At 52.2% G+C, this 51,625-nt stretch carries 49 protein-coding genes and 4 pseudogenes; 14 read left to right on the plus strand and 39 right to left on the minus strand.

From position 1 onward, the window contains the following. From O71_RS25030 to O71_RS02995, 15 genes and pseudogenes are all read right to left on the minus strand, one after another. Positions 1-342 (minus strand): GDSL-type esterase/lipase family protein (locus O71_RS25030; RefSeq protein ID WP_237717683.1); only part of this gene is annotated, 342 nt, incomplete at its 3' end. Then, positions 297-608: a hypothetical protein gene (locus tag O71_RS25035; RefSeq protein WP_237717684.1), complete on the minus strand. Its 312-nt coding sequence runs from the start codon at positions 606-608 to the stop codon at positions 297-299. The genes O71_RS25030 and O71_RS25035, both read right to left, overlap by 46 nt. 132 nt (positions 609-740) lie before the next feature. Continuing rightward, positions 741-2,489, minus strand: coding sequence for a glycoside hydrolase family 28 protein (locus O71_RS02945; protein WP_007653060.1), 1,749 nt, complete (start codon positions 2,487-2,489; stop codon positions 741-743). 11 nt (positions 2,490-2,500) lie between these two features. Then, positions 2,501-4,066: a glycoside hydrolase 43 family protein gene (locus tag O71_RS02950; RefSeq protein ID WP_007653062.1), complete on the minus strand. Its 1,566-nt coding sequence runs from the start codon at positions 4,064-4,066 to the stop codon at positions 2,501-2,503. Positions 4,067-4,235: 169 nt separating this feature from the next. After that, positions 4,236-5,214 (minus strand): annotated as a pseudogene (locus O71_RS02955) (pectinesterase family protein). 14 nt (positions 5,215-5,228) lie between these two features. Then, entirely contained in the window at positions 5,229-6,458 is a 1,230-nt protein-coding gene (locus O71_RS02960) for a glycoside hydrolase family 105 protein (RefSeq protein WP_007653065.1), read from the minus strand. 47 nt (positions 6,459-6,505) lie between these two features. After that, a complete protein-coding gene (locus tag O71_RS02965; RefSeq protein ID WP_007653067.1) occupies positions 6,506-7,474 on the minus strand; it encodes a pectinesterase family protein in 969 nt (322 codons plus the stop codon). Positions 7,475-7,477: 3 nt separating this feature from the next. Next, positions 7,478-8,911: a polysaccharide lyase family 1 protein gene (locus O71_RS02970; RefSeq protein WP_007653070.1), complete on the minus strand. Its 1,434-nt coding sequence runs from the start codon at positions 8,909-8,911 to the stop codon at positions 7,478-7,480. A 60-nt stretch (positions 8,912-8,971) separates the two neighbouring features. Beyond that, positions 8,972-10,249 (minus strand): DUF4861 domain-containing protein, encoded by a 1,278-nt coding sequence (locus O71_RS02975; protein ID WP_007653072.1) that lies wholly within the window; start codon positions 10,247-10,249, stop codon positions 8,972-8,974. A 17-nt stretch (positions 10,250-10,266) separates the two neighbouring features. Beyond that, complete coding sequence (locus tag O71_RS02980) at positions 10,267-11,757, minus strand: hypothetical protein (RefSeq protein ID WP_007653073.1); 1,491 nt, start codon at positions 11,755-11,757, stop codon at positions 10,267-10,269. A gap of 56 nt (positions 11,758-11,813) precedes the next feature. Beyond that, positions 11,814-13,412 carry a DUF5123 domain-containing protein gene (locus O71_RS02985; protein WP_007653074.1) on the minus strand — a complete coding sequence of 533 codons (1,599 nt, stop codon included), beginning with the start codon at positions 13,410-13,412 and terminating at the stop codon, positions 11,814-11,816. A gap of 35 nt (positions 13,413-13,447) precedes the next feature. Further along, a complete protein-coding gene (locus O71_RS25040) occupies positions 13,448-13,852 on the minus strand; it encodes a hypothetical protein (protein ID WP_237717685.1) in 405 nt (134 codons plus the stop codon). After that, positions 13,830-15,260 (minus strand): RagB/SusD family nutrient uptake outer membrane protein, encoded by a 1,431-nt coding sequence (locus O71_RS02990; protein WP_237717686.1) that lies wholly within the window; start codon positions 15,258-15,260, stop codon positions 13,830-13,832. Before O71_RS02990 ends, O71_RS25040 begins: the two co-directional genes overlap by 23 nt. A 21-nt stretch (positions 15,261-15,281) precedes the next feature. After that, positions 15,282-15,440, minus strand: a complete 159-nt coding sequence (locus O71_RS25045; protein WP_007653075.1) for a hypothetical protein — start codon at positions 15,438-15,440, stop codon at positions 15,282-15,284. Beyond that, positions 15,425-18,538, minus strand: a complete 3,114-nt coding sequence (locus O71_RS02995) for a TonB-dependent receptor (protein ID WP_237717687.1) — start codon at positions 18,536-18,538, stop codon at positions 15,425-15,427. Before O71_RS02995 ends, O71_RS25045 begins: the two co-directional genes overlap by 16 nt. A gap of 442 nt (positions 18,539-18,980) precedes the next feature. Here O71_RS02995 and kduI point away from each other — a divergent pair. The 14 genes and pseudogenes from kduI to xylE all read left to right on the plus strand — a co-directional run bounded on the left by kduI (position 18,981) and on the right by xylE (position 33,837). Continuing rightward, positions 18,981-19,819: pseudogene (gene kduI, locus O71_RS03000) on the plus strand (5-dehydro-4-deoxy-D-glucuronate isomerase). A gap of 7 nt (positions 19,820-19,826) precedes the next feature. Further along, complete coding sequence (locus O71_RS03005; RefSeq protein ID WP_040573498.1) at positions 19,827-20,615, plus strand: gluconate 5-dehydrogenase; 789 nt, start codon at positions 19,827-19,829, stop codon at positions 20,613-20,615. A 37-nt stretch (positions 20,616-20,652) separates the two neighbouring features. Beyond that, positions 20,653-21,678 carry a LacI family DNA-binding transcriptional regulator gene (locus O71_RS03010; RefSeq protein ID WP_007653082.1) on the plus strand — a complete coding sequence of 342 codons (1,026 nt, stop codon included), beginning with the start codon at positions 20,653-20,655 and terminating at the stop codon, positions 21,676-21,678. Between the two features lie 173 nt (positions 21,679-21,851). Beyond that, positions 21,852-23,279 carry a tagaturonate reductase gene (locus O71_RS03015; protein ID WP_007653083.1) on the plus strand — a complete coding sequence of 476 codons (1,428 nt, stop codon included), beginning with the start codon at positions 21,852-21,854 and terminating at the stop codon, positions 23,277-23,279. Continuing rightward, positions 23,263-23,412 carry a hypothetical protein gene (locus O71_RS23645; RefSeq protein ID WP_155800456.1) on the plus strand — a complete coding sequence of 50 codons (150 nt, stop codon included), beginning with the start codon at positions 23,263-23,265 and terminating at the stop codon, positions 23,410-23,412. The genes O71_RS03015 and O71_RS23645 overlap by 17 nt, the downstream gene beginning before the upstream one ends. After that, a complete protein-coding gene (gene uxaC, locus O71_RS03020; protein WP_007653084.1) occupies positions 23,409-24,839 on the plus strand; it encodes a glucuronate isomerase in 1,431 nt (476 codons plus the stop codon). Before O71_RS23645 ends, uxaC begins: the two co-directional genes overlap by 4 nt. Positions 24,840-24,844: 5 nt before the next feature. After that, on the plus strand, positions 24,845-25,864 hold the full coding sequence (locus tag O71_RS03025) for a sugar kinase (protein ID WP_007653085.1): 1,020 nt from the start codon (positions 24,845-24,847) through the stop codon (positions 25,862-25,864). After that, entirely contained in the window at positions 25,854-26,519 is a 666-nt protein-coding gene (locus O71_RS03030; RefSeq protein ID WP_007653086.1) for a bifunctional 4-hydroxy-2-oxoglutarate aldolase/2-dehydro-3-deoxy-phosphogluconate aldolase, read from the plus strand. The genes O71_RS03025 and O71_RS03030 overlap by 11 nt, the downstream gene beginning before the upstream one ends. Beyond that, the gene (locus tag O71_RS03035) at positions 26,519-27,580 is read left to right on the plus strand and encodes a TRAP transporter substrate-binding protein (RefSeq protein WP_007653093.1); all 1,062 of its coding nucleotides are present in this window, start codon (positions 26,519-26,521) and stop codon (positions 27,578-27,580) included. The genes O71_RS03030 and O71_RS03035 overlap by 1 nt, the downstream gene beginning before the upstream one ends. 12 nt (positions 27,581-27,592) lie before the next feature. After that, the gene (locus tag O71_RS03040) at positions 27,593-28,087 is read left to right on the plus strand and encodes a TRAP transporter small permease (protein WP_007653095.1); all 495 of its coding nucleotides are present in this window, start codon (positions 27,593-27,595) and stop codon (positions 28,085-28,087) included. Between the two features lie 22 nt (positions 28,088-28,109). Next, positions 28,110-29,408 (plus strand): TRAP transporter large permease, encoded by a 1,299-nt coding sequence (locus O71_RS03045; protein ID WP_007653097.1) that lies wholly within the window; start codon positions 28,110-28,112, stop codon positions 29,406-29,408. 90 nt (positions 29,409-29,498) lie between these two features. Further along, positions 29,499-30,983: a xylulokinase gene (locus O71_RS03050; protein ID WP_007653098.1), complete on the plus strand. Its 1,485-nt coding sequence runs from the start codon at positions 29,499-29,501 to the stop codon at positions 30,981-30,983. 33 nt (positions 30,984-31,016) lie between these two features. Then, positions 31,017-32,348 (plus strand): xylose isomerase, encoded by a 1,332-nt coding sequence (gene xylA / locus O71_RS03055; protein WP_007653101.1) that lies wholly within the window; start codon positions 31,017-31,019, stop codon positions 32,346-32,348. Between the two features lie 37 nt (positions 32,349-32,385). Further along, positions 32,386-33,837 carry a D-xylose transporter XylE gene (gene xylE / locus O71_RS03060; protein ID WP_007653103.1) on the plus strand — a complete coding sequence of 484 codons (1,452 nt, stop codon included), beginning with the start codon at positions 32,386-32,388 and terminating at the stop codon, positions 33,835-33,837. 113 nt (positions 33,838-33,950) lie between these two features. Here xylE and O71_RS03065 read toward each other — a convergent pair. From O71_RS03065 to O71_RS03155, 24 genes and pseudogenes are all read right to left on the minus strand, one after another. Further along, positions 33,951-34,960: pseudogene (locus O71_RS03065) on the minus strand (rod shape-determining protein). Positions 34,961-35,022: 62 nt separating this feature from the next. Continuing rightward, a complete protein-coding gene (gene rnk, locus O71_RS03070; protein WP_007653104.1) occupies positions 35,023-35,427 on the minus strand; it encodes a nucleoside diphosphate kinase regulator in 405 nt (134 codons plus the stop codon). A 509-nt stretch (positions 35,428-35,936) separates the two neighbouring features. Further along, positions 35,937-37,223 carry a porin gene (locus O71_RS03075; protein WP_081490425.1) on the minus strand — a complete coding sequence of 429 codons (1,287 nt, stop codon included), beginning with the start codon at positions 37,221-37,223 and terminating at the stop codon, positions 35,937-35,939. A gap of 18 nt (positions 37,224-37,241) precedes the next feature. Next, entirely contained in the window at positions 37,242-39,098 is a 1,857-nt protein-coding gene (locus O71_RS03080) for a TonB-dependent siderophore receptor (RefSeq protein ID WP_051017682.1), read from the minus strand. Further along, a complete protein-coding gene (locus O71_RS23035; protein WP_081490427.1) occupies positions 39,095-39,688 on the minus strand; it encodes a carboxypeptidase-like regulatory domain-containing protein in 594 nt (197 codons plus the stop codon). The genes O71_RS03080 and O71_RS23035 overlap by 4 nt, the downstream gene beginning before the upstream one ends. A gap of 3 nt (positions 39,689-39,691) precedes the next feature. Further along, the gene (locus O71_RS03085; protein ID WP_007653109.1) at positions 39,692-40,243 is read right to left on the minus strand and encodes a GNAT family N-acetyltransferase; all 552 of its coding nucleotides are present in this window, start codon (positions 40,241-40,243) and stop codon (positions 39,692-39,694) included. Then, entirely contained in the window at positions 40,244-41,020 is a 777-nt protein-coding gene (locus O71_RS03090) for an ABC transporter ATP-binding protein (RefSeq protein ID WP_007653111.1), read from the minus strand. It abuts the gene before it with no gap. Continuing rightward, positions 41,017-42,024 (minus strand): iron ABC transporter permease, encoded by a 1,008-nt coding sequence (locus O71_RS03095; protein ID WP_007653113.1) that lies wholly within the window; start codon positions 42,022-42,024, stop codon positions 41,017-41,019. Before O71_RS03095 ends, O71_RS03090 begins: the two co-directional genes overlap by 4 nt. Next, complete coding sequence (locus O71_RS03100) at positions 42,021-43,049, minus strand: ABC transporter substrate-binding protein (RefSeq protein ID WP_007653116.1); 1,029 nt, start codon at positions 43,047-43,049, stop codon at positions 42,021-42,023. The genes O71_RS03095 and O71_RS03100 overlap by 4 nt, the downstream gene beginning before the upstream one ends. 159 nt (positions 43,050-43,208) lie before the next feature. Continuing rightward, positions 43,209-43,451 (minus strand): hypothetical protein, encoded by a 243-nt coding sequence (locus O71_RS21350; RefSeq protein WP_192811624.1) that lies wholly within the window; start codon positions 43,449-43,451, stop codon positions 43,209-43,211. After that, on the minus strand, positions 43,396-43,716 hold the full coding sequence (locus tag O71_RS03105) for a hypothetical protein (protein ID WP_051017685.1): 321 nt from the start codon (positions 43,714-43,716) through the stop codon (positions 43,396-43,398). Before O71_RS03105 ends, O71_RS21350 begins: the two co-directional genes overlap by 56 nt. A gap of 6 nt (positions 43,717-43,722) precedes the next feature. Then, a complete protein-coding gene (gene hypB, locus O71_RS03110; protein WP_143732114.1) occupies positions 43,723-44,442 on the minus strand; it encodes a hydrogenase nickel incorporation protein HypB in 720 nt (239 codons plus the stop codon). 24 nt (positions 44,443-44,466) lie between these two features. Then, the gene (locus tag O71_RS03115; protein WP_007653119.1) at positions 44,467-44,811 is read right to left on the minus strand and encodes a hydrogenase maturation nickel metallochaperone HypA; all 345 of its coding nucleotides are present in this window, start codon (positions 44,809-44,811) and stop codon (positions 44,467-44,469) included. 9 nt (positions 44,812-44,820) lie between these two features. Further along, entirely contained in the window at positions 44,821-45,828 is a 1,008-nt protein-coding gene (locus tag O71_RS03120; RefSeq protein ID WP_007653121.1) for an urease accessory protein UreD, read from the minus strand. Beyond that, positions 45,821-46,447 (minus strand): urease accessory protein UreG, encoded by a 627-nt coding sequence (ureG, locus tag O71_RS03125; RefSeq protein ID WP_007653122.1) that lies wholly within the window; start codon positions 46,445-46,447, stop codon positions 45,821-45,823. Before ureG ends, O71_RS03120 begins: the two co-directional genes overlap by 8 nt. Before the next feature lie 24 nt (positions 46,448-46,471). Beyond that, on the minus strand, positions 46,472-46,960 hold the full coding sequence (locus O71_RS03130) for an urease accessory protein UreF (protein ID WP_202800194.1): 489 nt from the start codon (positions 46,958-46,960) through the stop codon (positions 46,472-46,474). Then, positions 46,909-47,157 (minus strand): urease accessory protein UreF, encoded by a 249-nt coding sequence (locus tag O71_RS24525; protein ID WP_202800195.1) that lies wholly within the window; start codon positions 47,155-47,157, stop codon positions 46,909-46,911. Before O71_RS24525 ends, O71_RS03130 begins: the two co-directional genes overlap by 52 nt. 5 nt (positions 47,158-47,162) lie before the next feature. Further along, entirely contained in the window at positions 47,163-47,672 is a 510-nt protein-coding gene (locus O71_RS03135; RefSeq protein WP_369750863.1) for an urease accessory protein UreE, read from the minus strand. Between the two features lie 31 nt (positions 47,673-47,703). Beyond that, on the minus strand, positions 47,704-47,868 hold the full coding sequence (locus O71_RS26830) for a hypothetical protein (protein WP_304412025.1): 165 nt from the start codon (positions 47,866-47,868) through the stop codon (positions 47,704-47,706). Continuing rightward, positions 47,865-48,845, minus strand: a complete 981-nt coding sequence (locus O71_RS26835) for an urease subunit alpha (RefSeq protein ID WP_304412026.1) — start codon at positions 48,843-48,845, stop codon at positions 47,865-47,867. Before O71_RS26835 ends, O71_RS26830 begins: the two co-directional genes overlap by 4 nt. Beyond that, positions 48,842-49,537 carry an amidohydrolase family protein gene (locus tag O71_RS26840; protein WP_304412027.1) on the minus strand — a complete coding sequence of 232 codons (696 nt, stop codon included), beginning with the start codon at positions 49,535-49,537 and terminating at the stop codon, positions 48,842-48,844. The genes O71_RS26835 and O71_RS26840 overlap by 4 nt, the downstream gene beginning before the upstream one ends. A gap of 128 nt (positions 49,538-49,665) precedes the next feature. Next, positions 49,666-49,968 (minus strand): annotated as a pseudogene (gene ureB, locus O71_RS03145) (urease subunit beta); the annotation flags it as partial. A 31-nt stretch (positions 49,969-49,999) separates the two neighbouring features. Next, entirely contained in the window at positions 50,000-50,305 is a 306-nt protein-coding gene (ureA, locus tag O71_RS03150; protein WP_007653127.1) for an urease subunit gamma, read from the minus strand. Positions 50,306-50,998: 693 nt separating this feature from the next. Beyond that, the coding region (locus O71_RS03155; protein WP_007653128.1) for a sensor histidine kinase KdpD at positions 50,999-51,625 on the minus strand (627 nt) is incomplete at its 5' end.

Consider the following 51,625-nt stretch of genomic DNA (forward strand, 5'->3'; position numbering starts at 1 on the left):
CGTTACATAGTCCTGCCCTTTAGCGGTAAAGGCGTCAATGGAGAGCTGGGTTAGGTCGATCAGCTGCACGTTCAGCTCCCTGGCAACATCCTTCACGGCTTGCGGGTAGTCACCGTGCACGTTACTCAATTTGCCGTCTTTCCAGGGATAGTTGCGGTTCACGGGGGTCAGCAGAATAGGTATAGCGCCTTTCTCGCGGGTCTGGTGCACGTACAGGCGTAGGTACTCTTTGTAAGCTGTCACGTTGGTGTAGCGCTCCGGCTTGTTCTCGGCGGCATCGTTGTGGCCAAACTGCATCAGCACCAGGTCGTTTTTCTGTAGCGCCTGTATACCTCCGCCCATCGTCCTTCCTCAAAAAAGGTGCGTGTGCTGCGCCCTCCGCGGGCTTTGTCGGCCACAATCACACTGTCTGCCTTAATCAGGTGACGAAGCTTGTTCAGGCTGTCCGGTCGCATAAAAGGCTGAAACACCTGGCCCCATCCGGCAATCGGGTAGCGGGTGGTCATGTAGTCCTTTTCGTCATAGTTGCCGGTGTAGTCGGCTACAGTGGAGTCACCAATCAGGTATACCGTAACCGGCTTCTTCTTCTTGGATGGAACAAAAGCCATTAAAGCCAGGCTCAAAAACAGTAGTGAAAGGGTCAGCTTCTGCGTCATGGTCATTTTATTTTTAAACTTCAGATGGATAAAAAAGCATGGCCCTAAAGTGACCATGCTTAGTGTTTCAAATGAAAGTTCTTACTACTCGATGTTGAGTGCCGTGCCAGTCAGGTCTTTTCCTTTGGATACCTGCTTGGTGGCGTCTTTGAAATCTTTTTTCTCCAGGCGTACCTTCTCCGTTTTTGGTCCCAGTACCCGCACGGCTGGTTCCTTGCTCTCGTTGAAGCTAAAGCCCGTGAGATCGATGTTCTTGCTATTGTAAATGGTTAAGGCAGGTCCTTGCTCCGTCTCCACCCTCACGTTTTTAAGCACAATGCCGTCAGAGTCTACAGCGGTTATACCTTTCTTCGCCTTCAGCACGGCATTCTCGATGTTCACATTCTGCAGGTTCATCTCTGGCAAGCCCTGCAGCGCCAGCGCCTCGTCAGCACCTGCCACACGAATGTTTTTCATATAGATGTCCTTGAACGAAGGGGTTTCTTCTGTTACCGGCATCAGCTTCTCTTCCTTTTTAGCACCGCCTTGCTCAGCATCCATGGTCGGTGAGTTTCCACCGTAGAATAAGTTAAAGCTGATGGCCTGTGTAGGAATGTTGATCATGTCAATATTCGAGATGTAGATGTTCTCTACCACACCGCCACGGCCACGTGTGCTCTTGAAGCGCAGACCGATGTCAGTGCCGATAAAGGTACAGTTGGAAACATGCACATTTTTCACCCCGCTCGACATCTCGCTACCCACTACAAAACCACCATGACCATGGTATACCACGTTGTTCTTCACGATCACATTTTCGGTAGGTATACCCCTATCGCGACCATGTTGGTCTTTGCCGGACTTAATGCAGATGGCATCATCTCCCACATCGAAAGTGTTGTTGTAGATGACAGAGTTCTTGCATGACTCCAGGTCCAGACCGTCGCCGTTCTGCGAGTACCAAGGGTTGCGCACCGTCAGGTTACGTATGGTCACGTCCTCGCACATGAGCGGATGAATGTTCCAGGCCGGAGAGTTCTGGAAGGTAGGGCCGTCGAGCAATACCTTCTTGCAGTTTATCAGGCTAACCATTACAGGTCGCATGAAGTCCTTGATCGGCTCAAATTGCTCTTTCTCCGTCAGGTCAAGCGGCACATTGAAGTTACCGGTTACAGCTCCGCGCTTAGAGCTTTCAGTAGGATACCAGATCTTACCATCGTCGCTCAGCACGCCACCTGATTTCAACAGCGTCTTCCACTGCGATTCGGTCATTTTGCCTTTCTTCACCGGTCTCCAGGCATCGCCGTTTCCATCGATCACACCTTTGCCGGTAATGGCTACATTCTCCAGGTCACGACCTGAAATCGGGGACTGGCAACGGAAGGTGTTCAGGCCCTCAAAGCTGGTTTTCACAAGTGGATAGTCGTCAAAATCCTTGCTGAACAGCACCAATGCCCCATCTTCAACGTGCAGATTGATGTTGCTTTTGAGCACAATAGGACCAGTTAGCCACATACCACGCGGCACGATCACTTTGCCTCCTCCTTTGGCTACTACATCGGCAATGGCTTTCTCAAAGGCTGCTGTGCTCTTGGTCAGGCCATCGCTTACTGCACCAAAATCGGTGATGCTGACGCTGTAGTTGCCGAAACTTGGCTCCTGCACACGTGGCATATCAAACTCGATGCCTTCGTATACCCAGTCGGTATTGGCAGTGCTGGCTGCCGTTGCCACAGGGGCAGTTGTGTTGGCAGTTGCAGTCGCAGCAGGCTGTTGCTGGCAGCCAAATTGCAGCGCACCGGCTATACCTACCAAAAGGAACATGCGGTTTTTAATGAACTTTCTCGTAATCATACCTTAAGGGATTAATCTCTAACTGAAATCTTGGTTGAATTTGGGGTGATGCGGAACCAGTCTACATCAGCGTAACCGGAGTCGTTGGTTTTGCCGGGGCGGGTGGCGAACAAGCCCACTTTAGCGCCAATCCAGCGGCCAGGTACGGCTGTAAAGGGAGCACCTACCGATTTGTAAGTCGTGCCGTCTTCGCTGTAGCTGAACTGGCAGGCGGCGTCTTTACCTACATTCACCCGGAAATACACTTCATTGCCATTCAGCTTACCCAGCACCTCTTCATTTTCAGGTGTGCCTTTGTCAGCTTTAGTAACGGTGTTGTAAGTCAGGTATAGCCCATCGGGCTTGCTCACCAGGGATACATAGGCATAGTCTTCGCCCATCACGATCAGGCCGGAGCGCTCGTCCTGCAGTTTTGGGTTGGCTGTAAATTTAAGTTTGGTAGTGGCCGTGAAAGTCTCTGCCGGGAACTTCTGCAGCAGGAGGTTCGGTACGTCCCAGTAATTTTTAAAATCCTCCGGCAGCTGTTCGGTGAACAGGCGCAAATGTCCTTTGGTGCCGGTGGCAAAAGCCCAGGTTGCTTTCGGGTTGGCATGCCACTGCCACTGCAGCCCCAGGGCATGACCGTCAAATTCATCGGATTCCAGTGGAGTAGCTACAGGGTATACCTTACCCACATTCGGTTTCTGATAAGTCAGTACCGGTTCGCCTTTGCCGTCGCCGTCTTTGTCTATACCTATCACAGGCCAGTCGTTCACCCACTTCACCGGGTTGAGGTGCACTACGCGGCCATAGGCTTCGATATCCTGGAAGTGGATGAACCAATCTTCGCCTGTTGCAGTCTCGACCCAGGCACCCTGGTGCGGACCGTTGATCGGTGTGCTGCCCTGGTCCATCACGATCTTCTCTTCATAAGGGCCATACACGTTCTTCGAACGCAGCACCAGTTGCCAGCCCGTAGACACGCCACCGGCCGGTGCAAAAATGTAGTAATAGCCGTTGCGCTTATAAAACTTCGGACCTTCCACTGTTGGATGCGCGTCGTGTCCGTCAAAAACCATCACGCCTTCGTCCAGTACACTGGTGCCATCCGGGCTCATTCGGTTCATCGTGAGGATACTCTTTATACCTGCCCGGCTTCCGGCCCAGCCATGCACCAGGTAGGCCTTGCCGTCTTCATCCCAAAGCGGACAAGGATCAATCAGGCCTTTGCCTTCCTTTACCAGCACTGGTTTTTCCCAATTCCCTGCCGGGTTTTTGGTCTTTACCATGTAGATGCCGAAATCCGGATCGCCCCAATAGATGTAGAACTCGCCGTTGTGATGGCGGATGGCAGGTGCCCATACCCCGTTTCCGTGCTGTGGCTTGGAGAAGTGATCATAAGGCGTGTTACGATCAAGTGCGTAGCCGATAATGCTCCAATTTACCAGGTCCTTGGAATGCAGTATCTGCAGACCGGGTATAGCATTGAAGCTGGAGGAGGTCATGTAATAGTCTTCGCCCACCTGCACTACATCCGGGTCGGAATAGTCGGCGTGCAGGATCGGGTTCTTATATCGGCCATCGCCCAGGTCAGCCATCCAAACCTCTGAAACAGGGGCTGGTGTTGATTGTATCGTCTCTGCGGTTGCGCTCGTGTTGTCCTGTTGCGCCAGCCCTGAGCAGGAACTGAGTAGCAATGAAAAACAAGCGGCAGCGTAAAGTACAGGTTTCTGAGTCATGGCAATTGTGTTTCAATGATGTAAAGGTCTATTTACTGGCTGTCCCGAATTTCTCTCCCGGTATCCAGCCATCGAATATCTTCTCTAAGGTATAGTCGCTGAGTTGTCTCTTGCTGAGCTGATGCGACCAATCGACCGCTTGCCAGCCCTGGCACCCGGTCCTTTGGATTTATATTCTGCGTAGAAAGTCGTCTGCTCGGCCTCCGGTTTGTTCCAGTTGTGCCAACCCTCCGGCCTAATGTGCGGACCGAGGTAGCTGTTGATGAACACCGTCTTGGCATGCGGTCTCCAGGGACGGCCCAGATAGTAAGATCCTTTCGGAGCGTCGCCCGTGAGGCGGCAGTTCAGGAAAACAAACCCGTAGGGAGCGCCCTCCACAGTAGAAGCGGCCGTTACGTAGCTGCCGCCTTTTTTGCTGTAGATCTCACAGTTCTCAAACACAGCCGTGGACCAGCCAAAAATAAAATCGGTCGTGCCTCGATGTAACAGTTCTTGTAATACTGACGGCTTTTCTCACCGTGCGGGTATAGCGTGTCCTGGTTGCCCAGAAAACGGCAGTTGGTAAACATCACTCTGTCTCCGTCGATGCGCACCGCCACCGCCTGCCCTACCGGACCAGCGGAGTTCTCGAAAGTGATGTTCTCAGCTGAGAAGTCATCTCCGAAAATAAAAAAGCTGGTTGAGCCGGTCGTGCCCATTTCTTCGCCGAAGCGGTTCTTTTTGGAGGCGTAATCGTCATAAGTCAGAATGGTATGCTGCACATCCTCCCCCACCAGTTTCACCATGGTTTTGGAAGTCGGCAGTACCAGTTTCTCTTTATACACGCCGTTTTTGATGTAGATGGTCGTGGTGTTTTTGCGGAAATCCGGCACGGCATTGATGGCTTCCTGCACTGATCTAAAATCACCGCTGCCGTCCTGTGCCACCACAAAGTCATGCCCCTGCCCTTTTGCAATAGCAAAGGACAACAGCAAAGGAATCAGTAACAGGTATAGCTTGTGCGTCATTGTCGTGATCAGGTTTACTTGGCGGCAGCCGCGCTTTTCAGTTCTTCAAATTCAATGGAGGCCATGATGAACGGACCAACTGCCTTCGGGTCATTGTCGCGTTTCGGTTCGGAGATGTAGTACTCGTAGGTACCTTCGCGGTAAGGTTTGCCACCCAGACCGGCTACGGCACATACCTCCGTGATGCTGATGCCGCCGTCTGCATCCTGTCGGATGAAGTTATCCAGAATACCCTGGTAGCCTTTGGTTGCCGCCTGCATGTAGCTCTGGTCCAGGTAACCTTTCTTGCTGGCCTTCACCAGAAAGTAAGTGAACATGCTCGAAGCAGATGATTCTAGGTAATTGCCTTCACGACCGCCCTGGTCCACTACCTGCCACCAAAGGCCTGTTTTCGGATCCTGGTACTGCACAACGGCTTTGGCTAACTTCTGCGTGATCTGCAGTATCTCGGCGCGCTTCGGGTGGTCCTGTGGGAAGTAGTCCAGCACATCGACAAGCGACATGGCAAACCAACCCATGGCACGGCCCCATACCTCCGGCGAGCGGCCTGTCTGCGGGTCTGCCCACTGCTGTTCGCGGCTCTCGTCCCAACCGTGGTGGTAGAGTCCTTTTTCAGGGTTCCAGGTATACCTGTCGATCAGGTGGATCTGGTTGGCTACGTCGTCAAACAGGGCGGGCTCGTTATACTTGGCAGCATACTGCGCCAGGAAAGGCGAAGCCATGTACAGTCCGTCGAGCCACATCTGGTGCGGGTATACCTTCTTGTGCCAGAAGCCGCCCCCGCTGGTGCGCGGGTGCGTGCGCATCTGGTCACGCAGGTTATCAAATGCGATCTTATACCTTTCGTCGCCCGTCTCTTCGTAAAGCTTGATCAGGAACTTGCCCGGGTTGACCCGGTCGATGTTGTAATCAAGTTTTTTATAAGTCCGAATGGTGCCGTCCTCCGTGATCATGGTGTTGGCGAAGGTTTTGATGTAAGTGAAGTACTTCTCGTCGCCGGTGTGCTTCCATACCCGCTCCAGTGCGCTGGCAAACAACCCCTGGGTATAGTCCCATTTCGGCTTCGGCTGAAAGTCGATCATCCAGCCCTCCGGACTTCGCTTCATCTCGGAGTCGGCCATCTGCACCGACCAGGGTTTGGCTTCTTCCTGTGTCACAGCCTGGGTCTGTTGTACCGGCTCACCTGTTTTGCAGGCGGTGGTCAGGAGTATCAGTGCGGCCACTGTGTAGCGTATCAGTTTCATAAGCTTGTAATATTGCGTAGGCTTTTCAGCCTCCTTGTTCGTTCAGATTATTTCGTACCTGCAGCGCTTGTCGCTTTCAGCTCAGGTTTCCAGTTGTCTTTTCCGGCCAGAATCGTTTCAGGCGTATAGCGCTTCGCTTCTTTCGCCGTCAACTGCCTGGACCATTTCACCCGCTGCGCAGGTATAGCGCCGGGGCCAGAGGAATTGTATTCGGCATAAAAAGCTGTCTGCTCGGCCTCCGGTTTGTTCCAGTTGTGCCAGCCTGCCGGCCGGATGTGCTTGCCGAGCTGTGTGTTCAGGAAAACCGTCTGTGCGTATGGTCGCCAGGGTCTGCCCAAATATACCTGTAGCTTTTCGTCAGCCGCTGTTACGGTGCAGTTCAGGAACACAAAACCAAAAGACTGTCCTTCAGGTGTAGAGGCCGCCGTGATGTAGGAGTTCTTTTTGCACTGGATGGTGCAACGCTCAAACACCGACGTAGCCGGTCCGAAAATGAAGTCAGTCGTACCCTCGATGTAGCAATCCACGAAGTACTGCCGGCTGCCACTCACGCCCACATATAGCGTATCCTGGTCTCCGATGATGCGGCAGTTTTGAAACACCGCCCGGTCGGCCTCCACGTGCAGCGCCACGGCTTGGCCTACCGGTCCGGCAGTGTTCTCAAAAGTAATGTTCTCGGCTCTGAAGCCATTGCCCTGTACCAGCACGGTATAGGACGTAAAAGTATTGATGTCGCCTTTGCCCGAGTAGTCGTCCCAGGAAATAATCGTCTTGTGCTTGTCCTCCCCGATCAGGGTGATGTCGGTCTTCCAGGAAGGAATCACCAACTTTTCCCGGTAGGTGCCATTCTTCACAAAAACTTCCACGCCTCCAAGCGGGAAGGCAGGTATAGCATCGATTGCCTCTTGCACACTGTTGTAGTCACCGCTGCCGTCCTGCGCCACCACCAGCTTTTTGTGTTGCGCCTGCACGGCTAAGAGGCTAAAAGTAAACAGTATAGTCAGAAGGTATTTCATGTACTATAGTTCAGTTGCTGGTTTCACTAAGCTGTTCAGGTATACCTCTACATTGGTGTACTGCCTGCCCAGGGTATAGCCGGCCGCATCTGCGGGATTTGTCGGGTCCAGATTGTGCTGCCGCTCCCAGGCATCCGGCATGCCATCCTGATCCTTGTCTTCCGGTGCCGGCGCCGACTTCAGCTCTGGCCAGCCGCCCACATCCTGCTGCGAATCGATGATGCCGTTTTTCTTTTTGCCGCTGGTTGGTTTGCCAGAGCGCACGTCGGCTACTACGCGGGCATCCACAGCGTCACGTTTGTGGCTGGCGCCCGCGTTAGCCAGCACCAGTTCGTAAGCCTGCGACGCATTTTGTTCTTTGATGGCTGCCACCTCAAAAGGATTAACCGTCTTCACAGAATCTATATGATCGGCCTGCACACCACCCGCCCAATTATCCTGGGTGATGGCCGGATGGCCTTCCACGTGATTGCCCGCTACATAGAATTTGCCGTATGGCTGCGATGGGTTTACAATGCGATCGGTTTTGGATGAAGCTGTCGCAGGACCTGCCTTGTAATAATTGTTCACCATATTATAGCGGCCCTTCTCTCCACCGTAGGAACTGTTGTGCACCCAGTTGAATATCACGTTGTTTCGGAAATCCACCAGTTCATCCGGGCTGTTCGGCGTGGACTTGGAGCCGGAGAAACGAGGTGTGCGGCTGCTGTGGTTGGCGATCAGGTTGTGGTGAAAGCTGGCGCCCTCCCCTCCCCAGATGCCGCCGTAGCCATGGTTGCCCTTGGCATGCACCGACTCGTTCAGGCTTTCGGAAATGATGCTCCACTGCAGCGTAAAGTTCTTGTTTCTGTAAAAAGAGGCGCATTCATCCGTAGCCCAGCTCATCGAGCAGTGATCAATGATGATGTTGCTGCGGCCTTTGTTGCCACTCAAAGCGTCTTCCTGCTGCTCGGTCACGTCGCCCAACCGGAAACGCAGATAACGCAGGATTACGTTGTCAGCTTTAACGCTCACCGGGTAGTTGCTGATGCAGATGCCATCGCCGGGAGCTGACTGCCCCGCGATGGTCACATCGCCATTGTTGATGTCCAGCGGTTCTTTGAGCGCGATGGTGCCTGACACGGCAAACACGATAATACGTGGTCCTTTTTTCTGAATGGCCTTGCGCAAACTGCCTTCCCCACTGTCTTCGAGGTTAGTGACATACACGACCTGACCGCCGCGCCCGCCAGTGGTATATTTACCAAAGCCCTCCGCACCCGGAAATGCCAGGGGCTTTGAGTCAGCAGGTAGAGCTGGGGCCGTGGATGCGGTCACTGCCTCTCCGGTAGACCCGACAGGTATACCTGTCGGGTGCGTTGCGCACCCAGCCAGGCATACTACCAATAGCGCCACGCTATTTGATATCAATTTCTTCAGGTCGTTTCGGGTTGTCATGCTATTCAGTTTTATGCTACCGGTATAGGTGCTCTTTCCAGGGCTATACCTTATTTGTCTTTAGAATTTTAACTGCACCGGGTTGGCAAGCTCACGGGCTGTTCTGTCAAGGTACTGCAGGAAAGCGGCTTCATCTTTTATACCTTCCGGCTCCAGCTCCCAGGCTGCCAGGTAGTAGTACTCCAGCTTGTTGCCATTCGGCTTCAGCTTCACCACATGGCTGTGTTCATCTGCGGTAAATTCCATAAAGTCCTGCGGGCGGAAAAGCACCGCTATACCCAGGTTGTCGCCTTCGCCGTTCAGACTCTGCTTGCCGTAAGTGGCGATGTAGCCCCATTCCCCGTTGCCGCCTTTCTTGGTATGCAGCTTGGCTCTTTTGTCTTTGATAAGACCTGTAGCCAGGTTCTGCGGTTCGTCACCTGCTATACCTACCTGGTGGTGCGTCAGTCGTGTACCGGCGTGTATGTTGATGTTGGAGTTAATGTTAAGGTTCATGTCGGCGATCTTCCAGCCGTAGTAGTTTGTGCGGATGGACGAGTATACCGGTCCGTTTTCGGTGATCACGCTGATCATGCTGTCGGTTTCGGCCATGCGGTTGGCAGCTCCGTTGTGGAAGTGCGCCAGTGTGCCTACGCCCAGCGACTTGGCTACTTTGAGCACATCCATGCCCCAGTCCTGCAGTTCGTGGTACGAGTCGTAACCGTCCTGCCCTGCCTTTTGCAGCACCATGTCGTGGGTAGTTTTGCCGAACACATCGGTACCATTGCGCCAGTCCAAGTAAAAGCGGTAGCCCACCTTATCCGACTCCCAGCCCGGACCTTCGTAGCGGATATAGTAAGAGTGGTCGGTCACTTCATCCGGCACTCGCAGTGAGTCCACATTCTGGAAGGTCCCGCCAATATACTTACGGTCTTTAAACTCACCGCCCACTTTGTGCGATAGTTCGGCCTGCGTGCGCTTGGTATAGTTGCGGCTGGCTTCCCCGTTTTCTTTGTAGCGCACCGTAAGGGTACGGCTAGCTTTGGGGGCCATTTTGTCGAGCACCAGGTATACACCCGGCTTGTCGCCGTCTTTGTGATTGAACTGGCTCGCTATTTCGGTTTTACCATCCAGCACCACAAAAGCACGGCTGTTGAAATTCGGATACTTCTTCTGCAGCTCCCGAGCGCTCAGGTATACCGGGGCACTTTCACGCTCCTGACTAAGGGGATTCGTCACTTTCACGGTGAAGGACTTCGGGTACTCCTTGCGCAGATCCTGGGCTGAAAGGTTGAGGCTGAGCAATACAGCCGCTAACACACACGCTCCTTTTTTCCACACCTTCATTTTGGTATTCATTTTCACTGTTATCGTCTTTATTTCACCTGCTCTTTAATGATATCCTGCACCAGACTGTTGATGTACACTTCGATATCGTCGTAGGCAGTGCTTAGATTTCTTTTGTCCTGTGGCTTGTTCGGGTCCAGTTTATGGGCCATCTCCCAGTCATCCGGTATACCGTCGCCGTCTGTGTCTTTTGCAGCTGACTTCGATTTCAGCTCAGGCCAGCCGCCCACATCTTCCTGCGAATCGATGATGCCGTTTATGCTGCCGCTGGAACCGGGTGCCGTGAAAGAGTTATTGCGCACATTGTCCACTACGCGCACATCCACGGCATCACGCACTAAGGACGCTCCGGCATAGTCCAGCACCCTTTCGTAAGCAACTTCAGCCGTATGGGTCGTCACATTGTTATTGATCGGGTGCGGAGACTCCAGGCGCATGGCTGCTTTATCGGCGGCAGATACAGTGCCGTAGCTGCCATGAAACTGGTTGTACACCCCATAGGTCCAGTTGTCGTTCGTGGCGCGGGTACTGCCCTCCACCACGTTGCCGTTGATGTAGAACTTGCCCCAGATGCCGTATACCTCTGTGCCTGCTGTTTTATTTTTATCAATCGAGAAAATCCGCTCTTTTTTGGTCGTGAGAGGGCCTGGTTTGTAGTAGTTGTTCACGATGTTGATATTCATCGCTTCTCCGCCATAGGCGCTGTTGTTTCCCCAGTTGAAGGTCACGTTGTTGCGCATGTCCACCAGGTCGGTGAGGGCAAAGGCTTTGCCAGCTTCCTCGCCAAAACGTGGGTTGCGGCTGTCGTGGTGGGCCAGCAGGTTGTGGTGAAAAGACGCATTCTTGCCGCCCCAGATGCCGCCGTAGCCATGTGCTCCTTTTGCATGGGCAGAGTTGCGGAGGCTTTCTGAAATAATGCACCACTGCAGCGTGAAATTCTCGTTGGCGTAGAAAGACACGCACTCGTCAGTCGACCAGCTCATCGAGCAGTGGTCGATGATGATGTTCTTGCGAAATCTCCCTTCCAGCGCATCGGCTTCCTGCCCGGCCGCGTCTCCCATCCGGAAGCGCATAAAGCGGATGATCACGTTATCCGCATTCACAATTACCGGATAGTTACGGATGGTAATACCGTCGCCCGGAGCTGTTTGCCCGGCTATGGTCAGGTCTCCGTTGCTGATGGCCAGCCTGGAGTTCAGAGCAATCGTACCTGACACTTCAAACACGATGATCCTTGCACCCGGCGTAGCAACAGCAGCCCGCAGACTGCCGGTACCGGAGTCGTTCAGGTTGGTCACTTTGATCACCTTACCGCCACGGCCACCTGTTGCATCCTTACCAAAACCCTCCGCACCCGGAAAGGCAAGCGCTTGCTCCACAACAGGAACAGGCCCTTCGGCAGTAGGTTCCTCTACCTTTGGTTCGGGCTCAGACTTACTTTTGCAGGCTGCAAACGACAAGGAGATTCCCAAGGCAGTCAGACATACCCACAACCCTGTTTTGGAAGCAAGATGATACATGGCAAGCTAATGTTAAGGTAGGTGTGGCCTGCATCAGACCACACCTGTTAAATTATTTATCTCCAGCGAGGGTCGCCAGCATTGTTACGGCCCTGGAAGCTGTTGTCGATCAATGTGAAATCACCGTTTCTAGGGTCCTTGAACAGATCAAACGTGGTGCCACTGTAGGTTGACACGCCCGGTATTTCATTTGAATTCACCACCAGGTCAGACGTCACGTGGGTGCTGCCGGATTCTATCAGGGTATTACTGCCGGCCCTTATACCTGACACAGCCCTGTTACCTCCCGCACTCTTTCCGATTCCGAAAATGGAGTTGTTCACTTTGATACCTCCGGTTACATCATTTGAGCCATAGTCGATCAGGTAACGACCACCCTCCGGCACTTCGCTGAAGGTGCTGTTTTCGATCAGGATGGAGCGTGATGGTGCCTTGCTGGTCATAAAGCGCTCGATCTTATAGAAGGTGCTGTTCTTATACACGATGTCTTTCACATCTACACCCGCATTATCAATCGTCAGCACGGCATAGTTTGATAAGCTGTCTACCACACTGTTCAGAATCTGGAACTTGTCCACGACTGTGCCCGCGCTCGTCAGACGCACAAGACCTCTGAAGATCTCGGCATGGCAGGATTCAAACTTGATCTTACCGATAGAGAAGGCTTTGTTCACGTTCATCACGTAGCGGCTCGAGTAGTTGTCGCTGCGCATGGCCACGCTCTTGAAAACCACAGAGTCAATCTGGCTACCTTCTACGAAGTTGAAATTGCTGGTGAAGTAGATCTCAGCCAGCTCCGGGTTGAAGCTGTTGGCACTCATGATGGTAACTGATCGGTCGAGGTTGGTAGTAGACGAGATCGTATAGCGCGTACCTCTTTTCAACAGCACCGTACTGCCTGAAGGAATCTGTGAAAGTGTGTCTTGCAGTACAGAAGGGCGATTTGTAATGCCAGTCAAATCAATAACTTCTCCGGCAAACGAAGCGGCCTTTGTAGTGAAGTTGCGTGTGCCTTTAGAAGAGTTGTTCCGGAAGATCTCTGCCGTATACGCCGTACTCGGACGAAGCCCTTCGATCAGTATCTGCCGTGCCTGCAAATCAGCTTCTGTGAGCGGCACCTCGATCGGATTGCCGGCAGGTGCAGTCGGCGTCAGCACGATTCGGGTCAGCCCCGGTGACTCACGCCATTTCAGGATTACGGCATTCTCGATCACATCGGAGTCGAACATCGACTCAAATATCTGCTCTCCTCTGATTCTGAACCGGTTACTCACCACTGGCTTAGACTCTGGCCTTTCGCCCAACGCATTGGCCCAAATGCGGGCATAGTAATCTACTCTTGCGTCTAACTGATCATCTGTGAAAACGACACCAGATGTATCTGTCTGCACGGTAAGCAGAACCGGTGTGGCAAAGAGCGTATCAGCTGCCACTTCCACCGTATAGGTCACGCCGCTGCTGGCTGTCGTGTAGAGCGATGGGTTCCAGGTGAGCTTTACCTGTTTCTCCCCGCTTACGGACTGAATCGCACCAGCTGGTGTGAACATGCGCATCAGTTCGAGTGAGTCCACTTCCTTTTTACAGGCCACCGTTACCAGCCCCAGCATCAGCACAGGAACCAGCGTACCGGATATTTTCTTTAAATATTTTGTCATCTCTTGATAGCTTAGTTTCATGATCTGATTAAAAATTAATATCCGTAGTCCTGTGTTAACCTGAAGTTCTGGTTAAGCACACCAGAGTAGATCGGGAACAACTCAGACTGACCAGGCTGGAACGCAACAGCGAACTGCTCTGCATAGGTATCATTTAAGGCAGCACGCCAGTTCTTGCGGGTATAGCCTTCCGGCGTAGAGGTTGGCCCTGGGGTATGCATCACTTCTGACACGGAACCTCCGAATAGATCCAGTCCTGCCATCTCCTGCGCTACAGTCGGGCTGTTGCGGAATGGCGTCAGCTTCACGTACACATAGTTTGGCACATTGGCATACTTGCCCGTTCCGTCACGGAACTGCACCAGCTCAGCACGGGTCTGGTTGATCATGCTCTCCAACTGGTTCCAGCGGATCAGGTCATATTTGCGAACTGCCCTCACCCCCGAACTCCAGAAAGCGCTCCTGCGCCACCGCCTGGAAGAATCCCTGCTGGTCGGTTGGCGTTACACCCATTCTATCTTCGTGTCCGGCAAAAGCTCTTCTTCTTACCGCTTCATAGGCGGCTATTGCCTCGCCGCTTGGTCCTCCATTTAGTTCGTTATCAGCCTCGGCAAACATCAGCAGCACGTCGGCATAGCGCAGAATCGGCCAGTTGATGCCTAGAGTCTGGTTAGTACCAGTTATACCTGTCCAGTATTTTCTGAACTTACCATCACGCATCAGGATGGAGGTAGACAAATCGATCTGGTCGTCTTTGTTGATGGAGAAGTAAGCCAGCGTTACATCTCTTCTGATATCTCCTACCGGATCAAAGGCATAGAAGTAAGTTGGGATGGCTTCCAGCTGGCCGTTTGCCTGACCATAGCTCGAACTGGCGTCTATACGCAGTCCGTTTGAGTAACCGAGCTTACTGTCTGTTCTGGCATTACCACCGTAGGCACCTGCTTCAAAAATGCGCTCACCCGTCGGATCCATGGAGCTGGTGTGCAGTCCGCGGAAGATATTCTCGTAGCTTGGGTTCAGGCCATGCTGACCGCTCTGTATGATATCCCAGGTTTCGTTACGGGCTATCTGGTAATAGTCTTTATAATCAGATCGACGCTCCATGGCGCGGCTCTCTCTTCTGAGTGAATAACCGCCACGGGCCAGGGCCAGGCGTGCGCGCAGGCCTTTCACGGCACCCTTCGTCACGCGTGTGCTCGGGTCACCCGACTCTGAGCGCCACGGCACCAGCTCTGCCGCCAGCTTCAGGTCGTCCAGCAAACGGTCATAGATCTCGTCGCGGTCAGTTTTAGGGATGTTGAGGTCCGGAATATCAGCTGAAGGCTCAAACTGCGCCGGCACATCACCCCAGTTGCGAATCAGCTCGTGGTAGAAAACGGCACGCAGTGTCAGCGCCTCACCGTGTAGTTTTCGCATGGCTGCCTGCTCGGCAGGCGTGCCGTTGTTGTACAGGTTGGAGGCAGGTATGTACTTGATGGCAATGTTGGCTCTTTCTATACCTGAGTACAGCTCCAGGAAAGGTCTGAACAGCTCCGTGTTATCCGGGTGCACGCCATAACCACTGATTCCTCTTCTATCGAGCGGGTTATAGGCACCACCCACCCTGAAGTCATCGGCAGCGTTCGGGTACAGGGTAGAGATGCGGCTGCCGTAGGTGTTGTCACCCATCAGCCTGTTGTAAATGCTGATAACGGCTGAGTTAGTGTAGGAAACACTGGTAAAAACCGCATCCTGCGAAATAGTGGAAGGGTTCTCCACATCCAGGTAATGCTCACAGGATGTAAATGTCAGGCTTCCCCCCATGGCAAGGAACAGAACAAGCGACTTTATATAGGACTTTTTCATCTTTGCTAATGCTTTAATATTCTAGAAAGTAACATTTACACCACCCAGTATGAAGCGGCTGCGCGGATAGGCAGCGTAGTCAACACTTGGTGTCAGCGGGTTGCTGCGACGGGTGTTAGCCTCCGGGTCGTAGCCAGAGTAGCCTGTGATGGTGAGCAGGTTGTTTACGGTACCATACACACGGAACTTAGAGATGAACCTGTGCGCTTCAGCAGGCTCTCAGGCAGTGAGTAACCCAGCGTCAGGTTGCTGATGCGCAGGAAAGAACCGTCTTCGATAGCGAATGAGTGCAGGAAGTACTGACCGCCAGCAGGTGTCCAGTACTTGGCATCCTGGTTCATCGCGGCAAGCTGCTCGGGGTTGGTCACCAGTTGTCCGGCATCGTCATACCACTGCCATCTGTCGTTCATCAGGCTGAGCATGTTGTTGTCGCGGTACAGGTACTGGGTCGTGAACTCAACTTTGTTGGCGTTGTACACTTTGTTGCCATAAGAGAAGTTCATGAAGAGGCTCATGTCGAAGCCTTTGTAAGCAAACTGCTGGTTAAAACCACCGATGAACTTAGGCTGTGCGTTACCCAGCACGGTTCTGTCTTCTGTGGTGATCAGCATGTTGCCATTGTCAGACAGTTTTTTCAGTTTCAGGTCACCTGGCTGAGGGGCTTTGTTGCCCAGCGCAACGGCACGGCTGTCTGGCACTCCATCTCTTAAGGTATAAGTCCAGGTGCCGGTAGCTTCATTGTAATTATGATTGAAGTCATCAAGTGTGTAGTATCCATCGGTCACGTAACCGTAGAACTGACCAACCGGCTGTCCCACCTGTACGATAAAGTCCTGTAGACTATTCACCCAGCCCGACTCTACCAGGTATGAGTTACGTGGTGTTCCGCTTGGGTCAAGACCCAGGCTCACGATCTTGTTTCTGTTGAAGGCGATGTTGAAGTTAGAAGACCAGGTAAAGTCTCTGGTATCTACCACGATACCGTTCAACTGCACTTCCAGACCTCTGTTTTCTGTTTCGCCGATGTTCTGGAACTGCCACTCATAACCGCTGGTCTGCGGAATGTTGGCGCGGAGCAGCAGGTCTCTGGTGCTGTTCTTGTACAAGTCGATGGAAGCGGTGATGCGGTTATTGAGCACAGAGAAATCGAAGCCTAGGTTTCTGGACAAAGTAGTCTCCCACTTCAGGTTAGAGTTTGCCAGGTCGTTGGCAGCAAAGCCCGGTGTAATCGCCTCGTTGAAAGCATACCCGTCATTGCCGGATGCCACGAACATGGTTTTCCAAAGGTCTACTCCTACTCTGTTGTTACCTACTTCGCCTATACTGGCTCTTACTTTCAGGTCAGACAGCCATTTCTGCGTGAAGGCCATGAAGTTTTCCTCCCCAATGTGCCAGGCAACGGAAGCTGACGGGAAATAACCTACTCTGTTTTCAGGCGAGAACAGTGAAGAAGCATCACGACGGAGGTTGAATACGGCGCGGTACTTGTCATTGAAGCTGTAGCTCAGGCGGCCGAAATAAGAAAGAAGTCTTTCGGATGATTCAGCTGTTGTTGGAGCGTCCTGGATCAGGCCAGCCGGAGGAGTTGCTTTCTGTATACCTGCAAAGGCTTGCTCTGGTGTGATATCTTCTGGCAGCCACTTGGTGGTGATGTTGCGGTTTGAAGTTTCACGCTGCCAAATCTCCTGGCCGAGCAGGGCGTCAAACTTATGCGCATCGGCTACCGTGAAACGATAATTCAGCGTATTGGAGTTTGTGATCGAGAGCGCCTCGCCTGCCTGCAACTGCACTACGGGCATGCCAGCATTTTGGCGGGCTATACCTGTTGCCGGACCATTGAAGATGTTCACATCCCGATTGTTTGACGTGATACCGAACACACTTCTTGCCGTTAGGTTTTTGATGATATCAAAGCTCGCCCAGCCATTTAGCAAAAGGTCGTTGCGATAGTCATGCTTCAATTCCTGATTAGCCAGTAAGACAGGGCTGGTCAGGTTAGTTTGGTTAGCAAACTCCGGGTCAAATTCATCGATCACGTTTTCCTGGCCAGGCGCAACAAACGGTCTGAAACGTACTGAGTTTCTAAGTCTGTTGGTGCCCTGAGAACCTGTGCTGGAAGTACCCACACCATCAATTTGCTGGCGGCTGTAGCGGCTATTCACCCCTACCTTCAGGCGGTCGCTGATCTTGTGGTCAAACTTGAAAGATGCTAGTGTTCTCACAAAACCTGAGTTCAGCATGATTCCCTGTTCGTCGGTATGGTTCAGCGTTACATTAAAGGTTGTTACTTTAGAGCCACCAGACACTCCTACAATGTGCGTCTGGCTATAAGCGTCGCGTCCGAACACCTCATCCTGCCAATCGGTGAATGGCATGTTCTGGTAAATATCAATGTCCTCGTAGCGACCGTAGCGCGTTACAAAGTTATCGCGTGTCTCCTGGTTTGTGTTGAAGTTGTAGATCTGATACTGGTACTTCACGAAATCGTAAGGATTCATCACGTCCAGCTTATTTACAATGCTGCGCACACCGGCAAAACCATTGTAAGTCACCTGCGTCGGCATCTCAACACCACCTTTAGTTGTGATGAGCACCACACCATTGGCACCTCTGGCACCATAAATTGCGGTAGAGGCAGCGTCTTTCAACACGTCAATTGTTTCGATCTCCTGAGGCGAGAGCACAGAAAGCGCATTCTCCATCTGGATACCGTCTACTATATATAAAGGAGAGTTGTCCTGCGTAATCGAACCACCGCCACGTACCCGGATCTGGATCTCGGCACCCGGCTGTCCTTCAGAGGTAGTCACCTGCACACCAGCCAGCCGGCCTGCCAGGGCCTCCGCTGCCGTGCTCACAGGTATATCACGCAGCTGCTTGGCACCAACCGACGAAACAGAGCCCGTCAATTCCTTGCGTGAAACCTCCTGGTAACCTATTACAACTACTTCTTCCAGCGCCTTTGCATCAGGCTCCAGTCTTACGTCTATCGTGCCACGGTTGCCTATCTGCACTTCCTGCGGCTGATACCCGATAAAGCGGAAAACCAGCACACCATCATTACTCGGAGCAACCAGCCTGTAGCTACCCTCCGCATCCGTAGGCGCCGCCACTGAGGTACCCTTCACTAAGACGGTCACCCCGGGCAAGCCCTCTCCTTTCTCATCCACTACTTTGCCCGTAACATTAAAGCCCTGGGCAAACGCGCCGGCAAAGGCGGCGAAGATAAACGATACCGTGAGCAGGTATTTCATCTTCTTTAGTAAAATATGTTGCATAGGTATAGATTAGTTTGTTATAATAAGGACTATATTTATTCTTCAGGTTTAAGACCTTGTGCATGTATTTTCGCCGTGGTGCCGGCTGAGCTTAAATTCCCGGAGAGCAGCAGTATAATTGCACCGTATGAACCTAAACTTTCGCCTTGGTTGCACAAATAATTTGCGCAACCGATTGCATTTTAATAACTCTCCTCAAAAAAAACAATAAAAAGTTCTTTTATTTTTCAATAAATCATTTCTAAGCAACCTTGTTTAAACATTTTTAAAAATAAGCTAATAATTATGGCGTTTCATTGACATTTTAAAACCCCTCCTCTCCAAACCATCTCCCATGGCACCAACAATCACAGGACATAATTTTTCTGAATTATTTATTGTTGTGTAAAAAAATTTACTACTTTGCGCAAACGATTACGCAAACTGAGAGTATAAAATAGCCATGAGCATTACCTATACAGTAAGACACGCCACCCACCCGGCCGATAGCCGGCACTATGATACCGCAAAGCTGCGCGAGCACTTCCTGATCGAGCAGTTGTTTGAAGCAGACACTGTACACGCAACCTATACCTTGCATGACAGGCTGGTAGTGGGCGGCGCACATCCCGTACAGCAGCCATTGAAGCTGGAAACCTTCCCGACGCTGCGTTCCGAACACTTTCTGGACCGCCGGGAGCTCGGCATTATCAATGTCGGAGCAGCGGGAAGTGTGACGGTAGACGGTGAGACCTATGAACTGGCGCCAAAAGAGGCCTTATATATAGGGAGAGGCGCAAAAGAGATTTATTTCAACACGAGCGAAGCAGGAAAAGCACTCTATTACTTTAACTCTGCCCTGCGCACCATGCCTACCCTACCCGCAAGGTGTCGTTGAGCGAAGCGGAGACGGTAGAGCTGGGCGCTCTGGAGAACTCGAATCACCGCATCATCCGCAAAGTGCTTATTAATAGTGTGGTCGAGACCTGCCAGTTGCAGATGGGCATCACGGAGTTGCAGCCGGGCAGCGTATGGAACACCATGCCGGCGCATACCCATGACCGCCGAATGGAGGCATACTTTTACTTTGAGTTACCCGAAGACCAGGCTGTATGCCACTTTATGGGTGAGCCGGAGGAGACGCGCCACCTTTGGGTGAAGAACAATCAGGCCATCATTTCACCGCCGTGGTCCATTCACAGCGGAGCGGGCACCAGCAACTATACCTTTATCTGGGGTATGGCCGGAGAAAACCTGGACTACAACGACATGGATAAAGTAGCACCCACTGACCTGAAGTAAGATGAGCATGAACGCATTGTTTGACCTGACCGGACAGGTTGCCCTGATCACCGGTGCTACGCACGGTTTAGGTATGGCCATGGCCAAAGCGCTTGGCAAGGCTGGCGCTACGCTGGTAATCAACGGCAATACGCCCGCCAAGATGGAAGCCGCCTTGGGAAGCTATGCAGCAGATGGTTTGAGAGCCCATGGTTACCTGTTTGACGTAACAGACGCACAGCAGGTAAAGCAAAACATTGCACAGATAGAGCAGGAAATCGGCCCGATAAACATACTGGTGAACAATGCCGGGATCATCAAACGCATACCTGCACTGGAGATGGACGAGGCAGACTTCAGACAGGTGCTCGATGTAGACCTGACCGCCCCTTTCATCGTTTCGAAGTACGTGGCAAGGTATATGGTGGAGCGCCGACAGGGCAAGATCATCAACATCTGCTCCATGATGAGCGAATTGGGCCGCGACACGGTTTCGGCCTATGCGGCTGCCAAAGGCGGCCTTAAAATGCTGACGCGCAACCTCGCCACGGAATGGGCCAGGTATAACATACAGGTGAACGGCATCGGCCCGGGCTATTTTGCCACTGAGCAGACCGCCCCTATCCGTGTGGATGGGCATCCGTTCAACGACTTTATTGTGCGCCGCACCCCGGCCGGTCGCTGGGGCGATCCGGAAGATCTGGGCGGAACTGCAGTCTTTCTATCCAGCAGAGCAAGTGATTTTATAAATGGCCAGATTATTTATGTAGATGGTGGTATATTAGCAACCATCGGTAAACCGGCCAACGAACAGTAGGGCACCGGTAATCCGGTAAAAGCCCTAAGAGACAGATATGTCAACTAAGACGAAAGTAACCATACATGATATTGCAGAGAAGCTGAACATCACGGCTTCTACGGTGTCGCGTGCGCTCAATGACAATCCGCGCATCAGCGATGCCACCAAAAAAGCGGTGCTGAAAGCAGCCAAACAGCTGAACTACCAGCCCAACAACATAGCAGCGGCCCTCCGCCACGGCAAGAGCTACATCATCGGCGTGATCGTGCCAACGGCTGACCGTTACTTCTTTGCCTCCGTGGTACGAGGTATAGAGGAGATCGCCAACAACCTGAATTACAAGGTGATCATCTGCCAGTCGTATGACAACTACGAGAAGGAGGTGCAGACGATAGAGGCACTGCTGAATGCACGGGTAGATGGCATCATCGCCTCTATCGGAAAGAACACTGAGAACTTCGACCACTTTAAAAAGGTGCAGTCGAAAGGTATACCGCTCGTGTTGTTTGACCGCACCACCGACGAGTTGGAAGTGAGTCAGGTGATGATCGATGACTACCTGGGCGCCTATAAAACAGTGGAGCACCTGATCCAGCAAGGCTGCAAGCGCATTGCGCACTTCACCAGCCCGAAGAAGGTAAGCGTGTTCAAGGAACGTTTGCGCGGCTACACCGATGCCCTGCGCGATAACGATATACCGTATGACGAGCAGCTGGTGATCAAAAGCGACTTACAGTTGGAAGACGGCAGGGAGAGCATAAAGAAACTACTCAAGCTCAAGCAGTTACCTGATGCCGTGTTCTCAGCGAGTGACTATGCCGCCATGGGCGCCATGCAGGTGCTGAAGGAACGCGGCATCCAGATTCCGCAGGAGGTAGCGCTGGCCGGATTCTCAAACGAACCGTTTACCTCGTTCACGGATCCGCCGCTCACTACCGTGGATCAGCGCAGTATCAAGATGGGCAATATCACGGCGGAGCTCTTTTTTGAGCATTTTAAGGCCGGCGAGAAGGGCATCGTATCGCAAAAGACGGTACTGAAACCTGAGCTCATCATCCGGAAGTCAACGCTGCGCAATTAGTTGGAGGCGCTGGGAGCTACACCTAAGCCGCTGTAAAAGGCGGCTTTAATTTAGAAGTGAAATACAATCGATTGCACAGTTTTGCAAAAAACAAGTTACCCCGGGCATAGCAGACAATAACGAGAAGTAACAAAGATTAAAAGAAGCTTATATCTATTCAAAATCAGACAATTATGAAGCAGCTCAACCGTCGTACAGCCAGTTTGCCGCAGCGGCACCCGGTAAAGGTATTGCAGTTCGGGGAAGGCAACTTCCTCCGTGGTTTTGTAGACTGGATCATCGACTTGCTCAATGAGCGCACCAGTTTCGATGGGCAGGTACAGATCGTGCAGCCGCTGGATAAAGGGATCGTGCATTTGCTCCAACACCAGGAGGGACTGTACCATGTTTTGCTGGAAGGTATACAGGGCGGCGAAACGACCCGCGAGCTGCGCCTGATCAGCTGCATCGCGGATGCAACCAACCCATACGAAAACTACAAGGCTTACCTGGCCCTGGCTGAAAACCCGGAGCTACAGTTTGTCATCTCCAACACCACAGAGGCGGGCATCGCTTTCGATGAAGCCGACACAGGTATGGAGTACATCCCCAACAGCTTCCCGGGTAAGCTTACGGCGCTACTTTACCACCGTTTTAAGCAGTTCAATGGTGCTGCAGACAAAGGCATGTACCTGATTCCCTGCGAACTGATCGAGAAAAATGGAGAAGCCCTGCGCGACTCTATTCTGGCATACGCTAAGCACTGGAGCCTTCCTCCCAGTTTTACAGCCTGGATCGAGCAGCACAATCACTTCTGCAACACACTGGTGGACCGCATTGTACCGGGCTTTCCGAAAGACAACATACAGGAGATACAGCAGGAACTGGGCTACCACGATAACCTGGTTGTAAAAGCTGAGCCATTCCACTTGTGGGTGATCGAGGCTCCGGAAGCTGTTAGGGCAGCTTTCCCGGTGAATGAAGCTGATTTGCAGGTAAAGTTTGTAGAGGACCTCACCCCCTACCGCACCCGCAAAGTACGCATCCTGAACGGAGCGCACACGGCGCTTGTGCCCGTGGCTTACCTGCAGGGACTGCGCACCGTGCGTGAAGCCGTTGAAGACAAAAAATCCGGCGATTTTATTCGCAAAGCCATCTTCGAAGAGATCATCCCGACACTGGACCTGCCGCAGGAAGAACTCGAGCAGTTTGCCAACGATGTGATCGAACGCTTCCAGAACCCGTTTATCCGCCACGAACTGATCAGCATCTCGCTTAATTCTATTTCAAAGTATAAGGTGCGCGTGCTGCCGTCGGTGCTGGAATACCACAAGCGCAAAGGTCAATTACCAACCAGGCTGCTGCAGTCGCTGGCGGCGCTTATTCAATTCTACAAAGGGGAGTGGAACAGCGAAAGCATTCCGCTGAACGACACCCCTGAAGTGCTCGCTTTCTTTGCGCAGGCATGGCAGCAGGAATCAACTGAAGAGGTGGTAACTGCTGTGCTGGCTAACAAGGATTTCTGGGAGATAGACCTCACAGAGATCCCAGGACTGAGGGACTTGGTGACAACTGAGCTGAATGCCTTGCAGCTGGCCGAGAAGCATGCGAACATGGCCTAGCAACACAACAGGTATAGCCAGGCTATACCTGAACTGCCTAAGCTATACCTTTATTAAATTGGAAGACTCTAAACCAGAGTTTTCATCTACACATCAGAATTTAGTAGGCGCATTGCCTATACCATACCCATGAGAACGATTACAGACACTTACACCGTTACCCCATTTCTGGACGAGAACTTCCTGTTACAGACAGAGCCTGCACGCAGGCTATACCATGAGCATGCCAAAGACATGCCCATCATCGACTATCATTGCCACCTGTCGCCGCAGGACATTGCCAACGACCGCAAGTTCAAGAACCTAACCCAGATCTGGCTCGAAGGCGACCACTATAAGTGGCGTGCGATGCGCACGAACGGAGTGCCGGAGCGTTTCTGCACCGGTGATGCGGACGATTATGCAAAATTTGAGAAGTGGGCCCAAACCGTGCCTTATACCATGCGCAACCCACTTTACCACTGGACGCACATGGAGCTCAAGCGTCCGTTTGGCATCGACACCATCCTGAAACCGGAAACTGCGCGTGAGATCTACGATGCCTGCACCGACATGCTGCAGACAGATGAATACAGTGTGCGTGGCATCCTAAAAAAGATGAACGTGGAGATCATCTGCACCACCGACGACCCGATCGATACGCTGGAGCACCACCAGAAGATCAAGGCTGACAACATTGGTATTCAGGTTCTCCCGGCTTTCCGCGCCGACAAGGTGCTGGCCATTGACGATGAAGCCGTGTTCCTGCCCTACCTGCAGAAACTGTCCGAAGCATCAGGTATAGCCATCGACAGCTACCAGGGTCTGCTGGACGCTCTGCAGCAGCGCCACGATTTCTTCCATGAAAATGGCTGCCGTCTCTCTGACCACGGTTTGGAATCGATGTATGCCGATAACTATACTGAACAGGAAGTAAAAGCGATCTTTGAAAAAGCCCTGCAAAAGCAGTCGCTCACAAAAGAAGAGGTGCTCAAGTTCAAGTCGGCTATGCTGATGCAACTGGCCCTGATGGACCACGCCAAAGACTGGACACAGCAGTTCCACCTCGGTGCCCTGCGCAACAACAACACCCGCATGATGCGCGAGCTGGGCCCGGATACCGGCTTCGACTCGATCGGTGACTTTGATGTGGCACGCCCACTGGCCAGGTTCATGGACAAGCTGGACAACTCGAACCAACTGGCCAAAACAATCCTGTATAACCTGAACCCGAGCCAGAACGAGCTATACGCTACCATGATCGGTAACTTCAACGACGGCAGCACACCGGGCAAGATCCAGTACGGTTCGGCCTGGTGGTTCCTCGATCAGAAAGACGGCATGGAGCGCCAGCTGAACGCCCTAAGCAACATGGGTCTGCTGAGCCGCTTTGTAGGTATGCTCACCGACTCTCGCAGCTTCCTTTCTTACCCGCGCCACGAATACTTCAGAAGGATTCTATGCAATCTGATTGGCAGTGATGTGGAAAACGGCGAGCTTCCGGCCAGCGAAATGGCTTGGCTGGGCCAGATGGTGGAAGATATTTGCTACAACAACGCCAAGTCTTACTTCAACTTCTAAAGCATATGGGCAAGGTACTTTCTTTTGGCGAGTTGCTCCTCAGGATATGCCCTGACGAGGACGGACAGTGGCTCCGCGAGAACAACCTACCGTTTTATGTAGGCGGTGCAGAAGCCAATGTGGCAACAGCGCTGGCCCTGTGGGGTGTTCCTTCTGCCTACCTGACCGCCCTGCCCGACAACTTCGTGGCAGAGCAGCTGGTCGGCTACCTCAACAGCAAGCAGGTGCAGACGGATAGTATCGTGTACCAGGGCGATCGTGTCGGGTTGTATTACCTGCCCAAAGGAAAAGACCTGAAGAATACCGGCGTGATCTATGACCGGGCCGGGTCGGCTTATGCTGACCTGCAGCCGGGCACGATTGACTGGGACGCAGTATTTGAAGGCGTGAGCTGGTTTCATTTCAGCGCCATCTGCCCGGCCATCAACCAAAAGGTGGCCGCTGTGTGCGAGGAAGCCCTGAAAGTAGCGGTGCAGAAGAATATCACCATTTCCCTGGACCTGAACTACCGCGCCAAACTTTGGAAGTATGGCAAAGACCCGGTGGAGGTGATGCCTGCCCTGGCGCAGTATTGTGACCTGATCATGGGCAACATCTGGGCTGCCAACAAAATGCTGGGTATACCTTTGGATGAAGCGCTGATCACAAACCTCGACAAAGAGAGCCTGCAACAGCATGCCACACTCACTTCCAAGGCCATCCTGGATAAATTCCCGAAGTGCCGCACGGTGGCCAACACCTTCCGATTTGATTATCAGCAGGGTATTCGGTATTTTACTACGCTGTTCGAAGCGGGTAGTCTGTATACCTCGCACGAATACCAGGTAGAGCAGATTCTGGACAAAGTGGGAAGTGGCGATTGTTTTATGGCAGGTCTGATCTATGGTTTCTACCACCAGCTCCCCCCTACCGAAACGGTTGAGTTCGCCACTGCCGCCGCCTTTAAGAAATTATTTATTCCGAGTGATGCCACGACCAGCACGGTTGCGGAGATCAATGATACCATTTTAGCTTATGCAAACTAAAGAAAGCGCCCTAAACGCCATTGTAGAGCAGGGTCTACTGCCCCTGTTCTTCTACGAAAGCCCCGAGGTAAGCCTGGAGGTTGTAAAGACGCTGTATCAGGCAGGTATCCGAACACTGGAATACACCAACAGAGGTCCGGCGGCACTCGAAAACTTCAGATTTCTTAGGAAAGAATTAAACGAGCTACACCCTGACCTGCACCTCGGCATCGGCACGATCAAAACCACCGACCAGGCTGAAGCTTTCATTGAGGCAGGCGCAAATTACATCGTGTGCCCGATTGTGAACCCGGCAGTGGGCGACCTGACACACGAAGCGGGTTTGCTTTGGATACCGGGTTGCTTTACCCCAACTGAAATACACTTCGCTCAGCAGCACCAGGCGGCGCTGATCAAAATATTCCCGGCCAATATTTTAGGACCTGCTTTTCTGTCGTCTATCAAAGAGCTTTTCCCAGGGCAGTATTTTATGCCAACAGGAGGCGTAGAGATCGACCAGGACAACATCAGCACCTGGTTTAAGTCTGGTGTTTGCGCAGTAGGTATGGGCTCGAAGATGATCAGTAAGGACATTCTTGAAAACAGAGATTATAACAAACTGGATGAATTGACGAGAAAGGCAATGGAAATCGTAAAAACAGTCAGGAGGAAGTAATGAAACAGCTTTATCTATACCTCCTCTCCCGCTTCGCTTACAGGTATAAGCGCTATGCACTTTACGCTCCCCTACTGGCCATTCTGCTTGTTGCCAACTCCTGCCAAAAAATAAGCGATACCACCGAAGTTAAGCTTGCCCATACCCTCGAAACAACACACCCGGTTCACAAAGCCATGGTTTACATGGCCGAGCGTGTCAAGGAAAAGTCAGGCGGCAAGATGACGATCGACATTTACCCGAGCTCCCAACTCGGCAGCGAGCGCGAGAGCATTGAGCTCCTGCAGATCGGCAGCATTGGCATGACGAAGGTGTCAGCCGCGGTGATGGAGAGTTTCTCCCCCAATTTCAAAGTACTGAGCCTGCCTTATGTATTTCGGGATAAAGCGCATTACTACGACGTGCTGGACGGCGGCATTGGTGATGATCTGCTCAAGGAAGGCGAAAAATACTGGCTTCGTGGCCTCTGCTTTTACGATGCCGGCAGCCGCAGCTTCTATAGCACAAAGAAACCTATTGACACTCCGGCTGACCTGCGCGGCATGACCATCCGGGTACAGGCCAGCAACACCGCCTTCAGCATGATCAAGAGCTTCGGAGGAGCAGCTTCCCCGGTATCGTGGGGAGAACTCTATACAGCCTTACAACAGGGCGTAGTAGATGGAGCTGAGAACAACCCGCCGAGTTTCTTCCTATCGCGCCACTACGAAGTGAGCAAATACTACTCCCTGAACGAGCATACTATGATCCCGGACATTCTGCTGATCAGCACAGTGGTATGGGACAGTCTGACGCCTCAGGAACAGCAATGGCTGCAGGAAGCGGCTGAAGAATCGGCACAGGTGCAACGTGAACTGTGGGAAGAAGCTGAGGTAGAAGCTCTGCAGGCGATAAAAGATGCGGGCGTAACGGTGAGCACACCGGACAAAGCACCTTTCGCCAAACTGGTGGAGCCCATGTACGAGAGCTTCAAAAATGAACCTGAGGTATACAGCCTGATCCAGCGCATCCGCCAGACGGGTAACACGAAAGAAACCATAGTATCTGCAACAAAACCCTAAAATCCGGCACCTATGAAAATCAGGGAAAAGATAGACAAAGCATTATTCTGGTCACTTGTCGTGCTGATGAGTTTGATGGTCCTGAACGTACTCTGGCAGGTCGCCTCCAGGTATGTGATGAATTCGCCCAGCTCTTTTACCGACGAGCTTGCCCGCTTCATTCTGATCTGGGTTGGTTTGCTGGGCGCCAGCTACGTGACGGGCAAGAAAATGCACCTGGCCATCGACATTCTGCCTTCTAAAATGCACGGACGGAAGGCCCGCAACCTGAGCATCTTCACGAATGTAGTAGTAGCAGCGTTCGCATTTTTAGTGTTAGTGTGGGGCGGTATCAAGCTGGTGTATATCACCCTTAAACTGGAGCAGACATCCGCAGCACTTAACATACCGCTGGGCTATGTATACACTGTGCTCCCGCTCAGTGGACTGCTGATCGTGTACTATAGTCTGGTAAACCTGCGCCGGCAGGGTGAAGAGCCGGAAGAAATTGGAAAAGAGTTGGCTTAGCATCATTTTATAACAGGAGCTTATGGAATTTCTTGAGATCATCGTACTGGTTGTCAGCTTTATTTTCCTACTGATCATCGGTGTACCCATTGCCTTTTCTATCGGCATCTCCGCGCTGCTGACCATGCTGGTGAGCATTGCGCCCGTACCGGCTTTCACCACCCTGGCCCAACGCCTGGCAACCGGACTTGACAGCTTCGCCCTGTTGGCTATACCTTTCTTTATACTGGCCGGTCAGCTGATGAACCGAGGCGGTATTGCCACCCGACTGATAGATTTTGCCAAAAGCCTGGTCGGCACGCTACCCGGCGGACTTGCCTACGTGAACATCGTGGCCAACATGCTGTTCGGAGCTATCTCGGGTTCAGCGGTGGCAGCGGCTTCGGCCATCGGCGGCATCATGAACCCGCGCATGGTCAAGGAAGGTTACTCCAGACCCTTTAGTGCCGCCGTGAACATCACTTCGGCCACAACCGGCATGATCATTCCCCCAAGCAATATCCTGATCGTGTATTCCCTGGCAAGTGGTGGCGTATCGATTGCTGCCCTGTTTGTGGCAGGCTATGTGCCTGGCATACTGTTGGGTATGTCACTTGTGGGTGTAGCCGGCTTCATGGCTTACAAAAACAAATACCCGGTAGGCGATCGCATCCCGCTAAGCATAGTTTTCAAAAAGCTGATCGATGCCCTGCCAAGTTTGTTTCTGCTCTTTATCGTAATCGGCGGCATTATAGCAGGTGTCTTTACAGCGACGGAGGCCTCGGCAATTGCGGTACTTTACACAGTCGTGCTGTCGATGGTGGTCTACCGTGAGGTTAAAGTAAAAGACCTGCCGGATATCCTGATCACGACCGTGATTACCACTGCCATTGTGATGCTGCTGATCGGCACTTCGATGGGTATGTCCTGGGTGATGTCGTTTGAGAACATCCCGCAGGCGGTGAGTGAGGCACTGCTTTCCATTAGCGACAACAAGATCGTCATCTTGATCATTATCAATCTGATCCTGCTGTTTGTGGGTATCTTCATGGACATGACACCAGCTGTGCTCATTTTTACGCCTATCTTCCTGCCCGTCGTGACGGCCCTGGGCGTACACCCGGTACACTTCGGTATCCTGATGGTGTTTAACCTCTGCATTGGCCTTTGTACCCCGCCTGTTGGTTCGGTACTATTTGTGGGCTGCGGGGTAGCTAATATCAGTATCAGCAAAGTGATCAAACCACTGGTACCGCTCTTCGTAGCCATGTTGGTAGCACTGTTGCTGGTGACCTACATACCTTCGCTTAGCCTTTGGCTGCCAGAGGTGTTCGGTTTGTAATATTTAACTAAGTGAAGATGGGTTAAATTGCGGCGGTCGGCGTAGTTACTTCGTTACTCTATTCATCACCTTCAAGCAGTTTAATTATTTATGCTCCTATTAGGTATAGACGTAGGCACTTCTTCGATCAAGGTCTCTGTGGTAGACGCTCAGACGCAGCAATGCCTGGCTTCGGCTCAGCACCCGGAGGAAGAGTCAGACATCCTGGCCCCAAAAGCAGGCTGGGCCGAGCAGGCACCCGATATGTGGTGGGAACACGCCAAAGCCGCTATCTTGAAAGTCAATGCGACAGGCAGGTATAACCCCAAAGATATTGGCGCGATAGGTATAGCCTACCAGATGCACGGCCTGGTGGTCGTGGATAAAGCACAAGAGGCCCTGCGTACCGCCATCATCTGGTGCGACAGCCGTGCCGTGGAAATCGGCAACAAGGCTTTCAAAGCCATTGGCGAGGAACGGAGCCTTTCCAGACTACTCAACTCCCCCGGCAATTTCACAGCCTCCAAACTGGCTTGGGTCAAAGCCAACGAACCCGAACTTTACGACAACATCGACAAGATCATGCTGCCGGGCGATTATGTGGCCATGCGGCTCACGGGTGAGGTGACCACCAGCGTCTCGGCTTTGTCGGAGGGTGTTTTCTGGGATTTTCAGGAGAACAAGCTTTCCAGCGATGTGCTTGACTACTACAAATTCGACAGCGGACTTATACCTGCCATCCATCCTGTTTTCTCCGAGCACGGCAGGGTGCAGCAGCAGATAGCCGACGAACTTGGCCTCAAAGCAGGTATACCGGTTACCTATAAATCAGGTGACCAGCCGAATAATGCCCTGTCGCTGAACGTGCTGCAGCCGGGCGAAGTGGCCGCTACAGCCGGTACCTCAGGCGTGATTTACGGTGTAAGCGACAAGCTGCTTTACGATCCGCAGTCGCGTGTGAACACTTTTGCCCACGTCAACTATACTGATTCAGAAAAGAGACTAGGTATGCTGCTGTGTATCAACGGCACGGGCAGCCTTAACCGCTGGATGAAAAACCTGGTCGGCCCAGGTATAGGCTATGCTGATATGAACCAAATGGCCGCCGCTATACCTGTTGGCAGCGAAGGTTTGCGGGTAATCCCATTCGGGAACGGGGCTGAGCGGATGCTCAACAACAAGATCGTCGGCACACACTTCCACCACATCGACCTCAACCTCCACTCCAAAGCCCACCTGTTCCGGGCAGCGCAGGAAGGCATTGCCTTCGCTTTCCGCTACGGCCTCGACATTATGCGCGAGAACGGCATGAACCCTAGCATCATCCGGGCAGGGCAGGCCAACCTTTTCCTGAGTGATTCCTTTACCGAAGCTTTTGTAAATGCCACCCATGTACCTGTCGAGCTATACCTGAACGATGGCAGCATAGGCGCCGCCCTGGGTGCTGGCATCGGGGTAAAGGCTTTTGCCTCCGAGAAAGAAGCTTTTACTAACAGCAAAAGGCTACGGGTGGTAGAGCCCAAAGCCATCGACCAGTACGAACCGGCTTACCAGGAATGGAAAGCCTTGCTCGAGAAACATCTGAACGAAGCATAACCTTAATCCCAAACAAGCTAACACCTATACCTTATGGCAAACACGACACTATCTCAAACAGAATATTTCAAAGGTATAAGCGCCATCAAATTTGAAGGACTGGAGTCTGACAATCCGCTGGCCTACCGCTGGTACGACGAAAACCGCGTAGTAGCCGGCAAGACACTGAAAGAGCACCTGCGATTTGCCGTGGCTTACTGGCACTCATTCAACGCGGATGGTTCCGATCCTTTTGGTGGACCAACATTGAAGTATGGCTGGAACAAGAAGGAGGATGTGATTGAAAGAGCCAAGGACAAAATGGACGCAGCCTTTGAGTTTATCACCAAGCTGGGCCTACCCTACTACTGTTTCCATGATGTGGACCTGGTAGATTATGGCAACGACATTCGTGAGAACGAGCGCAGACTGCAGGCTATCGTTGAATATGCACAGCAGAAACAGAAAGAGACTGGTGTAAAGCTCCTTTGGGGTACAGCCAATGTCTTCTCGCACAGCCGCTACATGAACGGCGCAGCCACAAACCCCGACTTCCATGTGACAGCCCATGCGGGTGCCCAGGTAAAAGCGGCCCTGGATGCAACGATTGCGCTGGGGGGCGAAAACTATGTATTCTGGGGAGGCCGTGAGGGTTATATGACACTCCTGAACACAGACATGAAACGGGAGCAGGAGCATTTTGCAAAGTTTCTGCACATGGCTCGTGACTATGCACGTAAGCAGGGTTTCAAAGGGACATTCTTCATTGAGCCGAAGCCCATGGAGCCAACCAAGCACCAGTACGATTACGACGCCGCCACTGTCATCAGCTTCCTGCGCCAGTACGACCTGCTGGGCGATTTCAAGCTGAACATCGAAGTAAACCACGCCACGCTGGCCGGCCATACCTTCCAGCACGAGCTGCAGGTCGCCGCCGACGCAGGTTTGTTGGGCTCCATTGACGCGAACCGCGGCGACTACCAGAACGGCTGGGACACCGACCAGTTCCCCAACAACATCAACGAGCTGACCGAGGCCATGCTGGTGTTCCTGGAGGCAGGTGGTGTGCAGGGTGGCGGCATCAACTTCGACGCCAAGATCAGAAGAAACTCCACCGACCCGGCAGACCTGTTCTACGCCCACATCGGTGGCGCCGACACCTTTGCCCGCGCTTTAATCACGGCTGATAACATCCTGCAAAACTCCGATTACAAAAAGCTGCGCCAGGAGCGTTACGCCTCCTTCGACAGTGGCAAAGGCCAAGAGTTTGAGCAGGGCAGGCTGACCCTGGAAGAGCTGCGTGACTATGCCATCGTGCACGGCGAGCCTGAAGTGAGAAGCGGCCGTCAGGAGTACCTCGAAAATCTGATCAACCGCTTTATCTAAGCGATAGCATCTTCCACCTTAACCCTGCTTCATCATCATGGAAAACGCAAAGGATTCTACCGCCGGCAATCTGCCTTATATTGCCGGTATCACCCTGATCGCCACACTAGGTGGACTGCTGTTTGGCTATGACACCGCCGTAATATCAGGTGCTGAGAAATCAGTGCAGGCATACCTGATCGACGGCCTTGGGCTCAGCACCTGGGTTCATGGCGCCACGATTTCCAGCGCCTTGATTGGCTGTATTGTAGGCGGAGCAATTTCGGGGGTGCTGGCATCAGGTATAGGTCGTAAAAAAACCCTGTTGGTTGCCGCTTTGTTGTTTTTCGTTTCTGCGCTGGGCTCTGCCTACCCTGAATTCTTTTTCTTTGAGCAGGGAGAACCAACCATGGGACTGCTATACCTATTCAATTTTTACCGGATACTAGGAGGTATAGGTGTTGGGTTGGCCTCAGCCGTAAGCCCGGTATACATTGGTGAGATTGCACCTGCCCACCTTCGCGGCCGTTTAGTCTCGCTGAACCAGTTTGCCATCATTTTCGGGATGCTGGTTGTCTACTTTGTGAACTGGGGCATCGCCAGCGGTCAATCCATCGAGTGGATCAACGAAGTAGGCTGGCGCAGGATGTTTTTATCGGAGGCTATACCTGCCGGACTGTTTGCAGCGCTGCTGTTTTTCGTGCCTGAAACGCCCCGCTACCTGACCATGGTCAACCGGGACGATGAAGCGCTTAAGATCCTGACGAAAGTAAATGGTCCATCAGCGGCCAGGCAGATACTGGCTAATATTAAAAATACAGTGGAGCACCACTCCGGTAAGCTACTCGCCTATGGCCGCACCGTTATCGTGATCGGAATTCTGCTTTCCGTTTTCCAGCAGTTTGTAGGTATCAATGTAGCTCTTTACTATGCTCCCCGCATTTTCGAGAGCATGGGTGCCGGCAAGGATGCTTCGATGCTTCAGACCGTAGTGATGGGTGTGATCAATGTTCTTTTCACAGTCTTGGCCATTCTCACAGTAGATAAATGGGGTAGAAAGCCGCTGATGATGATTGGCTCCGTAGGTATGGCCATCGGCATGTTCGCCATCGCCGGACTCTCCTACTTCGAGGTCATCGGGATCAGCACGCTGGTGTTCATTATCATCTACACAGCCTCGTTTATGATGTCCTGGGGACCGATCTGCTGGGTATTAATCTCCGAAATTTTCCCGAATAAAATACGCGGAAAAGCCGTGGCAGTGGCGGTGGCAGCACAGTGGGCGGCCAACTATTTTATCTCCTCCACCTACCCCTCCATGATGGAGTTTAGCGGGGCCTTCACCTACGGTTTCTACGGCGTGATGAGTGTGCTTTCGCTGTTGTTTGTCTGGAAGATGGTGCCGGAAACTAAAGGCAAGTCGCTGGAGGAAATGGAAGAGTTGTGGCACATGAAATCAGAGCAGCTAGAGGCGACTGCCGAAGTGTTTGCCGAGAAAGCAAAGGTATAGCCCAGACGTGAAGCGCAAAAAAAAAGCCCCGCGGTTTGTCGCTAGCGGGGCTCTATCAATTGCTTATTCACGAACTGCCAGGTAATACCCTTTCGCCATAATATCTAGCCAACTCAGCGCATCAAAAACTGGAAACGGTCGATATTCCGCATAGCAGTGCCCGTGCCTCTTACGACAGCGCGGAGTGGATCTTCTACCACGTGCGTCGGCAGTTTGGTTCTGGCAGAAATCCTCTTGTCGAGGCCGCGCAGTAAGGCGCCACCACCGGTCAGGTAGATGCCCGTCTGGTGTATGTCGGCCGAGAGCTCGGGCGGTGTCATCTCCAGTGTTTTCATCACTGCCTCTTCTATTTTGGAAAGTGAGCGATCCAGAAAAAAAGCGACATCCGTGTAGGAGACGTGTACCTGCTTCGGCAGACCTGTGAGCAGGTCGCGGCCTTTGATGGCCACATCAGCCGGAGGGTCCTGCAACTCAGGTAGGGCAGATCCTACTGTCAGCTTAATCCGCTCAGCGGTGGACTGCCCTATCAACAGATTGTGGTGCTTGCGCATGTAGTGAACAATATCTGCTGTAAAACTTTCACCTGCCACTTTCAGGGATTGGTCGCAGACGATGCCACTCATGGCTATCACGGCGATCTCAGTCGTGCCTCCTCCAATGTCCACAATCATGTGCCGTTCGGCTCCTCTACATCCAGCCCGATGCCGATGGCCGCGGCTATCGGCTCGTGCACCAGGTATAGCTCTCTTGCGCCGGCTATGACGGCGGAGTCGCGTATAGCCCGTTTTTCTACCTCCGTTATACCGGAAGGCACGCAAACCACCATCCGGAACGAGGACCCGATTCTTCTCTTCCCCCCATTCATGAGCTGCAGCATGCCCTTCATCATGTGCTCTGCTGCATGGAAATCAGCGATCACACCGTCTTTCATCGGCCGCACAATACGGATGTCCTCATGCACCTTCCCCTCCATCTGCATGGCCTTGCGGCCAATGGCCAGCACTTTTCCGGATGAGCGGCTGTAGGCTACAATAGCTGGTTCGTCCACCACCACCTTGTCGCCCTGCATCACCAGAAAATTGGCTGTGCCCAGATCAATGGCAATATCCTCTCTGAAAAAAATCTAAAAAACCCATTCTTTATGGTAAAAATATTCTCCTCCGACAGACCAATCCGGCCAGTAAATTAAAGGGCCAGATCGCCTGCAGCTTCGGGTTGATACAAAATCTCCAGCACCTCGTACACCACCGTGCCTTTAGGTCCCGGCCGCTCCACCTTGTCACCTACTTTGCAGCCCAGTATGGCCGTCCCCACTGGTGCCAGCACCGAGATTTTGAATTTCGGCAAGTCAGCGTCCTTAGGGTATACCACAGTCAGTTCCATCTCGGCACCGCTTTTCAGCTCCTTCAGCTTCACCAGCGAGTTCATGGTTACCACATTCTCCGGAATCTCCTCGGAGGCTACCACTTTCGCTCGCTTCAGTTCCCTGCTGAGGGCCTCTACGGAATGGGCACCGCTTACCTGGCGCTGCACCTGTACCAGGTTGTGCAGCCGTTGTAAATCCTTTTCTGTTACATAAATCGGGTTCATATCATTGGTATTTTAAAGCTTTGAAAAATCTTGCAGGTATAGCGCCTTGCCATGCCCCAAAGGCAGACGCAAAACCTCCAGCGCATGCAGCACAGAGGTTTTAAAAAAATTAAACACGCAAAAACTCCCTTACCTGCAGCCTTTGTGCTGCGTAAAGGTGTTTTGCGAAAAGATAAATGCTAGAATATTGAACAGGGATAACCTGTGGCAAGGTATGGTGGCTTGCGCCCGGGGCCGGAGGTTTCCGGCTTACTTAATGAAGGCCTTAGGGGCTGTATAAAAGAAAAGACAATAGCCATTCAGCACATCACTTTGAGATACGTGATGCGATGCCGCAACAAAGCCTGTAAGCGGCTCTGAAAAGAGATGAATTTTTCTGTTAGGTGGCAGCACGGTTCTGATAGTATTCTTTCAAAGTAACGGATAAAGCCCCATAAAAGCAAGGAAACAACCACTTTACCGGCTATACTTGTCCTTACAGCAGCTACAATTGCCGCACAATGCTTCAGCTAAAGGGCATTCACAAAGTAAAGCACACCGACAGAGAACAAGTGCAGCTTCTGATTCGGGTTACTTACCCCTACTGCATTGTTATACCGTGACGTGTTGTAGTAATAGTAGCTAAACAACCGCATTTCCTGGCTGGCAATAGGCTTGTATTCAAGGCCTGCCAAAAGGCCGGTATGCTCTCTGAAATTGTCTCCGATCTCGCTGTCTTTTCGGTGACTGGCCGTTTCGTAAAAGCCTTTGGCAGTTACAAACCACTTGGGTATAAACTCATAATCTACGCGGAGCACGGCTGTCTTGTAATTGATGTCTTGCAGAAAAACCGGAGTAAACCCCGGAGTAGGAGCCATAAATGTATTGACAGCCGGCGACCCAATATTAGGATAGTCCACGGACATGTTGGTGCTCTGCAAGTCGAGGTAAGCTTTAAACCGGTCGAGCACAACCTGGTTGCCGATGGATACGGCATGATCTGTTTTACCCCTGGCGAACTGCGAAATATTATAGCTGTAAAAAGTCTGCCATTTTTCATCCAATAGATTGCCCAGCCACGCAACGTATAAGCCAAAAGGTGTTTTTGACGGCCTTAGTCCGTCTGTGTTGTAGCCTGTCGTGTTGTAGATCGTGTTGAAATTGCTGTTAGAGGTATTGTGCAGTTGTAACTGGAAGGTATGGTTCTCAGTGACATCGTAGCCGAGCTTCATGGCGAGTAAAAACAGGTTCAGCTGCCTGTTCACGTATTCGGTATATTGGTATTCAAAAGTGGGGTTTTTGTCAAACTCCCAGCTCCCCACACTCGCGGATTGCTTTCCTGCTGTCAGATGCCATTTCTTTCCGGTGCCAAACCGATAAGTTAAATTCGCATGATCAACAGCGCCTGGGGCATTATCTAAACTATTTTGAGCAAAGCTTCTGTTTAGCCGGTACCGTATGCGAAAACTCAGATCCGGCGTGACATCTCCCCTCAGTTCCATCCGTGCTTCGTTCAAATTAACGGATGCCTGATTGGAAGCACCACTCGGGAAATCTACTGAGCTTCGAAGTAGAAAATTCACATCTATCCTTTCGCTCAAACCCGATAAGCTGCCATCTGAGATTCCTTGAATTGTAGGCGTTTTATTAGAGCTTGTGCTATCCGTACTACTCTTCTCGATTCCGGTATTTTGAGCAAATACAGACTGAACTACAAATAGTTGGATAATAAAAGAGAGGAAATACTTATTCATTGATATGGTTTTAGATAAACATTCCTGAAAGGCCGTAAAACCTGTGCGTAAGTTTTGTTTCATGTTACTAGTATATTGGTTTTAAAAGGTATAGCCGACCGATAGAATAAAGTGGCGTGGGGCACCGGGAAAGGCCCGCTGATAATCGTAGCCGCCCACGAAGTAGAATTCATCGAACAGGTTGTTGACGTTCAGGCTCAGCCTAAACTTATTGGCACGGTAAAAGGCCGCCGCGTTCAGTACCGCATATTCAGGCCAGTAGCCCCAGACCCAATCTCCTGTGTGCGTGTCCTGCACCTGTCGCTCCATCTTACGCTCGCCCACGTAGTTGCCGCCCAAGGCCAGCCCGAAGCCTTCCAGACCAGCACCCGTGAAGGTATATTTAGCCCACAACCCAGCCGAGTGCCTCGGCGCATTGGGTGTCATGGTCCCTTTTTCGGATTCCATTTCAGTGGTCACTATTTCAGTATGGTTAAAAGCATAGTTCAGGCTCAGGTTGAAGGCGGCACTTACACTGCCGTTCATCTCCAGCTCCACGCCCTGAGACTTAATGCGCCCGTTCTGCCGGTAGATGGGGTTGCCCGTGTCTGTCACCTGCCCGGTGTTCACCAGCGTGTTCCGCTTCTCGATGTGGAAGGCCGACAGCGACGCGAACAGGCGCTTGTTCAGGAACTCACCCTTGAGCCCTGACTCCGCTTGAAAGCTGGTTTCGCTATTGAAAGGTGCGTCGTTCCCGTAATTCTCGGGGTTGCGCACGAAAGCGGGATCAACGGGTTTGAAGCCCTGGCTGTAGCTGGCGAAGTAGTTCAGGTTGTCGAGCAACTTGTAGGTGAGCCCCGCTCTTGGCAGGAGCACATTCTGATGCACCTTTTCTTCTCCGTTGTCATACACTCGCTGGTCACGGAAGAACTCCTGCCGCAGGCCCAGCAACAGGCGCAGGCGGTCGGTCACGGTGATTTGGTCTTGCAGGTATAGCCCTGTGGTGCTGTAGCTGGTGTTGAGGTAGTCTACAAAGAACGGCGACAGCGGCAGGCGAATGTTCTTGCTCGGGTCGCGGAGTTCGTAGGTCGGGTTGTTGAGGTCGAAAGTAAGGGGAACAGGCTGCCCATCCACTTCCATCCGGCGCGCCTCCCACTGGTGTCCCCGCTTATCCGCTTCAAATTTGATGTAGTCCATACCTGCCACCACATCGTGACGCAACCAGCCTGTGTTGCCACTGAGGGCGAAGTATGCGGAGAGGTTGTCGGTATAGTCGTTTATCTTTTTCTCCAGATACCGCATGTTCATGATGGTATTGGCAGGTGCATCGGCAAAGGTGTTGAGGGTACGGTGCTCGCTCAGTTCTTCGTGGTACACAAATTTCATATAGGCCGCGTTGAAAGACAGCCAATCGGTGAGGCGGTGGTTGAGCGATCCGTTGAATGAGATGTCATTTACACGATAGTAGTCGCTGGGCTGACTCAGGGTGAAAGAACGCGGCAAGGCATACAGGTCACCGCCCCGTATACCCATACCGCGGTCGAGGTAGCCGTCGAACTGGCTGTAGACCAACTCGGCGTTGACGGTGGTATTTGCGGTGGGGCGAAAGGTAACGGTAGGTGCAATCATCAGGGAGCTGCGGTCGTTCACGTCCCGGAAGGTCTTGGTGTCTTCGTAGCCGATGTTGAGCCGGTAGAGCAAAGACTTGTCTTCGTTAAGCGGACCTGTCAGGTCGAGCGTGGTGCGCATAGTCTGGAAACTGCCGACAGAGAAACTCACCGCTTTGCGGCTTTCGTCCAGCGGCTTCTTAGTCACCAGATTCACTGTACCCCCCGGGTTGATGTCGCCGAAGAGGGCGGCACCAGGACCTTTGAGCACTTCCACACTCTCAATGTTCACCGTGAGCGGCACCCGAAAAAAGCTCGTGCCAAACCCGTAGCCCGAGCGCAGTCCGTTCACCAGCTATACCCTGTATCGTAGCCGTTGCGGAAGCCGCGGATAGTCAGGTCGTCGTAGGCCGAGTACTGGGTTACTCCCGCCAGGTTCTGCACCACATCCGTTACCAGAAAAGCTTTCTGGTCCTCTATCAGCTCCTTAGTCACCGAGGAGATGGTCTGCGGTACATCCACCACCCGACTCTGCAGTTTGGTGCCGACAAAGCTGTAGTCGTTCACGTAGTTGGTTTCCTTGCGTCCCGTCACCAGCACCTCCTGCATCACGTGCGTCTGGCGGTCCAGCACCACGTCCAGCCATACATGGGGCGACTGTTCGGTCAGGGCAAGGTTGATGGTTTTGTCCACCATGCCCAGCCCTTTCACCAGCAAGGTATAGCGTCCGTACGGCAGCCCGTCAATTTTGAAAGTGCCATCCAGGGCGGTTACATTCCCAACCGAGGCATCTTTTATACCTACCGAAACCCCGACTAAGGCTTCTCCTTTTTCGTCTTTCACCTTACCGCCCACACTGCCAGTTGGCTGGGCAAAGACAGGTATAGAAAGTAGGTATAGCACCAGCAGGCTCAGTATACCTTGCATCGATCTTGCAGACATCGGTCAGGTCAGTTTTAGCTCCGTCGCTTTGTGTTGGTTTATATTGTTTTCGCTTAGCTCTTTCAGTTGCAGCTCCATGTGGATGGTCTGGTAAACAGGTGTTTCATCCTGACAAACCAGCCGGAAACCTTGCTTTGCCCAGAACTCCTGTGCTCCGGAAAGAAAAGGATGGGTATGCAGGTAGAGCATTTCGATGCCTTTGCGTTCGGCTTCTTCTTTCAGGGCGCTGACAAGGCAGGTCCCCAGACCGACTTTCCGGAGAGAAGGCTCCACGTAGAGCTTTTGCACTTCGGTAGTCAGCTGTCTTTCGTAGTTGAGATGGGTAAAGCGGTGGTCATAGGTCCGCATGCCGATGGTGCCAACGATAGTATCAGAAAGATCGGTAGCTACCAAAAAAACGGCATACTTGTCCTCGATGTAAGAAGCTTCGAAATGTGCCAGGTCGTGCGGCAATTTGCCATGGTCTATCATCGGGAACAGCTCCTTCCGGAAATCCATCACATAAGCGACCAACTCTGGTATCAGCTCCTTTGCTATAGGTTTTATCTGTATCATTTAGTTTATCTTTCTGCCGGGTACCACCATCATTTTGTCGTTCACCTGCACAGTCGTAAAGTGCACGTCATACACATATTCCAGGAAATTGCTGTCGTGGTAGTCGAACGCTTCTGTTGGCGTCACCACGGTTTTGTCTTTCATGAAGTAGCACTGGTCGGCGTACAGGAAAGCCATATTCGGGTCGTGCATGATGGCGATCACCGTCAGGTCATTTTCCGTCAGCTTTTTTAGCTTCTCCAGCACGTAGGTCTGGTAGTACACATCGAGGTGGTTGGTGGGCTCGTCGAGCAAAATAATGCGGGGGTTCTGCACCAGCACCCGCGCAATCATGACCAGTTGCTGTTCCCCACCCGACAGCTCGGTATAAGGCCTGTCCGCCAGGTGGCTGATGCCCAGTTCCTCAATGGCCTGCCCTACTTTTTCCATGTCGCTCTTCTTCGGACTGAAAGCCGAGAAAGCCGCCCTGCCCGTCAACACCACGTCTTTCACCTGAAAAGGGAACACCGATTTGTGAAACTGCGGCAGGAAGCCGAGCACACGGGCGCAATCTGAGAAAGACATTTTGCTGCGCTCCTTTCCCATCAATTTCACGGAGCCATACTGGTACTTCTGCAGGCCCGCCATAATGTTGAAAAGCGTAGACTTGCCGCTGCCGTTGCGCCCGAGCAGTACCGAGAAACGGTTGGCTGGGAAGGCCACATCCACTCTCTCGAGTATGGGCGTTTTGCCATACCCGAAACTGAGGTTCTCTACTTCTATCGCCACATCTGTCATACCCAGTTGATTTTGTTTTTCTTCATTAAGAAGAGGAAAAAAGGTGCCCCCAGCAGCATCGTGAAAATGCCGATTGGGATCTCGAAGTCCATTAGTGAGCGGGAGAAGTTATCGATGATCACCAGAAAGGACCCGCCAAAGAAGATGTTGGCTGGCATGGCTTTGCGGTTATCCGGCCCCACCATCATGCGGGTGAGGTGCGGGATGAACAGACCATACATACTGATGACACCGGCCGCCGCCACTGAGGTGGACGTCGTGAGCGTAGCCAGCGCAACCAAAGTCGCCTTATCTGCCGTCGGATTCACGCCCACGGCTTTTGCCTCCTGTTCGCCCAGTGCCAATAAGTTAAGGCGCCAGCGCATCAGGTACATGCCCACAATGCCTATACCTACCGGCAATGCCGCCGTGTTGAGTTTATCCCAGGAGGCGTGGTGCAGGTTGCCCATCGTCCATTGCACAATCGCCTGTAATTTATAAGGATCGCTGATGTACTGCACCACCGTGAGCGAGGCCGTAAAGATGCCCGACACAATCATACCTGAAAGGATGACCGCCACAATAGAGGATTTGTTGTTGTTAAAGGCAAAGGAGTAAGTCATAATAACAGAGGCCACTCCCAACACAAAGGCCATCACGTTGATGTGCAACAGCGGGAAGGCAATCGCCAGCGCCGCTCCAAAAGCAGAGCCCGAGGAAATACCCAGCACATAAGGGTCCACGAGCGGATTGCGGAAGATACCCTGCAAGGCTCCTCCCGAGGAAGCCAAGCCCGCACCAATGATAAATGTGAGCAATACCCTGGGCAGGCGCACATTCTCGATGATGTTGTTGAGCATGTATACCTTGGTCGAGTTCTCGTGAATGCCGCCGTTCAGCGCGGCTTTGCCCCAATCCCAATAATCCGCGAACACCAGCCCCTGCGACGGACCTACCGTCAGGGAATACAGCAACAGCGGTATAGGCAGGCCGTAGATCAGGAAGCCAGTCAGTACTTTTCTCATTCAAGCAAGGCAGTGGCTTTGGCACCATACAAATTCGTCATGATATCCCTTCGGTTCTCGTCGAGGTCGAAGTTCTCGCTGCCGCCATAAGCAACATTGTGCAGCTCGATAGCGGCATACATAATTTTGAGAGTATGTGGGTCGTAGAAAAACGGCGGATTCAGCACGTGCACGTTTTTGTTTTTCACAGCCTTGAGCACCGCCAGTTCTTTCTTGTCATACAGCACCTGCGGTTCGGTGCTCCAGAGCAAAATCAGGTCAGGATCCCATGCTATCAGCGTTTCGGGGTTAATGTTGGGCTGGTCCAGTTCAAAGGTGCAGGCGTTGTTCACACCCGCTAACCGGAAGCACTCCGCCATGCGGCTGTTCTGGCCCGAAGTGGAGTAGATTCGCCCGCCTGACCACGCATAGTACACCGACTTTTTTTGCTCAATGTGATCTGTCGCTTTCGCAATCTCATCGAGCTTGCGACGGGTATAGCCCAGCAATTCTACGGCCCGCTCGTGCGTACCTGTCAGTTTGCCGATGCTCTCGATCTCCTCAAACAATTGCTCGTTGTTCTGCGGCGATACGGCAAACACGTTTATACCTAAACTTTCGAGCAAACGAATGGCGTCGGTCTGGCCGGAGGCGATGATCACCAGATCCGGCTTGAGGGCCAGCACACTTTCGATGTTGGTGGAGGTTTCCCAGTTACCTGGAGCGGGCAGCTCTTTTCGGGCAATGCGTGGGTCCAGTTTGCTGAAATACTTAAAGGTCTCGGGGTTGGTGTAGATGTTATTCTGTATACCTACCACGGTATGCTCCGCATTCAGCATATACATGCCGTCCAAAGCGCCCTGATACAGCACAATCACACGCTGGGCTGGCTCGCTCAAACGGATCTCCTTCCCCCGAATATCATTCACTACAATCGCATCAGCGCTGTTGCCTTCACGTCGCCGCTCTCGCTCTGGCAGGCGCTCAACAAAAGCATACAAGCACACATAACCATCACCAGACGAGCGGCCATTCTCTCTCTCCAATACGTCATACTTTCTTCACAAAATCGCTGAGTGCTTTTTCCTGAGACCATTTTAATTATCCAGTCTTTATACCTTGACTCTTGCCTACCAAAAGGCAGACTGTTCCGCTTGCCTTGGCTGGAACAGTCTGCTTTTCAGCTTTTAGCTAAACTTATATTTTCATCTATACCTGTCGCTCGCTCTCAATCTGCCGCTTATTACCATAGGCCTTGACCATCTGCGCAGGTGCAGCACCCGTTCCTCAATCTCAATCACGAATTCTCCGCTGAGCAGCAACTGGTACAGCGGCGCATCGTAGGCCACACATACCTCGTTCTGTTCGGTGATGAAAATCGGCACATGCTTGTTACCGATCTCGAAACAGATCGTGCCCACTTCCTGCAGACCCCGCGGGTATAGCACGATGCAGTCGCATGGCTTTATCTTCAGCATGATCGCCCGCTCCTCTGACAGGTATAGCAGGTCCCCCGTCTTCCAGCGGGCCTCTATGCGACTTCTCCACCAGCACTTCTACTCCGCCCTGCGTCTTCTTTTTCATCCGCGACTTGGAGGCCTCGTACCATTCTATCTCGAAAAAGTCGATCATGCGGCCGCTCAGGTTCTGCTCCTTGGCAAGCGCCCGCGTCACCACTAGCGGCTCCGTCAGCATAGATAACTCGGTTGCCATGTACTACTAAGCCGTCGCCAGCTTGGCTTTTTTCTTCTCTTCTACTTTGGCCAACAGCCAGTTGCACCAATCGTCCATGCCATCGCCTTTCAGGCTGCTGATGCTTATCACTTCTATGGTCGGGTTCACTTCGCGGGCATCCTGCGTGGCGGCCTCTACCGAGAAAGGCACATAAGGCAGCAGGTCGGCTTTGGAAACCACCATCAGCTCGCTGGTCAGGAACATGCGCGGGTATTTCTTTGGCTTGTCGTCGCCCTCGGTCGCAGCCAGCACGGTTACCCGAATGTCTTCGCCCAGGTCAAAGGCGGCAGGGCAAACCAGATTGCCCACGTTCTCAATGAAGAGAAGATCAACGCCCGTCAGGTCGATGTGGTCGAGTGCCTGCAGAATCATCTGGGCCTCGATGTGGCACATGCCGCCTGTTACGATCTGCAGCGCGTTAATACCCACTTCTTTCATGCGGATGGCGTCGCGGTCGGTTTCAGGGTCACCTACCAACACAGCCATATTCAGTTTGTCGCTCAGGCGCTTGCCGGTTTCCTGCATCAGGGTGGTTTTGCCGCTGCCCGGAGAGGAACACACGTTGATTACCAGCACATCAGGCAATCTGTCGCGGATGGCTTTGGCGACGAAGTCGTTAGCTTTTAACAGATTGAGGGTGGTGTTATCGCACTGCACAGAGCCTACCGGCATTCTGTTGCTTTTAGGCATGGATGGTGTACTCATATCTATATCTTTTAAGTCTTAGGGTTAATTCTCTAAAAATTCAATGCGGCTGATCTGCAGCTCCTCTCCCTGCACAATGTTTTTGGAGGGAGTGCCGCAGTCGCACACAAACTTGTGCCGTTTCACTTCGAAGTCTTTGTCGCAGGCGGCACAGTGGGCGATAATGGGCAGCAAAAGCACCTCCAGCTCAATGTCGGCCAGTTGCGGCTCTTCCATGATCAGGGCCTCAAAGGCGTTCTGGATCAGGATGGGCTGTATATTGCTCAGCAAACCCGCCTCTATCTGCACTTTCGTTATCCGCTCAAACTTGTCGGGATAGGTTTCCTGCAGTGTTTCAAAGACGTTCCGTACAATCGAAATCTCGTGCATGGTTTCTCTCTATTTCTCTGCCACCACCTCGGCCAGCACTTCTTCCAAATCCTGTTGGGCTGGTGCCTCAGGCATAGCTTTTGCTTTTTTAGCTGAGCCTTTTGCGGTTGCGTCTTTTTTTGTTCGTTTGGCGCTGCTTCGCTTAGTTTGTTTTTCAGCTACTGGCGCCGCTTCTTCGGCTTCTGGTGCAGGTGCCTGCTCCGTTTCCAGCTTAGCTTGCTCCTCTTCCTGCTTGTGCACCGTAAACTCCCAGCACAGCTGCCCCATGGCGCTCAGCCAGTCATAGAGCATCACGCCCTCGTTGCCCAGTGCTCGTATCATCACGGCATTCGGTGCACACTGCGTGAAGCCAAAAGTGAACTCCTCGTACTGAGCCGTCAGGATCTCGTCCAGCTCTGCTTTCAGCTCCGCCGCATAAGGCGATACATAGATCAGCGTAGCCTGGTGGGTATAGCGCTCATAAAACAGGATCGAGTCAAATGGCTGGTTGCCGGGCTCGAGCAACTGGTTGTCGAACAGCACCAGCTTTTTGCCGCTGTATACCTTGGTGATGCTGTGCAGGCGCGTAAATTGAAACGATTCTCCCGAGTGCACTCGCCCCGAAGCGATGATGTCGCCCCAGATCAGGTTGGCGTTCTCATCCACATGGATCTCATTCACCGTCCTGAAAATAGAATTAGCAAATGGCGTGATCGGGTGTGGGATGAATTTGTAGATGCCGCCTTTCCTGACCAGCACATTCGTACGCTGCACAGCCCCTTTCTCCATGGGGTGCAGCCTGTTGAAGGACTGCGTAAACAGCTTCAGGCGGGCATCCTCATGCACGTTCACCTCAATGTCAATTTCATCCCCATCCATGATACCCGGAGAAGAGCTCATCATGATCAGCTCCAGATGCTCATGCAGATGTCGGGAGCCGTAGTGGATCACTTTGTAGGGCGCATTGTGGCAACTCTCTTTCAGGAGTGTCAGCGCCCCTTCCCTCTCCGCGTTAACCTTGATGGTACTTTTAAGCATGCGCCTCTGTTTTTTCTAGTAAAGCATACGTCTTGATCCAGTTGATCACATCATCCAAACCTTCCAGTTTCATCAGGTTGGTGAAGATGTACGGTCGCTCGCCGCGCATTCTCTTTGTGTCGCGGTCCATCATGTCCAGGTCGGCATTTACATAAGGGGCCAGGTCCGTTTTGTTTATGATCAGCAAATCAGACTTGGTGATGCCCGGGCCTCCCTTGCGGGGCATTTTGTCGCCCTCGGCCACGTCAATCACGAAAATGGTCACATCAGCCAAATCGGGGCTGAAGGTGGCAGACAGGTTATCGCCGCCGCTCTCTACGAACACGATCTCCGTATCGGGGTGGCGCTCTACCAGTTCTTCCACGGCCTCAATGTTCATCGAGGCATCCTCGCGTATGGCAGTATGCGGGCAGCCGCCCGTCTCCACACCCATGATGCGGTCGGCAGGCAGGCAGGAATTCTTTGTCAAAAAATCAGCATCCTCGCGGGTATACACGTCGTTGGTCACGACACAGATGCTGTACGCTTCACTCATCTTGCGGGTCAGGCGTTCAATCAAAGCCGTTTTTCCTGATCCTACAGGACCAGCAACCCCTATTCTCACATGTTTTTTTGACATAAAGTATCTGTTTAGGTGGTTTCTTTAGGATATATATAGTCTTGAGTATTGCTTTTCGTGCTGCATGCAACGTATCTCCTGCCCGATGCAGCAGAGCCCGACCATCTCCTCTTCCATGTTTTCCTGCTCATCCACCAGTTGCTTAATGGTGGCCTGCAGGTCGAAAAGGATCTTCTGGGCATCACCCTGCCCAATGGGCACCAGCTTGGCACAGTTGGTGACAATGCCATTGAGGGTGTTGTAGTAAAAGGCCAGCAAGGCGTCTTTCAGGGTGATGCCACTGGCATGCGCATACATGGCAAAGGCGACGGCATAGTGCCCGTGCAGCTTGCCCTCCTGAATTTTAGACAGGTAGTTACTGCAGCGCTTAACAGGGTGCAGCTCCTGCGTCAGCTTCAGGAAACGGACAGCCAGTTTTTTGCTCGCGTCCCGAATCTCGGCAGGTGCCTTCAGGGCTGTAATCATTTCGTCCAGCTTCTGAAATTCCCGCACCGATTTCTTCGCCTCCAGCAAGGCCCAGGCTTTTGCAAAAAGGCCGCATCGTTGTAGTAAATGCTATGGCGCAGCATGTTGTTAGCATATACCTTGGCCGTTGGCGTGTTGTGCACAATGCCCTGACTCACGTAAGACTCCAGCCCATAAGAATGCGTAAAGCTTCCGATCGGAAACATGGAGTCGTTGATCTGCAGGAGGGTTAAGAGTGGCTGCATAGCTGTTATTTAATGGTTATTTTTCTGGTGTAATTGTTTCCATGCCGGCGCACACGCAAGGCATGTGTTTTCAGGAGCTTGCGCACCTCACGTCGTGGTTCGTAGCCTGAGCGCTCCAGCAAGCGGTAAAGCGGGTTCTCAAACTCGACCAGCACCTCTGCCTCCTCGTTGATGAAAATGGGAATGTGCTTGTTCCCGATCTCGAAGCAAATGGTGCCCATGTCTTTGAAGTTGTCGGGCTTGAACACGATGCACTCGCACGGAAGTATGTTGATGGCAATGGCCCGCTCTCCGTCCAGGTATAGCAAGTCACCGTCTTCCAGCGGTGTCGAGTCTTTGCGTATACCGATCTCCTGTCCCGCCCTAGTCCGCTTTCGTAGGGTAGTTTTGCCCGTATCAAACCAATCGAGGTCCAAAAAATCAATCGAAAGGTTACCTGTATTGGTGTTGGATAGTTGCCGATGACCTTTTCTACTAGTAGCATAGGGTGATAAAGGTGCTGCCAGTTCAGGTATAACCCAGCCGGCAGCACGTTTTGTAACAAGTTTAGAACAGGAAGTAGCGCTGCGCCATTGGTAGCACCTTCAGCGGCTCGCAAGTGAGCAACTCGCCATTGGCCGTTACGGCGTAGGTTTCTGGGTTCACCTCCAATTTTGGTGTGGCGTTGTTGTGCACCATGTCTTTCTTGGTCACTTTGCGGCATCCTCTCACTGGCAGGAACCTTTGCCCAGCCCCAGCTTGTTGATGCTGCCGTTCTCCATCGATATCTGCGACACGAAGTTGAAACCGCTTGTCTGGATAGACCTGCCGTAGTACCCCCACATCGGACGGTAAATAACAGGCTGCGGCAGGGAGATAGAGCCGTTCGGGTCACCCATACGGGCACCCACAGCCACGCCATTCTTGAAAATGATCTCTGGTTTCACCCCAAACATACCTGGCTCCCACAACACGAGGTCAGCATACTTGCCTACCTCGATAGAGCCCACATAATCGGACACGCCGTGTGTTTTGGCTGGGTTGATGGTATACTTGGAGATGTAGCGCTTCACACGCAGGTTATCTGCCCCAGAGGCTTTATCCTCTGCCAGCGGGCCACGCTGCACTTTCATCTTGTGAGCGGTCTGCCAGGTACGCATGATGGTTTCACCAATACGCCCCATGGCCTGGCTATCTGACGACATCATGCTGAACACACCCATGTCCTGCAGGATATCCTCGGCGGCAATGGTCTGCGGACGGATACGGGAGTCGGCAAATGAAACATCCTCCGGTATGCTCTTATCCAGGTGGTGCACCGACATCAGCATGTCCAGGTGCTCGTCCACGGTGTTGATGGTATACGGTTTGGTTGGGTTGGTAGAGGAAGGCAGCACGTTCGGATACATGGCAATCTTGATAATATCCGGAGCGTGGCCACCACCTGCACCCTCGGTGTGGTAGGTATGGATCACACGGCCATTGATCGCTTTCACGGTGTCTTCAAGGAAGCCCGCTTCGTTGAGCGTGTCCGAGTGAATAGCGATCTGTACGTCATACTTGTCAGCCACTTGCAAAGCGATGTCGATCGTAGAGGGCGTAGTACCCCAGTCTTCGTGCAGTTTCAGGCCAAGTGCACCTGCCTCGATTGGCTGTGCAGCTGTTTTAAAGGTAGAAGTGTTGCCTTTGCCCAGGAAACCAAAGTTCATTGGGGTAGACTCCGACGCTCGAACATGCGTTCCATCCACCACTTACCTGGCGTTACGGTCGTGGCAAGTGTTCCGTCTGATGGACCTGTACCACCGCCGATCATGGTTGTAACGCCACTGAAAAGCGCTACCTCTACTTGTTGCGGCGCAATAAAGTGAATGTGCGTATCGATAGCTCCTGCCGTAACGATCTTGCCCGCACAGGCCTGCACCTCGGTGGCGGCACCGATGATCATGCCTTTGGTCACACCTTGTTGGGTGTCCGGGTTACCGGCTTTTCCTATACCTACAATCTTGCCATCTTTTATACCGATGTCGGCTTTCACAATGCCCCAATGGTCGATGATAATGGCGTTCAACAGCACAAGGTCGAGCACTTCGTCTTGCCCTGCTGAGGTAGACTGGCCCATACCGTCGCGTACGGTTTTACCGCCGCCGAACTTGTTTTCGTCGCCATAAACGTTAAAGTCTTTTTCGATCTGTATGAAGAGCTCCGTATCGGCCAGGCGCACTTTGTCGCCCGTAGTTGGACCGAAGAGTGCAGCATAGCGGTCGCGCGGGATGTATAATTCGCCGTCTACATATTTTACCGAAGAGGAATCGCTTCCCAATGCATTGAAGTCAAGCAGTGAAAGCCCGGCGGTCGAGAGTCCGACCACTTTGATCCATTCGCGTCTATTCCAATTTGACATGGTTTCCTGATTAAATGATGTTATTTTCTGTTTCTTCTACCCTTGGCAGGTGCGGCAGCACCTCCTGCGCCCTTAAATCCTTCCTTCTGTGCTTTCTGAATAGCGGCGTCGCGCACGTTCTTCTTCGTCACATCTCCTTCCGTCAGGTTGTTAAAGCCGCTGATCAGTTTGTTGCCCCCAAATTCTACCAGGAAAACTGCCTTTTTCTCGCCTGGCTCGAAGCGCACAGCCGTGCTGGCAGGTATATTGAGGCGCATACCAAAGGCAGCTGCTCTGTCAAACTCGAGCGCCTTGTTGGTCTCAAAGAAATGGTAATGCGAGCCTACCTGAATCGGTCGGTCTCCGGTATTGGCCACCGTTACACGCACGGTTTTGCGTTTGTCATTCGCCTTTATCTCACCCTTCTGTAGTATATATTCACCCGGTTTCATAGTATAAATGTTTTATTGTTCTTAGTCTGTTTTAGCGTATAGGGTGGTCGACCGTGACTAATTTTACACCATCAGGAAAGGTTGCTTCAATCTGCACATAGTGCAGCATGTCGGGCACACCTTCCATTACCTGATCCTTTTTCAGGAGCTTGGTTCCCTCTTCCATCAGCTGCGCCACGGTTTTCTTCCCATCACGGGCTTCTTCCATCAAAATGCCGCAGATGTAGGCAATGGACTCCGGGTAGTTCAGCTTCACGCCTCGCTTGAGCCGCTTGGCTGCAAGTTCACCTGCGAGGTGAAGCAATAGTTTTTCGTGTTCAATCGGATTTAAGTGCATATAACTGTGTGTTAATAAGATTGACTATAGAAATATCTAAAACTGAACAATGAACCCATTCCTCCGCCCATCGGTCATTTCCGTGGCTATTAGTAAGGACTTAGTAAGTGTTGGAAGTTTATATGGGCATTATGCTGCTGAGTTAAGGGTTATTCTCTGTTGCACGGGCACAGATTTTTTGACTCCAGAGCATGAACCGGAGATAGTAATCTTTTCTTTCGTTGCTATTGAGTAAGGGGTCTCGCTGACAGCTGGGTGCATTTTGTGTACAGAGAGGCACAACCCCTAAAAGGTATGCTGAAACAAAAAAATCAAATACTCCTAAACGCCCCTGTATTGATATCATTATACCCGTATTGCTCTGTACTGAAATAAGTTTTACTTACCTTAGCATTAAAAGGTTGTAAGGCAACTAGCTCATACTCAAGCGCCAAGTTAGACATGACCTATTAAGCTGATTTAAGAGAGAGATTAGAATGAGATTAGAGAGAAGGAGTTTGCAGCCCTTTACATGGTGTGAGCTGCCTGTTTCTGTGTTTACCAGATCGTGTAGGGCATTGCGATAGCCAGACAGATAGATAGGAAATATAACCAAAATAAAAGCCCTACACTTGGTAGGGCTTCAGATAGATGATCCGGTAATAAATAAAAAAAATGATTTAACCTACATTCGGCAGGCCGCAGGCAGTCGGGCTATACCTGCATGGTAGCGTGATGGGCAGCATACGCCGCAGGCAGTACTACCTCCATGATAGTACCTTTACCAACCTGCGAACTTACCCGAATCGTACCTTTGTGCGTTTCAATGATTTTCATGGCCAGCGGCAGCCCGATGCCAAAACCTTCGTAATTAGCCGTGTTGGAACCCCTGAAGTAAGAATTGAAAATTTTGCTCTGATCAGAAGCGGGTATGCCAATGCCTGAGTCTGTTATCTGCAAGCTTATCTTCTGCCCTGTTGAGGTTAGTTTCAGGTATACAGCCTGGTTATCTGAGTACTTAAACCCGTTCAGAATGATGTTGCAGATAGCCAGAATCAGCAATTGCTCATTACAATTAACAAACAGCATCGCCTCGTTTTCCGGGAATTCGCTGTAGTCCATCTTAAGCTTATACCGCTCATCCATCTTACTCACCACCTCCTGCACCGACTCCAGTATTTCATCCATCCTGCGCACACTCCAGCCCTGGTCCTGCCCGTTCCCCTCGGCTTTTGCCAATTCCAGCAAGGTATTGATGATGTGCTTGAGCTTTTCGGTTTCCTGCATAATCATCTGCAGCGAGTAGGTAGCCGGGTGCCTGCTCCAGTCGAGAAAGGGCAT

It is taken from the genome of Pontibacter sp. BAB1700 (assembly GCF_000277005.1).
GTDB classification, from domain to species: domain Bacteria; phylum Bacteroidota; class Bacteroidia; order Cytophagales; family Hymenobacteraceae; genus Pontibacter; species Pontibacter lucknowensis.

Bases quoted from the DNA above. Each gene is read 5' to 3' on its own strand.
- rnk (WP_007653104.1), bottom strand. From the start codon at position 35,427: ATGAACCCGATTTATGTAACAGAAAAGGATTTACAACGGCTGCACAAC.
- O71_RS03045 (WP_007653097.1), top strand. From the start codon at position 28,110: ATGGAATTTCTTGAGATCATCGTACTGGTTGTCAGCTTTATTTTCCTA.
- O71_RS25035 (WP_237717684.1), bottom strand. From the start codon at position 608: ATGGCTTTTGTTCCATCCAAGAAGAAGAAGCCGGTTACGGTATACCTG.
- O71_RS26835 (WP_304412026.1), bottom strand. From the start codon at position 48,845: ATGAACTTTGGTTTCCTGGGCAAAGGCAACACTTCTACCTTTAAAACA.
- O71_RS02980 (WP_007653073.1), bottom strand. From the start codon at position 11,757: ATGTATCATCTTGCTTCCAAAACAGGGTTGTGGGTATGTCTGACTGCC.
- O71_RS03015 (WP_007653083.1), top strand. From the start codon at position 21,852: ATGAAGCAGCTCAACCGTCGTACAGCCAGTTTGCCGCAGCGGCACCCG.
- O71_RS03090 (WP_007653111.1), bottom strand. From the start codon at position 41,020: ATGACAGATGTGGCGATAGAAGTAGAGAACCTCAGTTTCGGGTATGGC.
- O71_RS03005 (WP_040573498.1), top strand. From the start codon at position 19,827: ATGAACGCATTGTTTGACCTGACCGGACAGGTTGCCCTGATCACCGGT.
- O71_RS03085 (WP_007653109.1), bottom strand. From the start codon at position 40,243: ATGATACAGATAAAACCTATAGCAAAGGAGCTGATACCAGAGTTGGTC.
- O71_RS03010 (WP_007653082.1), top strand. From the start codon at position 20,653: ATGTCAACTAAGACGAAAGTAACCATACATGATATTGCAGAGAAGCTG.
- hypB (WP_143732114.1), bottom strand. From the start codon at position 44,442: ATGAGTACACCATCCATGCCTAAAAGCAACAGAATGCCGGTAGGCTCT.
- O71_RS03040 (WP_007653095.1), top strand. From the start codon at position 27,593: ATGAAAATCAGGGAAAAGATAGACAAAGCATTATTCTGGTCACTTGTC.
- O71_RS02990 (WP_237717686.1), bottom strand. From the start codon at position 15,260: ATGAAAAAGTCCTATATAAAGTCGCTTGTTCTGTTCCTTGCCATGGGG.
- O71_RS26840 (WP_304412027.1), bottom strand. From the start codon at position 49,537: ATGTCAAATTGGAATAGACGCGAATGGATCAAAGTGGTCGGACTCTCG.
- ureG (WP_007653122.1), bottom strand. From the start codon at position 46,447: ATGTCAAAAAAACATGTGAGAATAGGGGTTGCTGGTCCTGTAGGATCA.
- O71_RS03120 (WP_007653121.1), bottom strand. From the start codon at position 45,828: ATGCTTAAAAGTACCATCAAGGTTAACGCGGAGAGGGAAGGGGCGCTG.
- O71_RS02960 (WP_007653065.1), bottom strand. From the start codon at position 6,458: ATGAAACTGATACGCTACACAGTGGCCGCACTGATACTCCTGACCACC.
- O71_RS02945 (WP_007653060.1), bottom strand. From the start codon at position 2,489: ATGATTACGAGAAAGTTCATTAAAAACCGCATGTTCCTTTTGGTAGGT.
- xylE (WP_007653103.1), top strand. From the start codon at position 32,386: ATGGAAAACGCAAAGGATTCTACCGCCGGCAATCTGCCTTATATTGCC.
- O71_RS03035 (WP_007653093.1), top strand. From the start codon at position 26,519: ATGAAACAGCTTTATCTATACCTCCTCTCCCGCTTCGCTTACAGGTAT.
- ureA (WP_007653127.1), bottom strand. From the start codon at position 50,305: ATGCACTTAAATCCGATTGAACACGAAAAACTATTGCTTCACCTCGCA.
- O71_RS03115 (WP_007653119.1), bottom strand. From the start codon at position 44,811: ATGCACGAGATTTCGATTGTACGGAACGTCTTTGAAACACTGCAGGAA.
- O71_RS24525 (WP_202800195.1), bottom strand. From the start codon at position 47,157: ATGCAGCCACTCTTAACCCTCCTGCAGATCAACGACTCCATGTTTCCG.
- xylA (WP_007653101.1), top strand. From the start codon at position 31,017: ATGGCAAACACGACACTATCTCAAACAGAATATTTCAAAGGTATAAGC.
- uxaC (WP_007653084.1), top strand. From the start codon at position 23,409: ATGAGAACGATTACAGACACTTACACCGTTACCCCATTTCTGGACGAG.
- O71_RS03030 (WP_007653086.1), top strand. From the start codon at position 25,854: ATGCAAACTAAAGAAAGCGCCCTAAACGCCATTGTAGAGCAGGGTCTA.
- O71_RS23035 (WP_081490427.1), bottom strand. From the start codon at position 39,688: ATGTCTGCAAGATCGATGCAAGGTATACTGAGCCTGCTGGTGCTATAC.
- O71_RS03095 (WP_007653113.1), bottom strand. From the start codon at position 42,024: ATGAGAAAAGTACTGACTGGCTTCCTGATCTACGGCCTGCCTATACCG.
- O71_RS02995 (WP_237717687.1), bottom strand. From the start codon at position 18,538: ATGCAACATATTTTACTAAAGAAGATGAAATACCTGCTCACGGTATCG.
- O71_RS03105 (WP_051017685.1), bottom strand. From the start codon at position 43,716: ATGGCAACCGAGTTATCTATGCTGACGGAGCCGCTAGTGGTGACGCGG.
- O71_RS03050 (WP_007653098.1), top strand. From the start codon at position 29,499: ATGCTCCTATTAGGTATAGACGTAGGCACTTCTTCGATCAAGGTCTCT.
- O71_RS03075 (WP_081490425.1), bottom strand. From the start codon at position 37,223: ATGAAACAAAACTTACGCACAGGTTTTACGGCCTTTCAGGAATGTTTA.
- O71_RS02965 (WP_007653067.1), bottom strand. From the start codon at position 7,474: ATGAAATACCTTCTGACTATACTGTTTACTTTTAGCCTCTTAGCCGTG.
- O71_RS03025 (WP_007653085.1), top strand. From the start codon at position 24,845: ATGGGCAAGGTACTTTCTTTTGGCGAGTTGCTCCTCAGGATATGCCCT.
- O71_RS02975 (WP_007653072.1), bottom strand. From the start codon at position 10,249: ATGAATACCAAAATGAAGGTGTGGAAAAAAGGAGCGTGTGTGTTAGCG.
- O71_RS02985 (WP_007653074.1), bottom strand. From the start codon at position 13,412: ATGACAAAATATTTAAAGAAAATATCCGGTACGCTGGTTCCTGTGCTG.
- O71_RS02950 (WP_007653062.1), bottom strand. From the start codon at position 4,066: ATGGCTGACCTGGGCGATGGCCGATATAAGAACCCGATCCTGCACGCC.
- O71_RS02970 (WP_007653070.1), bottom strand. From the start codon at position 8,911: ATGACAACCCGAAACGACCTGAAGAAATTGATATCAAATAGCGTGGCG.
- O71_RS23645 (WP_155800456.1), top strand. From the start codon at position 23,263: ATGCGAACATGGCCTAGCAACACAACAGGTATAGCCAGGCTATACCTG.